The organism is Gluconobacter sp. Dm-44, from assembly GCF_018256175.1.
GTDB classification, from domain to species: domain Bacteria; phylum Pseudomonadota; class Alphaproteobacteria; order Acetobacterales; family Acetobacteraceae; genus Gluconobacter; species Gluconobacter cadivus.
The window spans coordinates 1-47,669 of the sequence record NZ_JAERLZ010000014.1; the positions used below are offsets into that span (position 1 = coordinate 1).

A 47,669-nucleotide genomic window follows, 5' to 3' on the forward strand; every position below is an offset into this window, starting at 1 on the left:
ACGACTGTTTCCGCTGCTTCTGGCCGGGGCGATGCTGGCCCCTTGCTCAACCTTTGCCCAGAGCATGCCGTTATGTAAATCCTACACCCAGACAGGAAATATCAGGGATATCGCACCTTCCACAGAAAACGATAACTCGGTTGCGTTCTGGCTGGGGAAGAAGGCAGACACCCAGAATGGCCGACTGCAAAACCCGGTTATCAATCAGCGCGTCCTGACGACCGGACCACTGCAGATGTCCGATATCGACACGAATTATGTGTTGGGGACCAGGCTTTGCAGCCCGTCACCTGTGGCTGGGCTGATGACCACCACGACCAATATTCAGGGCCTTCTCAAAACCTCGAATTTTCCCAAACTCGCCGATACACGCAGTGTGGCCTACTGGCTCAATTCAGGGGCCGCGACCATGCTGTCGCTTGGCTGGAAAGATGGCGCTGGGGATATTGCCTCCACGACACCTGAAGCAGATGTCCAGGCGTTTATTGCCCAGTCGGCAGCCGCAGGGCCTGAAGCCATTGAGATCGGGATGAGTCCCTACATCACGCCGAATGTGCCCACCACGGATTACACGCCGACACCAGAAGGCCAGTTGATCAGTGACGCCATTTTTTACAAGCCCAACTCTGACACTGTCACACTCCCCGGCGGAAAACAGGCGAAGACGCTCTGGGCGCTTGGTTACAGGCCGCAGATTGCGTTCATGGATATCGGTTTCAATGCGACCATAGAGGCTGCGACGGCAACGGATAACCACTCGACGACCTACACGGCTCTGGCTGAAACGGCCGTCGCAGATGTTCAGAAGTCGCTGCCCTCCATCAAACAGGTGGTCCCGTTCATGATGGTCGGTTACAACCCCGGCCGTCACGCTTCATCCTATGATCCGCTGGTTGAGTTCGCTCAGGATCCTTATTACGCCAATGACCGGGCGTTCTATAAATCCGTAGGGGCGCTCTCCATAGATGACCCGCCGTCCATGCTCATGGGGGACATTAACGGAGGTCAGAATGTCGGGGCATTCCGTGCGCCATATCTCCCCGACGCGTATCTGCGTTTTTCGGCAGGTCAGGTCATCTGGGCCAAGCAGAACAACATCACGGTGTACTGGTTTTCTTCCCCGTTCCAGCAGAATGGCAGTTCTCCGCAATACGGTTACGATACGATCATGCGTCAAAACACCATGGCGCTGGCGCATTATCTGGCAGCCCATTCCATTGGCGGTATGGACGCGCTTCCGAACTACTGGATGGTCGGCCAGTATTCCAATTCGGCCGTAACAAACTCCGTCGGAAACGAGGCAGACCCTGAAAGCATTTCGCGCGTGACGCTGGATCTGCTGTCTGCGGGAATGGTTGACGCGACGAATCTGACGGCGCGTGCTGCTGGAGTTATGTCGGCGCAGAAAGGGATTTGCCCTCGTATCACAGCGTTCGCCAACGGACAGACCAGCACGCCGACCCTGGCCGCAACACAGGGTCATGCGACGGCCCCGGCATCGTCAGGTCGCTATGGCTATGGGGATGTCGTCGACGGTTTGCGGATCGATCCCGACCAGGGGCTCCAGTTCATCGACAATGTCTATAAGGCGTCTTCAACGGCGGCTCCGATGAAGGTCAACGGCATCGATGATAGCTCAGGCAACCGGGGGCTGATGTGGGCAAATCGCAATTTTGAAGAAATGGGCGACGGGTATCACTTCAGAACCTGGAACGCCGGGATCAACGGCTTCAATCCGGACGGCACGCCCAGGATCGATGCCACGCAAGGCAACTCCGAAGTGTGGGTGGACTATGCCGGCGGTCATTTCACCTTCGCCTTTGCCAGCAAAAACGTCTATCAGGCCGCGCTCGACCTGACACTCGACAGTGCGAAATTCACTGTCCCGGTGGAGTTGATCGGGTTCCCTAAAGCAACAATTCTGGGCCTTACAGGTTCAGAGGAAGGAATGATTATCAACGACAGCGATGACCATGTGCCTGTCATTTACGAAAACGGGAAATGGTATCCGATCCAGCTTGGGGCCGCTTTGCAATAAGCGCCCCCTGATCTCTGGCTAAGATGCTCTTCCAGGCCCGTATTTTCAGAGATTTTCTCCAGAAATCCGGGATGTTGGTTTTTTATGGGTGAGCTTCCGCATATGCGGCGGCGGCGCCGAACAGTCCCGGTTGTGGGTGGGTGATTATTTTGACCGGCATTTCGGTCATCATTGTCTCGAAACGCCCTTTTGCGACGAAGCGTTCGGCAAATCCGGAATGACCGAGGCTGTCTGCGAGGCGGAGACCCAATCCGCCGCCGATGACGACGCCTCGTGCTCCGTGCGCGAGCGCCAGATCGCCGGAGACTGCGCCCAGGCTCAGGCAGAAGCGTTCCAGTGCGGCAACGGCCAGGGTGTCCGAGCCGTCGAGGGCGTTCTGCCACAGGGTGCGATTGTCACGCAGGGTAATGGGCCAGCCCTGTATTTCCGCAATGACTTCATACAGATTGGTCAGGCCCGGACCTGAGACAATCCGCTCTGCGGAAACGCGGCGAAAGCGCAGACGCAGGGCTTTGAGAATTTTGTCTTCCAGTTCGTCGAGGGGAGGATAATCCAGATGACCACCCTCGGTTTCCATCACGAAATACCGGTCGTTGCGACGGAGGAGGCACGCAGCACCCAGTCCGGTTCCCGGCCCTACAATAGTGATGGCACCTTCGGTTGGAAGGTCGATATCCGGTCCACACAGATGTTTCATATAGGATGAATCGACCTGTGCCACGGCATGGGCCACAGCCCCAAAGTCATTGACCAGCACGAAATTATCGAGATGCAGGCGCGCGGCGAGCTGGCTGGGTTGGATGATCCACGGATTGTTGGTCAGTTTGAGGATTTCTCCGCTGACCGGACAGGCGACCGCAATACCGGCTTCGCGCGGCAGGTCACGATTGAGGGAGCGGCCGAATGTTTCCCAGGCCAGCGCCAGACTGCCATGTTCCGCACATTTCAGTGTCGTGGCCTCACCCAGCGTGATGACCTTGCCATCCTCGATGGTCGCGATTGCAAAACGTGCGTGCGTTCCACCGATATCGACGGCGACGATTTCCCTCATGGCACCTCAAGTCCTCTGGCGATGCTGGCCGACGGCCTGCGCTTTTTCCATGTGCAGCAGTTGCCTACCGGTTCCTCCGCGTCAAGTTCCGGATGTGATGGAAGTCGTAATTCAGCGAGCGGGGCGCTGTCGGACTTCTGCGGTGCGCAGCAGTCGGTGAACAATGGCGCGCGGCACGATCATTTCAAGAAACCGGGCTATGGCGAAAGGCCAGGGGAAAAGCAGGTGCGCCCTTCCCTGCCCGATGGCGCGTGCGATCATGCGGGCAGCGCGTTTTGAGGAGACGAGGAAGGGTCGCGCTCCTTCGAGCCGCTGACTCATCGGCGTGTCGACATAACCGGGAGAAATCAGGGTGACAGAGACATGATGCGGGGTCATGGCGGCGTGCAGGGCCGTGCTGAAGCGTGCCAGACCGGCTTTTGAGCCACTATAGGCCGTGGCGACAGGAAGATCGTGGAACGCCGCGACGGAGCCTACCAGTGCGATCCGGCCTTCTTTTCGGACAGCCATGCGTGAGGCCATTTCGGTGGCAAGGGTCGCAGGGGTTGTGAAGTTGACGAGGGAGATGTCTCGGACCTGTTCGGCTGTTTCCGTCAGAGCGCCTTCGGGACGGATATCGCCCAGCCCGGCTCCCAGAATCAGAATATCGATTTTTCGCGCGTCGTCTGTTTTTCGCAGAGCATCCAGAGCGTCGTCCGTGCGGCACAGATCGAGGGACAGAATGTCTGCCGAGGCGCCTTTACGGACGACCTGTGCGGCAATGTCTGCAAGTCGTTCGGGATTGCGGCCCCAGAGCGTCAGATGCGTTCCCGGACGGGCGTAGTGGAGCGCCAGAGCGGCGCCGATCCCGCTCGATCCTCCGGTGATGAGGACGTGAAACGGGGCGCTGGAAGAGGAAACAGAAGTCTCTGGCATGGAAAACCGCTTTATTCGTGGTCGGATCGGGGCTGGAAGGGTATAGCCCTCCCATGCAACAAGATGCGACCCCGTGCCGTACTGGCACATCAGCCCGTTGGACGGGATGTTTTTTTCGATCAGAGGTACACCTGCCATTATGACACTGCCCGACAGGACTGACATCCCTGCGCCGCATGATGATCTTGTGGTTCGGCCAGTGACGACGCGGGCTGATCTCAAACTGTTCACGACGCTTCCGCGCCGTATCTATGCCGGAATGGCAGGCTTTGTCCCTGCTTTCGACATGGAACAGGATGATCTGCTGAACCCGAAAAAAGCGCCGATTTTCCGCCATGCGAGCATCCGCTATTTTCTGGCATGGCGTGGAAACACGGCTGTGGGGCGCATTGCGGCAATCGTGGACCATCGTGCCATTGAGCACTGGGGCATGAAAATCGGCTGTTTCGGGGCACTGGATGCCGTTCCTGAAGGCAGTGTCGTCAGCGCACTGCTGGAGACGGCCCGGAACTGGCTGCGTCTTCAGGGCATGCAGACAATGCGCGGGCCGGTGACGCTGAGCGGCAATGGCGAATCCGGCCTGATGATCGAAGGGCAGGACCAACCCCTGATGGTCGCCATGCCCTGGCATCCGCGCCTGATGGGGAAACTGGTTGAAGACGCGGGCTATACGCCCGTTGAAGACCTTTTGAGCTATAAGCTCGATCTCGATGATCAGACGGAATCGCGTTTCAAGGTTCCGGGCGATCTGAAAATTGGCGAAGGCCGACTCGGCTCTATTGCCATCAGGCGTCTGTCGAAGAAGCAGATTGCCGAGCAGGGCGAAATCCTGCGTCAGCTTTACAATGATGCCTGGAGCGACAAGTTCAATTTCGTACCCCTTCAGGATTACGAAATGAAGGCCATGATCAAGCAGCTTGGTCCGGTGCTTCGTCCTGAACATTATGTCCAGATCGATCAGGATGGTGAACCCGTCGCCATGGCGCTGGTGGTTCCCAATCTTTACGATATTGCTGGTGATCTGGGTGGTTCGCCTTCGCCTCTGGGTTGGGTGAAGCTTGCGGCCCGGCTGACGACGCATCGTTTTCATTCGGCACGAGTCATTCTGCTGGGCGTGACGCAGCGTCTGCGTGGCACCGTTCTGGGCGCGCTGCTGCCGTCTCTGGCGATTGCCGAACTGATGCGCCGCCGGAAGTCCCTGCCCTATTCCTGGGTAGAGCTGGGCTGGATTCAGGCTTCTGATTCCAACATGCGCAATCTGGCAGAAAGCATCGTGCCCGAGCCTTACAAGCGCTATCGGCTTTATGAACGGCCGATCGACGATCCGGCCTGAAGGCTAGGTTCGTTGCAGGGTGGCGTCAGAAATGCTGCCAGCCACCCTGTTCGAGAACAAGATCTTGCCCTGTTGCGTCCAGAAACCTGACGCCTCGTCCCGTTTGCACTCGACCAATACGATGGACCGGGATTCGAGCACCTTTGCATACAGACTGAAGTGCACGTGATCGTTCGGGCGGGCATGTGAGGAGCAGTTCGTAATCGTCGCCACCACACAGGCGTTGCATGAGCCAGTCCTGCCCGAGCGATGCGGCAGCGTCCGAAGCAGGAACGGCTTCCGATTCGATAACGAGCTGGACGCCTGATTCCGTTGCGATGTGACCGCAATCCTGAATGAGCCCGTCTGAGATATCCATGGCTGCGTTGACAATGCCGTGAAGATTTAAGCCTGTTCTCGGCTGAGGCAGGCGGTATCGTGTGGCCAGAAAGCCCGACGGATCCTTGAGCCTGCCCTGAAGCACGAGCAAGCCTAGAGCGGCGTCTCCGATCGTGCCGGTCGCCCAGATATCGTCGCCTGCTTTGGCGCTGTTGCGGCGAAGCGCCGTGTTCTGTTTGAGAAGTCCGAATACAGTTGCGGACAGAACCAGTGGCCCGGAGATGGAAGTCGTATCGCCGCCGATCAGATGCACGCCATAGTGTCGTTGGTCTTCTGCGAGGCCATGCGAGAACGCAGCAAACCAGCTTTCGTCGTGTCGCCCTTCGCGTGGGACGGTTACGTTCAGCGTATAGGCATGAGGCCGTGCGCCCATGGCCGCCAGATCGGAGAGGTTGCACCGCAACAGCTTGCGACCGAGAGTTTCTGGTGGGTCATCCGGAAGAAAATGGACGTTCTCGACCATGGTGTCGGTCGAGATGGCGAACTCCTCGCCTACGGGACAGCGCATCAGTGCGCAGTCATCCCGCAGGTCGAGCGCTTCCGGTCCGGCGAGTGGCCGGAAATGACGGGCAATGAAGCTGAACTCGCTTGATCCGGCGTCTTCGGAATCCGATCTGCCCGTCATGGATCAGGCGTTGCCGTCATTACCGCTGCGGCTGAGAGTATCGAGGATGCCATTGACCATCTTGGGTTCGTCGCCGGAGAAGAAGCCGTGAGCGACGTCCAGATATTCGTTGATGATGATCCGGTCCGGTGTGTCCGTGCCGATCAGTTCAAAAACGGCGCCACGCAGCAATGCGCGCAGAACGGGGTCCAGACGCGGCAGCGGCCACTGTTCGGGCAGAACGGCGCTCAGTTTTGTGTCGATATCATCCTGTCGACGGGTGACGCCAAGGACGATTTCCTGAAACAGCTTCAGGTCGGCATCTGGGATATGGCCATCTTCGAACAGGGCGGTGGAACTGACGCGGCGATGGCGGATGAACTGGCTGATGACGGTTTCCGCCGTGTCGCCGGACTGTTCGCACTGGAACAGCGCCTGAACGGCAGCGACGCGGGCAATGGTCCGGCTGCGGCGCGTCGGGTTGGTGGCGGGGGCGTCGGTAACGGTCATGGTGTCTCCTGGGAGTCGTCGGGGTGCGGCATGTCTGCTCCCCCGGGAATAGGTTTCATGTCGGCGAGGATTTTCGAGAATGCCTCTACCTCGCGGAAGTCGCGGTAAACGCTGGTGAAGCGGACATAGGCCACACCGTCCACTTCGCGCAATGCGTCCATCGCAAGCTGGCCGATGCGATGGGAAGAAATTTCATGTTCCCCCGAGGCTTCGAGCTGTCGGACCAGTCCGTTGACCAGCTGCTCCTGACGTTCTTCGGGAACCGGGCGTTTGCGCAGGGCGACGCGGATGGAGCGTGCCAGCTTATCCCGATCAAAAGGAACGCGCCTTCCGTCCGCCTTGTTGACGGAAAGTTCGCGGAGCTGAACGCGCTCGACGGTCGTAAAACGCTGCGTGCATGCCGAACAGACGCGCCGGCGACGGATGGCGACGCCGTCTTCCGTGGAGCGGCTGTCCTTGACCTGGGTATCGTCATGTCCGCAAAAAGGGCAACGCATTCGCGATCCTGAGAGTTCGGGCCTTGTCGGGGCCGGGTAAGTGGGCGCACTTTACCGGATGATGCGTTCTGGCCCAAACGGGGCCTTGCACGAGACTGCCTACATTCACGGGAGACTGTCGTTGAAACGGGTATCTGTCCTGACCGCCCTCTTTATTTTCTCTGCGTCGCAGGCTTTTGCCCAGCAGTCCCTTTCAGGAACTGCGCCACCGCCGGATGCCGCTCATGATGCGGAGCGCGTTGTCGTTCTGGACGGGACGTTCCGCCCTTCGGCATATTTTCCAGACCGCGGGGCGGGTTACTTTACGATTCGCAACGACGATAGCGTGGATCACCTCCTGAAGGGGATTTCATCTCCGCTTTGTCAGAACGTGGTTGCACATCACACGAATCAGCAGCAGACCGAAGGGGCGAATGACCTCTTCACCCATCTGGCTCTGCCTCACGACTCCACGATGATCTTCCCGCGCTCGGGCTATCACATGATGTGCATGGGTATCCGGCAGATGCCTGCTGTGGGAAGCAAAGTGCCTTTCACGTTCGATATTCTCAACGGCGGCAGCATCACGGTCAGCTTCACGGTGACGGGGCCTGACGAACTGACCCATGACTGAAGCTTCAGTGGGCTGAGGCAGGCTCGCGGATTTCCCGCAGGACAGTCAGGACGGCGGATCCGTAGCGATCCAGTTTCGAGGCGCCGACACCTTTGATGCAGCCCAGCCCGTCCCGGCTGTCCGGTTGTTCGCGGGCGATATCCCGCAGGACGGAATCGTGGAAAATGACATAAGGCGGGATTTCCTGCTCCCGTGCTTCGGACAGGCGCCACTGTCGCAGGGCATCGAAATACGGTTTTTCATCCGCTGAGAGGCGGTCGTTTTCCGTATTGCCGTCAGACCCTGCGCTTGCCGTCAACGCGGCTTTGGCTTCAAGCCTGAGCGCGACACGTTCCTCACCGCGCAGGATCGGGCGGGCAATCTCGCTCTGGAGCGCCAGACTGCCATACTCGCCATGCATCCGGATGGCGCCGCGTGCGATCAGTTGACGGATGACGGCGCGCCACCACTGCTCACTATGCTCTTTGCCGATGCCGAATACGGAAAGATGTTGGTAGGCATTGCGCTCGATCGTCTCGTTCGTCTTGCCGCGCAGAATGTTGGAGAGTTGAACCGCGCCAAGACGCTGGCCAGTGCGGTAAATGGCGGAGAGGACCTTCTGGGCGGCCTGTGTGCCGTCGAAGGTCGAGACCGGGTTGATGCAGTTGTCACAATGCCCGCAGGGCTGGGGAAGGTTTTCACCGAAACACGCAAGCAGCGCCTGGGTGCGGCAGCCTGTGGTTTCGGTGAGCGCGATCATGCTTTCCAGCCGGGCCTGCATCACGCGTTTTTCGTGGTCGGGGGCGGCGGATTGTTCGAGCCAGTATCGCGCCCGGGCCATGTCCTCTCCGCCATAAAGCAGGAGAGTGTCGGAAGGCTCGCCGTCGCGCCCTGCCCGTCCAATCTGCTGGTAATATGCTTCCGGCGATGAGGGCATGTCCAGATGAACGACGCAGCGCACGTCGGGCCGGTCGATGCCCATGCCAAAGGCGATGGTCGCGACGATCACCATTTCTTCGCCGGAGCGGAAGCGCATCAGGGTGGCGCGTTTTTCGATGGCAGACAGGCCTGCATGAAACGGCAGAGCCGTCAGTCCTTTGTCACGCAGCATTGTGGCGACGCGCTCGGTCTTGTTGCGGCTGCCGCAATAAACGATGGAGGCGCCTTCGCGATGGCTTTGAAGCGTTTCGAGAAGCTGACGGCTCTCGCTGGCTTTGGCGCGGGCTTCCACGATCAGGTTGCTGCGATGGAAGCTTGCCATCAGAACCTGTGCGTCGGGCATGCCCAGGGCGTTCAGGATATCGTCGCGTGTTCTCGGATCGGCTGTGGCCGTCAGGGCAATGCGCGGAACGCCGGGGAACATCTCAGGCAGGCTGGCAAGTGCGCGGTATTCCGGACGGAATTCATGCCCCCAGGCCGAGATACAGTGTGCTTCGTCAATGGCTATCAGGGAAATCCGGCGCTTAGACAGGAAATTCGCTGTGGACGGCTGAAGCAGGCGTTCGGGGGAAATATAAAGAATGTCGATCCGGTTGTTGCGCAGATCGCTCTGGAGTTGTTCGCGCTCATCCGGTTCAAGCCCGGAATGGAGGGCGGCTGCCCGAACTCCAAGCTGTCGCAGACCGGCCACCTGATCGTCCATCAGGGCGATCAGGGGTGAAATGACGAGACCCATGCCTTCACGGCAGAGCGCAGGAACCTGATAGCACAGGCTCTTGCCACCGCCGGTCGGCATGAGGACGAGAACGTCTTCGCCTCGCATAACCGTTTCAACGGCCTCCTGCTGGAGGCCACGAAATCCCGAAAATCCGAAGATTTCAGCCAGAACGCCCTCAGGAGACAGCGCTGTACCGGCACCCGTCTGATCGGAAGGCGTGGTCTGCGATTGCGTCATTTCTGCTTCCGGATCAGAGACCCGGAACGATGGTGATGGAAACGCGGCGCAGGGCGACGTGCGAATCTTCAAGCTGGCTTGGCGTGTAGGGCGTCATTTCGATTTTGGCGCCATTGATGCCGTCATTGCTGAGCTGTGTGGCAACAACCTGCGCGCGGCTCGTGGCCAGCTCCTTCAGGACTGCGGCGTCACCATTGACCCCGGCCGAGCCGGAAACGCGGACGACCGTGGCATGTTCAGCGCGGGCGGCTGTGGCGGCTTTGGTGACGACAGCCTGTGCGACAGGGCTGAGTGTGACGGATTCACGGTCGAAGAAAACGACGTAGCTGTCGCGCGTGGGCTGTTCGGCGCATCCTGCCAGCGCAGCTGACAGAACGAAAACCGGGGCCGCAATGCGGATGAGGGAGAGGAAACGTGCCATGGCGTAGCGTCCTGTCAGGGTGGAAAGGCGTGAAGCTGGGGCGGCGCACAGCCGTTCAGCATGCACTGGAAATAACCTGTCCGTCTTCCAGACGCCAGATGCGGTCAAGTTTTTCCACGCCTGTCAGACGATGCGCGATCAGCAGAAAGCTTCGCCCTGCGGTCGCGTTATTGAGCGTTTCGAGAAATGAGCGCTCGGTATCGGCGTCCAGCCCTGTTGCCGGCTCGTCAAGAACGAGAATGGGCGCATCGGACAACAGGACGCGCGCCAGAGCAATACGGCGCCCCTGCCCGCCCGAAAGTTTCGAGCCGCCTTCGCCGATCCATGTCTCAAGTCCGTCAGGCAGGCTGCGAACGACATCCGCGATCCGGGCCTGTTCTAGAGCCGTCCAGAGAGCTTCTTCGGAAATATTTTCTCGGCCAAGAAGCAGGTTGCCGCGGACCGTATCATCAAACAGGTGGCTGGCCTGTGACAGCCATGCGATCTGGGAGCGGAGATCGCTGTCGCGCAGGGTGTTGATGTCAGTCCCGCCCAGCAGGATCTGGCCCTGAACAGGAGATGCGGCCTTGAGGATCAGCGCGGCCAGACTGGATTTTCCAGCTCCGGAAGGCCCGATCAGCGCCGCGCGCTCTCCCTGACGCAGGGTCAGGCTCAGATTGTGGAAAATCGGCGCCCGATCCGGCGTCCAGCTGAACGTCACTTTTTCGAGACGCAGATCCCGTCCGGTCGGGAGCGGTGCGTTGCCCTCTGGAGCCGGAGGAGCCTTATCGGCAATCTCAACGATCCGCTGGGCGGCGTGGTTGACCTGTCCGCCCAGCAGACCGGCCCGTGCCAGACCTGTCACGCCTTCGAGGGCCGTGATGGCAACGAAAAGCGCTGTAAGGCCAGCGACTGCGGGTGCCTGGGGGAACAGGAGTCCAGCAACCGCGCACAGGATGATGGCGATGCCCCCTTTAGCGATCAGGCCTGCAAAACCCTGCATGAGCGCCATACGGGTCTGCTGGCGGCGCTGGGCCTTGAAGAGGGTTTCCTGCCGCTCCGTAACGACCGCGGCGAGGACGTCTTCCGCACCGAACGCACGGGCCTCGCGGAGGCCCGAGGTCAGATCGAGTGCAGCAACCCGAAGTTCGGATTCCGCATGCAGGATGTCCGGCCCGAAACGTTTGGACAGGTGCGCGCCCATCAATGGAAGAACGAAAGCGAGAACGGCAAAGAGTGCGCCGGTTAGCAGCCCGGCCTGTGTTCCTGCTTTCATCCAGACGATCGTTGCGATCGGAAACGTCAGCAGCGCTGAAACCAGCGGGACAAAAATGCGCAGATAGAGGTTGTCGAGCGTCTGGACGTCGGACACCAGACGGGAGAGCAGATCCCCCGAACGCTGGAAACCCAGACCTGCGGCAGCGCCGCCAGCGAGTTTGCGATAGAACCAGACCCGCAGGTCCGCCAGAGCGCGGAACATGGCGTCATGAGTATACAGACGCTCCACATAGCGCAGGACAATCTGGGCGGCACCGGACAGGCGCAGAAGAAGATAGGCGGCTCCAACGCCGATTGCAGCCCCCGCCAGACGGCCGCCTGCCTGCCCCATCAGGGCCAGTCCCGCACACACAGCCAGTTCAGCAATGATGATGCCTGTAATGAGCCGCGTATATTGCGGACGCCAGACCTGAAGAATCCGGGAAAGCGCAGTTTCGCTGCGTGTTTCCGGGTTCGTGGGCAGCGAGGCACTCATGCGGCTTCTCCCGTAAAGGCGATGGCGCGGCCACCATCAAGGACAAGATGGCGTCCCTGAAACTGTCGGGCCTGTGCGGAATGGCTGCAAAGAATGACAGTCCGGCCTTTTGCCAGGTCTTTCAGGCTCGCGAGAATGCTTGCCTCGGTTTTCGGGTCAAGATGGGAGGTTGGCTCATCCAGCAGCAGAAGCGGCGAGTTTTTGAGATAGGCGCGGGCAATGGCAATGCGCTGCGCCTGACCGCCTGAAAGACCGAAGCCACCCTCCCCGATCCGCGTTTCCAGGCCGTCCGGCAGGGATGAGAGGTACTGATCGACGGCAGCCGCGGAAATGGCATGGTCCAGTTCGTCGGCCGTCGCATCGGGCTTGGCGAACAGGATGTTCTCACGGATGGTCCCGGCAAACAGAACCGGCTTCTGACCGATCCAGCTGATCAGGGAGGAAATCTGTCGCGGAGAAAAATCCTGCATGTCCTGTCCGTCAAACAGGATGCGCCCCTGTGAGGGAGAGACGAAGCCGAGCAGCAGTTCCAGAAGTGTGGATTTCCCTGCTCCGGAGGCACCTTCCAGAATCAGTGTCTCGCCTGCCTCCAGAACGAAGCTTATATCGTGAATGACCGTGCCGCGCTGCTCGTCCCATGCAAAAGAGACGTTCTCTGCCGTGACGGAGATGCCGCTGTCGGCATGGAGGATATCGGGAGTGGTGACTATCCGTTCGGTTAGCGGGGCCAGTTCATGCATGGCTTCTGCGGCGGCGGTAGCGTGCGCACGATCCTGATAAGCTGCTGAAAGTGCCCGGAACGAGGCAAACGCTTCAGGAACCAGAAGAACGGCGTAGAGCGCGCGGGTCAGGACGGCGTTGGACGGATGCCCCATGAGGGTGTGGGCCTGCGTTACGACGATCAGCACGAGTGCCACGACCATCGCCACATCCGTGGTTGCGGAAGCAAGAAAGGCGATCCTCAGGACTTTCATGGTCCGTTGGCGCAGATCGTCGGCACTTTTCGCCAGAGCCTGTGTCTCTCGTTCGGTTCCGCCTGAGAGAACGATGGTCGCAATCCCTTTCACACGGTCCAGAAAACGCGTCTGAAGGCGTGCCATGGCCAGAAACTGTTTGCGGGACGCTACAGCCGTGGCGATTCCGAAGACGGCTTGAAAGATGGGGAGGACGGCACAACAGGCAGCGAGAATCAGGCCAGCCTGATGGTTCTCGAGGTAAACTGCGATCACGACCAGCCATTGAGAGACCAGCCAGAGCGACGCGGCAGGCAGCCAGCGCGCAAAATAGCCGTCGAGCGCTTCGATCCGGTCAACCAGCGTTGCGGCGATGGCTGCGCTGTGGTGGCGACGCAGAAGAGCTGGTCCTTCATTGAGGATACGATCCAGCACTTCTTTTCGCAGACGGCGGCGACCCTGAATTCCGGCGGATATGGCGGTCATTTCCTGCACGGTCGAGAGAATGACCCTGAGGAGGCAGGCCAGAAGGAAGGCGACAATCGCCGGACCGATACTGTCCGTGTCGTGTGTCAGCACTGAGGCGAGCGTTCGTGCCAGCGCCCAGGCCTGCAGGAGTCCCAGCAGGGTTGAGAGCAATCCTAAACATACTACGACAGAGGTTCGGGAGCGGCTGGCGCGTCCCTGTGCCTTTACCCACGCTTTTGCGATTGTCTTGTCGGCCTTCATGACCCCTGCATATAGGTCGCAAAAGCGCGACAAGACAGTGCCTCGAGCAATTCTTGCAGCTTATTTAGAGTTTTTTGTGGTTTTAAAGGGAAAACCTGCGGCTGCTACGTGATTACCGCACCGAGTCTTCGTCGTGATTAATGGCCTCGCGCGCCATGGCGAGTGCCGTAAGGGACGGGCGTTCTGGAATGAAACGCAGAGTGTACCAGGTTCCGTTTTCATTGCTGACCGTCATGTCCGCATTGATTTGTCGGGCAAATCCACGAATGAGCTGCATACCGATCCCTTCCCTACGCGTCCGGGACTCGCTGGCCTGACCGGCATCAATGCCAATGCCGTCATCACCCAGCTTCAGTTCTACCAGTCCTTCTTTGTCCGGATCTGGCGGTACAACTTTGTGAAGGGCAATGACGATATGTCCTGCCCGCTCGCCTGGAAACGCATATCGCAGGGCATTGCTGAGAACTTCCGTCACGATGAGCGCAATCGGTACGGCCTGATCGGGTGAGATCAGGACATGTTCGATATCAAGCCGGAGTCGGATACGGGTCTGAGCATTCATGCTGTTGGCTGACAGCAGAATGCTACAGAGTTCTTCAAGAAAGCTTTGGACGTCCAGAGCGGAAAGGCCGTTTTCCGAGTAGAGATAACGATGCAGGGTCGCGAGTGCTCTTACACGGTCCCGTACGAGGCGGAATTCCTCACGGGCTTCGTGTGAGCGGATCCGACTTGCCTGAAGATTGAGCAGTGATGCCACGACCTGCAAGTTGTTCTTCACGCGATGATGGATCTCGCGGATCAGCATGTCCTGATTGCGGGCTGACTGTTCCAGAGCCTTTTCATGCTGGGTCAGGCGGCGTGTAGCACGCAGGAAGGCTTTTTCCAGATGCCGGATTTCAAGTGGAATAGAATGGTTGTTTCTGGGCGCGAACAGGGCGCCCCGCCTCCAGTCCGCAACGGCAAGCGCAAGTTTTTCAAGGGGATCAACCAGGAAGATACTGGCGCCTAGTGCCACGCCCAGCAGTTCAAGAACCAGAAGTCCAACAATCAGGCTGACCCGGATCAGAAAGATATTCAGGGCATGGCTTTCTTCCGCTGTGCGCTCGGTAGCGACAATCAGGCTGACCGGCCCGTAAGCGTTCTGAAAGGCATATGTAATGCCCTGATTTGTGAAAACGTCATGTTGGCTCTGGGCGGTAATATCCCGCTGAAGACGGGCCATCGCTTTTGGGGGCAGGTTGACCGATACGGGACGATCCGGAAAAAGCGAGTAGAGAGAACCATCAGGCATTGCGAGAAAATGCCGGGAATTAGTCTCCGTACCAAGAAGAAGCCGACTGTCCCCTTTTCGAAGATGGTTCTGCTGCCACCCCAAGGTCCGTATAGCTACGATATAGCCCGAAACGGAATTGTTGCTGAGAATGGGAACAACAAATTTCAGAAGTGGGCCTCGCGCGCCCTTGAGCACATCAATTCCGGCGACGGGCAGTCTTGCGGAAGCAGACATCATCGAAGGCGACGCATTTTCCGGTGAGTGACAGATCGCCGGGTCCTGAGTTGAAGGCGACGGCAGTACGACCGAGGGTCGCCCCTCGGCATCCGTCAGCATCAACAGACAGTAGTGATGCTGGGAGACCATCTGGACGAGCGCGAATTCCCGAAGAGCATTTCCGGATGAAATGTCTCCATCGGCCAGCATATCCAGAAGTGTATGGGTCTGGTCCAGATCTGTCGTGATTTCTGAAATCGCAAGCTGCGTATCGCGTTCCGTACGCAAAGCGCTATTGCCGACATTCTGCTGATAGCTGTGCCAGGCAAGCATGGACGCGATGATTGCGAGAGGAAGGGTGGTCGCAACAATCAGCGCCATAACCCGAGCGCCTACAGTATCGAGCATTCGGATATGGCGCAGCGCCTTGCGTCCGCGAAGCAGGCGGTGCCAGCGCCGCGGATTCAGGTCTGGAGAACCAGACCGGAGAACAGTCACTTGTTTCGGTCTTCCTCGATCAGTCGGAGAAGCTCATCGGGAATTGGCTCATTTGCAACATCGTCGAAAAGCTGGTGCAGACCCCGGCTCAGCCAGATACCGAAAGGTGAGTCCTGTTCCTCCCCCTTTATATCATCGACTGAAGACTTCCGCTTGTCTCCTGCGGTCATTGGCTGGTCCCGAACCTTCCTGTGACGTCAGAAGTGCAGATTATGCACCTCTGATACTGATTATGGCGCGAACTCCGGATTCCTTTTGGGAAGCCGTTACAGGATGAACTGCCAGAAACAGTCTTACGAAAACGTCGCGTTTTCTGCAATCGCTTCCAATCCGCAATGGACTGGGATCTGCTCTCTTACAGGCAACGCATCAGGAGAGCATGAGATCCTCAGATGCGTGGCCAGCACGCCGACGGGCGTCCATTGCATCGCGCAGGGCTTTGACCTTGACGCGAAGTTTGTCGTTGGTCGGAAGGTCTCCGCTCATCCAGGCTTCCAGTTGACGACGTGCCCGGAAAACGCGGCTTTTTGCAGTCCCGACGGCGCAATCCGTAGCCTCGGCCAGCTCTTCGTAACTCATGCCTTGAATGACGACCATGACCAATGCCTCGCGCTGATCGGATGGAAGGCGGGAAAGCGCCATCGACAGATCCTTCAGGGCAAGATTGTCTTCATGCGTCGCCGGGCTGGCAAAAGATGCTGCGGGCACATCATCGATATCGGTTGTTTCACGACGCTTGCGCAGGTCTGAGATGAAACGGTTACGCAGGATACGATGCATCCATGCCGAAAAATTCGTACCTGGGATGAAGCTGTTTTGTGCTGCCAGAGCGTTGCACACGGCGTCCTGTACGAGGTCTTCTGCAGCAGCGCGATTGCGGGTCAGTGAGAGGGCCTGAACGCGCAGCTTCGGAAGAATGGCAATAACCTGATCGTGGAACGTCATGGAACTGACTCCTGATTTCGTTCTGTCTGTTTTCAGGAGATCAATGAATGGTCGAATGAGAATGTTGCATCGGGAAGAGAATAATTTTTAAAAACAGAGGGTGTCGTGTCCATATCCTCCGGAATTCAGCCATAAATCAGATGATTTTTTTTTCAGGATCAGGTTCTGGGATGTCAGTATTTTCTGCCGCTAGCTCCGCAAGCTGGGTTCTGGCACGGGAAACTCGCGCCCTCATGGTGCCAGCAGGAACGTTGCAGACCTGTGCAGCATCCTCGTAGGAGAGTTCCTGTCCTCCTACGAGGATCAGGGCTTCACGCAACAGATCCGGGAGTTTCCAGAGCAGTTCTCCCAGATCCTGAACGGCATCACGGGCATTCTGGCGGGACGGAACAGCTGTAGATGGCTGCATATCGAGTTCGATATCGAGCATGATTTCTTGCTCGCGGCTGCGTCGACGGGTCTGCTCATAAAAAGCGTTTCGCTGTATTGTGAACAGCCATGCTTTTAGAGCTGTTCCCTGCTGGAACTGATCCTGTGACGCCAGAGCACGCACGATCGTATCCTGCACCAGATCGTCCGCCGCAGTCGCGTCCCGTGTCAGAAAGCGCGCAAAGCCTCGCAGATCCGGAAGGGTCTGCAAAAGGCTGCTGTGAAAGCTGACTTTCTGGGAAGATGGGCCCGATTGGTGCCCTTCGGACGCTGATGTGCTCAGAAGAATATCCTTCACGCGACATTGCAGACGACCGCGCAGCCACAGACACTATACGGAGATTGGGCATCGTGTCATGGTTATTCGACCTTCATAGCAGGATGCATTCCGTTTAGGGGTGGGTCGGCAGATATCTTTTTCAGGAGGCCATGAACTCATGACTGATCTGGCGCGTCAGGAACTCGTCAAGGCACTTCCCTATGCCCGCCGTTTTGCCCGCGCTCTTGTCGGTGATCAGAAGACGGGCGATCAGCTTGTCGCCGCGGCACTGAAAACGCTGATGGAGACACATCGCAATAGCAATCTGTCCGCACGACAGGCGCTCTACGGCCTACTTGTCAGTAAGTTCACGGAGCAGCATGCAGGGGATGCTGCGGTGGGTATGCCGCTACGTCAGCGCGCTCTTCTTCTGTTAACATCGCTTGAGGAACAGTCTCTCGCCTCCAGCGCGCAGGCTCTTGGCCTAACTGAAGAAGAGGCTGCGGCTGAACTCAACAAGGCCCGGGCGGGCCTTCAGGGAATTGCCCAGACCAGCGTTCTGATTATTGAGGACGAGCCGATCATCGCCATGGATATTCAGGATCTGGTCGAGCGCTGTGGTCACAAAATTGCAGGCGTGGCGCATACCGAAGCGGATGCCGTTGAATTGGCTGCGAAAACGAAACCCGGCCTCATTCTTGCGGACATTAATCTTGGTGGCGGTGGAGACGGTATGCAGGCCGTCGGGCGCATCCTGCGGACCCATGAGGCGCCGGTCATTTTCGTTACGGCCTATCCCGAGCGTCTGCTGACGGGCGAAACGCAGGAGCCGTCTTTTGTTATCACCAAGCCGTTCGAGCCGATGACGCTTGCGGTGGCGACCTATCAGGCTGTCACTGGTGGCGTTACGCTCGTCTGATGGCATAATTTGGAGCGGAGTGGCTTGCGGTGGGTGCTCCGCTGCGACACATAAGAAGCCATGTCGGCACCCATCCTCTCCCTTCAGAATATTACTTTTACTCTTGGCGGACGACCGCTGCTTGATGGCGCAGAGCTTGCTGTTCTGCCCGGTGAGCGTATCTGTCTTGTCGGCCGCAATGGCTCCGGAAAATCCACGCTGCTGAAGATTGCTTCGGGCGATATCGTGACGGATTCCGGCAAGCGTTTCGTGCAGCCCGGCACAAAGGTCCATTATCTCGCGCAGGAGCCGGATCTTTCGCGCTACGCCACGACTTTCGATTATGCATCTGAAGGTCTTGATGAGACCGAATCTTACCGTGCGCGCTCCATGCTGGCGGAACTCGGGATGACGGGCGAGGAAAGTTGCCAAAGTCTCTCGGGCGGTGAAGTGCGGCGCTGCGCCCTCGCCCGCGCTCTTGCGGCCGAGCCTGATCTGCTGCTGCTGGACGAGCCGACCAACCATCTGGACCTTCCGTCCATCACATGGCTGGAAAAGGAACTGTCTGCCTCCTGTTGTGCGATGATCGTTATCAGCCATGACCGCCGCTTGCTGGAGACTTTGTCTCGCAGTGTCGTCTGGCTGGAAAATGGGGTGACGCGGCGGCTCGATCAGGGGTTTGCCCGCTATGAAACCTGGCGCGATGAGGTTCTGGAACAGCAGGAGCGCGATGCGCACAAGCTGGACCGCCAGATCGCGCGGGAAGAAGACTGGATGATTTATGGCGTCACGGCGCGCCGTAAACGGAATGTCCGCCGTGTCGGAGAACTGGCAGCGCTTCGGGCGCAGCGCCGTGAGCTTGCCTCCCGCAACAAGGGTACGCTGCGGATGGCTGCGACTGATGCTGAAAGCGCGGGCAAAATCACGATTGCAGCAGAAGGCGTCAACTGGGCTTATGATGATCGGGCCATCGTCAGGGATCTCGATCTGAGAATTCTGCGTGGTGATCGGCTGGGTCTGGTGGGAGCAAATGGTGCGGGTAAAACAACGCTTCTGCGCCTTTTAACCGGAAAAATGGAACCACAATCAGGCACCATCAAGATGGGGCCTTCTGTTGCTATGGTGACGCTGGATCAGCAGCGGGAAAGCCTTGATCCTAGCAAAACGCTTGCTGAGACCCTTGCTGGTGGCAGTGGAGATATGGTGCAGGTCGGCGACGAAAAGCGCCATGTCATTGGGTATATGAAAGACTTCCTGTTCCGTCCTGAACAGGCTCGCACCCCGGTTGGAAAACTCTCAGGGGGAGAGCGCGGTCGGCTGGCGCTGGCGTGTGCTCTGGCCAAGCCGTCGAGCCTCATGGTGCTTGATGAGCCGACGAACGATCTCGATCTGGAAACGCTGGATCTTCTTCAGGATATGCTGGCCGATTATGCGGGTACGGTTCTGCTGGTAAGTCATGATCGTGATTTTCTGGATCGGGTTGCGAGTTCGGTTCTGGTGTCAGATGGTGGCGGTGAGTGGATCGAATATGCGGGCGGCTACTCGGACATGCTGATTCAGCGTGGAGAGGCCCCGGCAGGTCGTGAAATTCCCTCTTCTGGCACAGAAGAAATCGCACCAAAATCTGCCTTAAAAACAGATAAAAAGACGAAAAAACTTAGCTATAACGACAAGCGGGCTCTGGACCTGCTGCCTAAGAAAATGGCTGATCTGGAGAAGAAGATTCAGGCCTACCGCGACATTCTCGCAGACCCGGAACTCTATAGCCGGGATTATGCAAAATTCGAGAAGACCACGCAGCTTCTGGAAATTTCTGAGAGAGAACTCACCCTGTCGGAAGAAGAATGGCTTGAACTGGAAATGAAAAAAGAACTTCTTGAAAATCAGTGATTTGAAAGAAATTCTTCAGCTTTTTGGTGGGGATGGAATCAGGCCGGAAAGCTCCATGATCTCTCTGGATCGCTTAATGCTGTCCGTGACACGGATGGCAGCATCCAGAGCTCTAATTCCAGCCTGCGCATCGACCAGAACGGGCGCGCCGTAAAGGCATGAGGCGGCGAAGGCCTCATGTTCGGCTGCTAGATTGTCATGGTCTTTCCAGCTTATGGCCTCACGGCGGAACCCGCCTGTGCCCGGAAGGGGAAGGCCCCGTTCACGGCCGATGAAGCTCAGCTTGCGCTCCATGAAGTCGGCAGAAAGATATCCGTCCTGTGAGAACAGTCGCATACGGCGTTCTGTTTTCAGGGAAATCCGGCTTGCGGTGATGGTAGCTACGCATCCGTTTTCAAATCTGACGCGGGCGTTGGCAATATCTTCATGCGCGCTCGAAACAGCCGCGCCCAGTGCGTCGATTTCCGCGATGGGGCTGTCCACGATCGCCAGAACGAGATCAAGGTCATGGATCATCAGATCGAGAATGACCGAAACATCCGTCCCGCGGGGTTTGTATGGAGCAATGCGGGTTGCCTCAATGTAGAGGGGCGCCTTGATCCGTTCGGTGATGGCGTGATGTTCGGCGGAGTAGCGCAGCAGGTGTCCGACCTGAAGGATTTTTCCGGTCTGTTCGGCCAGTTCAGCGAGGGCATATGCCTCGTCCAGCGTCGCGGCGATGGGTTTCTCGACCAGAACGTGTCGCCCGGCTCTGAGAGCCTGACTGGTCAGGGGAAAATGATATTCTGCCGGGGCCGCGATAATGACGGCATCGACCTGTTCAAGAAGATTTTCGTAGCTTGTGGCAATTCCGCAACGAACTTCTGCAGCCACAACGGCTGCGCGGGCCGGGTCAGGGTCATAAAGGGCGACAAGCTGTTCGGCCGGGTTTGCTGCGGATTTGAGGGCGTGAAACCGTCCGAAATGACCGGCCCCGACGATACCGACACGAAGCTGCTGCGCTGTATTCATGCAGGTACGCTTATCAGGCGCGCTGTTTTCCGGGAAGGTCGTGCGCGCTCAAACAGGCAAAAGGTTGCATCGGCATGGCGGAAACGGCATGGTCCCGGCCAGAAAATGATCTGAAAAACGATCTGTCCAAATCCGCCGAGGACGTCTCGACCTGATATGATGTATTATAGCCGGCTCAGACTGCTGGGCGTCGCAGGCATCTGCCTGATTGGCGTGCTCCTGTGTCTGCCCAACTTCCTGCGTTCTCCCGCACCGTCCCTGCCCTGGCGGCAGATCCATCTGGGGCTCGATCTGCGGGGTGGGTCCTACCTTCTTCTTCAGCTCGATCTGAAATCCCTTGAGCATGATCGTCTGCAATCCCTTCAGGATCAGGTGCGCCAGACTCTTCTGGATCACTCTCTTGGGTATCGGGATTTCGTCCGTGACGATGCGACCGCAAGCCTGAGCTTTCTGCCGCGTTCGGATGCCGAGCGTGATGCAGCGTTCAAGGCCATGCAGTCCCTGCCACCTGTGGTGCCGAACGAATTCACGACGTCTGAAAAAGACGGGCGGATTGTTCTGACACTTCAGCATGAGGCGATGCTGGCCCGTGCGCGCGAAGCCGTGGCGCAGTCCATTGAGATCGTTCGCCGTCGTATCGACGCGACGGGTGCGATTGATCCGAGCATTGCGCGTGAAGGCGACGATCGGATTGTTGTCGAGCTTCCGGGTGTCAGCGATCCCGAGCGGATCAAGAGCCTGCTGGGTACGACGGCGCGCCTGACGTTCCGCCTGCTCGCTCCGAACCCGAGCGTTGCGAGCCCCGGTTCGACGATGCTTGAAGACGAGAGCATGCATACGCAGGTTGCGGTTCAGGATCACGTCGATGTCGACGGCACGGATCTGACGAATGCCGGTGCGGTGATTGATCAGCAGAGCGGTGGCTGGGCGGTGACGTTCCAGCTCAACAGTGCGGGGGCGACGGCGTTTGCGAATGTGACCCGCGCCAATGTTGGCAAGCGCTTCGCGATCGTTCTGGATAACAAGGTTATTGAGGCCCCGAACATCATCAGCCCGATCACGGCTGGAAACGGTCAGATCACGGGTGGCTTCAATGCGCGCAGTGCGTCGGATCTGGCATTGCTGCTGCGTGCCGGTGCGCTTCCTGCTCCGTTGTCGGTGGTTGAACAGCGCACGATCGGCCCGAGCCTTGGGGCTGCGTCTATTCGTGCCGGTGTTATCAGCCTGCTGACGGGTCTGCTTCTGGTCATCGTGTTCATGGTGCTGTTTTACGGACGATTTGGTCTGTATGCCGATATCGCGCTGTTTGCGAACCTGATTCTGATGGTTGGGATCCTGTCGCTGTTTCAGGCGACGCTCACCCTGCCGGGTATGGCCGGTATGCTGCTGACTTTGGGTATGGCCGTTGATGCCAATATCCTGATCAATGAGCGTATCCGCGAGGAAGTGAAGCGCGGCCGGGGTCCGCTTCAGGCTCTGCAGGCAGGTTTCGACCGCGCGACCGGCACGATCATCGACAGTAACGCCACGGCATTTCTGGCGCATGTCATGCTGTTCGTGTTCGGAACGGGGCCGGTGCGCAACTTTGCCCTGACGATCACTATCGGTATCGTCACGACCCTCTTCACGACCCTCCTGCTGTCACGCCTTCTGGTCGTGCGGTGGTACGCCCTCGCCCGTCCCAAAGAACTTCCGGTCTGATCGTCATGCTGTCACGTCCTCTTTTCCGTTTTGTCCGTGACGATCGGCGCATCAATTTCATGCGCGGCCGTCACATGGGGCTGATCGTTTCGGCGGTCCTCTCCATCGCTTCCGTCATCCTGTTCTTCCAGCCCGGTCTGAAGCTTGGGTTGGATTTCCGCGGTGGCATCATTGTGGAGGCCCAGACGCCGGGCCCTGCAGATTTTGGTAAGCTGCGGGCGGCTCTGGATCATGCCGGCATTCATCCTGATGCCGTGCAGGCATTCGGGTCGCCGCGCGATGTTCGGATTTCGATCAACGCTCCCGAAGGGGCGGATCGCGAGGCGCAGACCCAGAAGCTGGTCGATGGTGTCAAGAACGCCATATCGGCTGCTGAACCGGGCACGCAAGTTCTGCGCGCTGATGCCGTGGGGGCTTCGGTATCCTCCGAACTGTTCCGTGACGGCCTGCTGGCGCTTGGCTTCAGCCTTGCGATGATTCTAGTTTATATCTGGGCGCGTTTCGAGCGTGAGTTTGCCATCAGTGCCGTGGTGACGCTTATTCTGGATCTGACCAAAACGATCGGTTTTCTGGCCATCACGCGCTTTGAATTCGATCTGGTGATGGTTGCGGCTCTTCTGACGATCCTAGGCTATTCCACGAACGACAAGGTTGTCGTTTACGATCGTATCCGGGAAAATCTGCGCAAGTATCGGACGATGCCGCTGCGGGAGTTGCTGGACCTGTCCATCAACGAAACCCTGAACCGGACACTTGGTACGTCCATGACGGTCTTTCTGGCAGCCCTGCCCCTGGCACTGTTTGGGGGAAGCACCCTGACCGGGTTTGCGACGGTCATGCTGTTCGGGATCGTCGTAGGAACGTCCTCGTCCATCTTCATTGCAGCGCCTCTTCTGCTTCTGATGGGCGAGAAGCGGTTGCGCAAAGAGACGGACGCAGGCTGATACGGCCAGTGTCTACAAAAAAACCGGCGTCCCTTAGGGGAGCCGGTTTTTTTGTGTCTGCTCTGACGGATGGCTCGTCATGGGAGGCGGCTTTTGCGGCAGATCAGCGAGAAGGTTGGAGAGCGCCTGATCGGCCTGCCTGTTTGCGGATGAGCTTTGCAGCTTCAGTGCGTTCAGGGTTGCCTGCTGTGCTGCTTTGTCCAGAGTGACCAGTCGGGTCAGTCCATCGGGGCCGATCTGTCTGGTCATGACAGCTCCCCGTGCCATGCCATGCGCGATCAAATACGCATAAAGCCGGGAATTGGGGGATGGCGGCAGTCCCGTCATTTCAGGGCGTGCCGCGCATCCGGCCAGAAAGCCCCCCGCTACAAGCAGAGCCGTCGCAGAGCGCCAGGCTGCGGGGCGGGAAACTTTCATGGCTGTCATCAGGAGTTTTTCTGGGCCAGCAGGTCGCGGATTTCCGTGAGGAGAACCTCTTCCTTGCTCGGAGCCGGCGGAGCGGCAGGAGCTTCGTCGTGTTTACGGCTTAGCTTGCTGAGGATGCGGGTCAGCCAGAAAATGAAGAAGGCCACGATCAGGAACTGGATCACGGCATTGAGGAACAGGCCGATATTCACGGTCACTGCGCCTGCCTTCTGGGCTTCGGCGAGCGTGTCTTTCACCGGTCCTTTGAGGGTGATGAACAGGTTTGAGAAATCAACACCGCCGGTGAGAAGGCCGATGAATGGCGTCAGGACATCCTTGACCGCACTGCCGACAATCGCGCTGAACGAGGCACCGATCACGACACCGACGGCCAGATCGAGCACGTTGCCGCGCATGATGAATTTCTGGAAATCGCTGACCCAGCCCGGAGTGTGCAGGGTGTGTTTCGTCTCGCTCATATCAAACCTTTCTTGAGATCCGTGAAGCCACGGTTGCAGGCCTGACATTCGAGCCCGCTTTCATTGCAAGGGATAAACGGACTCACATGATCCAGTAAAGGCTACTTTCATCTGGAGGCGGTTTCCGTTATACGCGCCTGATGATTCGCTCCGGTCGGCATCGGAGCTTTCTTTATGGAGTAGACATTCATGAAATCCGGCATCCATCCTGACTACCACGAGATCACCGTCATCATGACCGACGGGACCGAATACAAGACGCATTCCTGCTACGGTGAGCCGGGCGCGACGCTGCGTCTCGACGTTGATCCGAAGTCCCATCCGGCCTGGACGGGCGTCCAGCGTATGATGGATACCGGAGGCCAGGTTGCAAAGTTCAACAAGCGCTTTGCAGGCATCGGTACGCGCACGAAGTAATTCGGCGCCCCTCCTCCCGCCTCCTCTTGAAGGCGGACAGGTCGGAACCTATCTGGAGAATCAGCCACGATGCCGTTCGGGTCGTGGCTGGTTTGACCATAGCATTTTGCCATATCGGGAAATGCGCCAGATGATTCCTGCCAGAAGGAGGTTTCAGTGACTTACGACTTTACACCGCTGTTTCGCAGCGCGATCGGCTTTGACCGACTGGCCACGATGGCTGGCAATGTTGCCAACGCTCAGGCCCTTCCAAGCTATCCCCCTTATAATATCGAAAAAACCGGCGAGACGAACTACGTCCTGACGATGGCTCTTGCAGGCTTTCGGCCCGAAGACGTGGATGTTGTTCAGGAAGACAACACGCTTGTCGTGCGTGGCAGCGTTCCGGAAAACAGTCGTGACCGGGAGTGGTTGCATCGCGGTATTGCCACGCGGGCCTTCGAGCGTCGTTTCGTGCTGGCCGATCACACGGAAATCGATCAGGCGGATCTGGTGAATGGGCTGCTGTCCATCATGGTTCGACAGGTCGTGCCGGAAGCTGCGAGGCCGCGCCGTATTCCGGTTCGGAACGGAACGGGGCAGACTGCTCCGTCTGGAACTGTTTACACCGCATAAGCTATAGGAGGTGCGTATCTTAAAAATGCGCCTCTCCGTTTTGGTGCTTGACCATCGCGGCTTTGGTGGCCCATACCCGTTTGCATTATCGCAGAGCATCCAGCAGGTGCCGCGATCATATCCCGGGCGGGATCGTTTCCTCGCCGGATACGCCTGATCGGTGCCTGCGGAAGCTGGCTCCCTCCGTGTCCCAGCAAGGAACGCATCGACATGACCCTGCCTTTGATGCCCAAGGCGACGGCCGTCTGGCTGATCGAGAAAACCGGCCTGACCTTCACGCAGATCGCAGAATTTTGTGGCATGCACCCGCTTGAAGTTCAGGCGATTGCAGACGGCGAAGTTGCGGCCGGAATCAACGGCTATGATCCGGTCAAGAACCACCAGCTTGCCGAAGCCGAAATCAAGCGCTGCGAAAAAGATACCAACGCACGCCTGAAGATCATGCCGACGGCCAGCCCTGTGAAGCGTCGCGCCAAGGGTGCGCGCTATACGCCGGTTGCTAAGCGCAATGACCGTCCGGATGCCATTGCGTTCGTTCTGCGCCAGTTCCCGCAGCTTTCCGAGGCCCAGATCGTCAAGCTGCTTGGCACGACTAAGGATACCATCATCAAAGTCCGTGATCGCCAGCACTGGAACAGTGCCAACATTAAGCCGCGCGACCCGGTGATCCTTGGTCTGTGCACCCAGACCGATCTTCATGCTGCCGTCACGGCTGCGAATGACCGTCTGGCGCGCGAAGGTCATGCCCTGCCGGTCGTGGAAGCCTATGTGCCGGACAGCGACAGTCACGCCTGATCCGGGATGAATGCCTGACGGGTACTGGTCCGGTGCCCTTCAGGCATGATACTGCATTGGAGAGAGTGGAAAGAATCAGTCTCTCCACAATGCCTGACTGTTCTCCGGGACCGGATGCCATGATGACTGACGACAATGCCATGCTGAAACGTCTGCACGAACTGCGCAGCGAGCATCGCGATCTGGATACTGTCATCGAGCGTCTCGTCCATCATCCCCTCAACCAGCTTCAGCTTCAGCGCCTTAAAAAGCGCAAGCTTCAGCTTAAAGATGAGATTTCGTGGATCGAGACCCGTCTCATCCCGGATAATATTGCCTGAATGAGCCAGATCCTTTCCGCCGACGAAACCCTTCAGGGTGACATGCCAATCCGCGTTGGCGTTATCATGGGAAGCCAGTCCGACTGGGACACCATGCGTCATGCCTGCGACATCCTTGACAATCTGGGCATTGCCCATGAGCGACGGATCGTGTCTGCACACCGCACCCCTGACCGTCTGGTGGAATACGCCAAGACGGCGCGTCGGCGTGGGTTGCATGTCATTATTGCGGGCGCTGGCGGGGCTGCACATCTTCCGGGAATGTGCGCGGCATGGACGAGCGTTCCTGTGCTTGGCGTTCCCGTCCAGAGCCGGGCGCTGAATGGTCAGGACAGTCTGCTTTCCATCGTCCAGATGCCCGGTGGTGTTCCGGTGGGTACGCTGGCGATTGGCAAGGCTGGGGCGATCAATGCGGGGCTTCTGGCGGCGTCGATCCTCTCGGTTTCCGACGGGCAGGTTATGGCGCGTCTGGATGCCTGGAGAGCGACGCAGACGGCTGCGGTGGCGGACGTTCCTGTCGAATGAACACACAGGACGTTTTTGCACCCGGTAGTACGATCGGGATTATTGGCGGTGGACAGCTTGGTCGCATGTCTGCTGTTGCTGCATCGAAGCTCGGTTATCATGTGCATGTTCTGAGCCCGGATTTCCCAAGCCCTGCCACTGAAGTCGCCGCTTCTGTTACTGTGGGGGTGTATGACGACCCTACCGTGCTTGAGGATTTTGCCTCGCGCTGCGATGTGGTGACGTTCGAATTCGAAAATATCAGCGCCGAAGGTCTGGCATTTCTGGAAAAACGTCGTCCGGTGCGTCCGGGAGGCGACATTCTTAGGATCAGTCAGGACCGGATTGCGGAGAAGACGCGTCTTTCCGAAATCGGTGTCAGCCTTGCGCCTTGGCATGCGGTTAATGGTCCCGAAGATTTGTCTGGGCTGGAAACGCTGGGTTTTCCGCTGATTCTCAAGACGACGCGCTTTGGTTATGACGGCAAGGGCCAGTTCCGTGTGCCGGATGCTGAAGCTCTGGCCGCCTTGGACGATCTGCCCTACCCGCTTGTTGCGGAGAAGATGATCGACTTCGAGCGTGAGCTGAGTGTGATGGTCGTGCGTGGTCTGGACGGGACTGTGCGCTGTTTCGATGCGGTAGAAAATCGCCATCGGAACGGCATTCTGGATGTGACGCTCGCGCCTGCCCGCGTTATGCCTGATATTGCCCGACAGGCGCAGGATATGGCGGCACAGATCGCGGAAGCGCTGGGGCTGGTCGGGATTATGGGTGTGGAAATGTTCCATGCGGCTGATGGAAGCCTCATGGTGAACGAGATTGCACCCCGTCCGCATAATTCCGGTCACTGGACCATGGATGCGTGTCTGGTGGATCAGTTTGAGATGCATATTCGTGCGGTTACGGGGCTGCCTCTGCCGCCTGCACGCCGCCATTCCGATGCAGTCATGCACAATCTGATCGGCCCGGAAGACATGGCGCGGGTTCCGGGCATTCTGGCGACGGATGGAGCGTCGCTCCATCTGTATGGAAAGTCGGAGGCGCGTGAAGGCCGGAAAATGGGTCATGTAAACACCATTTTTCCGCGTGGCGCTCTTCCCGGAGAACTGGCTCTCGAAGGGCTTCTGCCGCCTCGGGGCTGAAGTTTCAGAGCAGGTTGCTGCGCCGGAAACTGGTATGGCGGCCGTTGCCGATGATGAAATGGTCTGCGATCGTGACGCCGACGACATCCAGTGCGGCCTGAACCTGCATCGTCATCTGAAGGTCAGCTTCTGAGGGTGTAGGGTCGCCGCTCGGATGGTTATGGACCAGAACCAGAGCACTCGCGCCGACTTCTACGGCGCGTCTGGCCACCTCGCGTGGATAGACGGGTGTATGGTTGACGGTGCCTCTGGCCTGAGCTTCGTCAGCGATCAGGCTGTTCTTTTCGTTCAGAAACAGGATCCGGAACTGCTCGATATTTTCCCGGGCCAGACGGGCCGTGAGGTAATCGAGCAGCTTCTGTTCGCTATCAAGAACGTCTTCAGGTGGAAGGCGCGCCCTGTTGTAGCGAAGCGCCGCTTCCTGAAGGAGGCGGATCATCGGCACCATATGCGTGCCCATATTTGTGATGCTTTCAAGTTCACGGTTGCTGGCGGAAAGAACGGCAGCTAGCGATCCAAAACGGGCAAAAAGCGTATGTGAAAGTTCGGTGCTGCCCTCCTCCCGTCCTGTGAACTGGGCGGTCACCAAATGAAGAAGGGTCGCATCATCGAGATGGCGTCCCCGGCCCGTCAGAAGGGCGAGTGGCGGTTCTAGTTTCGAAGGAGGCTCGGTCAGGGCTGTGATCTGTCTCAGATCGGCCGATGACAGGCCTGTCATGCCATCCGAGAAGCCGCTCGTCTCACTTTCCATCCTACAGCAATCCTTCCTGACGCAGGCTGGAGGGCGGTCCGTTTCCAGTGATGAGCACGTCATGCAGCGTGATGGACAGGGGACGCATTGCAAAATCCAGCTGTCGGGCTGTCTGTGACAGATCGGTCGGGCGCTCTGTCGGGCGGACGTAAAATCCGATCAGGGCCGTAGCGTGCAATGCGAGCGCCCGGATGGCGATGGCGCGGTTGCGTTCGCTCGGCGTATCGGCGTCGGGTGCGGTTTCGTCCGCCAGCAGCCGGTTGCGGTTGTCGAGATAGAGTAGTCGGAACTGTCCTGACACCCCTCCCTCAAGCGCCTGTTTGAGATATTGTGTGAGCTGGTCCCAGTTGCTCAGTGTCGGACGTTCGCGCTGTTCCGAAGACGCCAGCCGCTCCGCTGCAACGCCCGGAAGACGCAGGACACGGATGGCATCGTCTTTCAGGCCCGCTGCCCGTAAGGCTTGTGTCGGAGCACGAAAGACCTCGACCAGACTGCCGAAATGGCCGATCAGCCCTTTGGCGAGGGGCTTCGTGTCCTTGCGGGGTACGCCGGCGAAAAGAAGCATTTCCAGAATTTCATAGTCCGCCAGCGTGCTCGCACCAGTGTTCAGTACGCGCGCGCGCATTCTGGCCCGATGTCCCTGTGGACCAGTGCCGCGTGTCAGATCGATCCGGGGATAGGTGTTGGCCATGACGGTATCTCACTCTATATCGGGAGGGTGCCGCAAGACCTCTCTTTCCACCCGCCCGCCTCTACGCCCGAGTATCTCTCCCGCCTCAACCCGGAGCAGAGACGCGCCATCGAGACGACCGAAGGCCCGCTCCTCATTCTGGCGGGTGCGGGAACGGGGAAGACGCGCGTCCTGACAACGCGCTTTGCGCATATTCTCCTGACCGGACGTGCTTATCCGAGTCAGATTCTGGCTGTGACCTTCACGAACAAGGCTGCGCGTGAAATGCGCGAACGTGTCAGCGCGATTCTGGGTGAGCCTGCGGAAGGGCTGTGGCTCGGGACGTTTCATGCAATCTGCGCGCGGATGTTGCGGCGTCATGCGGAATATGTCGGTCTGACCAGCAGCTTCAATATTCTCGATACAGACGATCAGATCCGCCTGCTCAAGCAGATCATGGAGCCGTGGAAGATCGATACCAAACGCTGGCCGCCGAACCAGCTCATGGGCATCATCCAGCGCTGGAAAGATCGCGGACTGACGCCTGACCGGGTGACGCCGGCAGAGGATTCAGATTTTGCGAATGGTCATGCGCTGGCGATCTACCGGGCATATCAGGAGCGTCTGATTGCGCTCAATACGTGCGATTTCGGCGATCTGATGTTGCATATGACGGAGATTCTGCGGAACCAGCCGAATGTTCTGGCGCAGTATCACCGGATTTTCCGCTATATTCTCGTGGACGAGTATCAGGATACCAATACCGTTCAGTATCTGTGGCTGCGTCTGCTGGCCAAGCGCGAGCATGGACCGTCCAACATTGCGTGCGTGGGGGATGACGATCAGTCCATCTATTCCTGGCGTGGGGCGGAAGTTGAGAACATTCTGCGATTCGAAAAGGATTTTCCGGGCGCGGAAGTGGTGCGTCTGGAGCGGAATTATCGCTCGACAGCACAGATCCTCGCGGCCGCGGCTGGTCTGATCGCCCATAATGAGGGACGGCTGGGCAAGACGCTGCGGCCGGGCCGTGAGGATGCGGACGGCGAGAAGGTTCAGATCATCGGCGTTCGTGATTCTGATGAGGAAGCGCGAATCGTGGGTGGGGCGATTGAGCGCCTGCGCGCGGACGGGCACCCGCTTTCGGAAATTGCCATTCTGATGCGGGCCGGGTTCCAGACGCGGCCTTTTGAAGAGCGGCTGATGCTGATCGGAATTCCGTATCGCGTTGTGGGCGGGCTGCGATTTTACGAACGTGCTGAAATCCGGGATTGTCTGGCCTATCTGCGCGTTCTGTCGCAGCCTGCGGATGATCTGGCATTCGAGCGGATCATCAATGTTCCGAAACGGGGTGTGGGTGCGGTGGCGGTGCAGAAGCTGCATGTTCAGGCACGTGCCCTGCCTGGCCCGTTAACGGCGGCAGTGAGTTGGCAGCTTCAGGAAGGGCTGCTCAAAGGCAAGTCGAAAGAGGCGTTGGATGGGCTGATGGGTGCGTTCCAGCGGGCCAAGGCTACGCTGGAGACCGAAGGTCACGTCGTTGCGGCTGAACAGCTTCTTGAAGACAGCGGCTATCTTCAGATGTGGCGGGACGACCGCTCCGTTGAGGCTCCGGGCCGTTTGGACAATATCCGCGAACTTCTGCGCGCGATTGGCGAATTCGGAATGCTTCAGGGTTTTCTGGAGCATGTCGCGCTCGTCATGGATACCGAAAGTGAGACGTCTGACGACAAGGTCAGTCTCATGACGTTGCACGGTGCCAAAGGGCTGGAGTTTGACACGGTGTTCCTGCCGGGCTGGGAGGAAGGTGTGTTCCCGTCCCAGCGGTCGCTGGACGAAGGTGGAAACCGGGCGCTGGAGGAAGAGCGGCGGTTGGCCTATGTCGGGCTGACCCGCGCGCGCCGTCGGGCGATCGTGCTGCATGCGGCGAGCCGTCGGATCTATGCGAACTGGCAGTCCTCGATGCCGAGCCGCTTTATTGAGGAAATCCCGTCCGAACATGTTCAGATGAATGGGCAGGCCTTTGAGACGCGGCGTCAGGCTGCGGCGGCACCGTCCATGTTCGCGTCGGGGCCACTCACCAGCACGCGCCCTTCAGGGTTCCGTGCCCCGCGCCCGAAGCTTCATGATGTGAAGCCGGAGCCGACTGTTGCGGTCGGTGCGACGGTTTTTCATCACAGATTCGGTGAAGGCACGGTTATCGGTGCTGACGGACCGCAGTTGCACATCAATTTTGAAAACGGTGGCGTTAAGCGCGTCATGTCAAACTTTGTGGAGATCAGATCGTGATGGCACCCCGCAGCATTGGCCGTCGCCATGCCAGTGCGCTCGAAACCCTGTCCATCACGGTTGAAGAGCCTTTTGTTCCGCTGTTCGAGCAGGCGCTGATGTGTGCCTGCGAAACGGTCGGTATTTTCGAAGCCGATGACGCGCAGAAATACTGGCGCGTGGAAGGTGTGAAGGACACCGGCTTCAAGGAAGATGAGCTCGAAAACGCCTTGGCAGTTGCACGGATGCTGACCGGCTGTGAAGCTGAGCTTGAACGCACCCCGACCGAATCTGAAGGCTGGCTGGCCCGGACGTATGAGTCCTTTCCGCAGCAGAATGTCGGCAAGCGCTTCGCCATTCGTGGCACTCATCTTCATGGCGCGCCCGATCAGTCCCGCCTGACGATTACGCTGGATGCCGGGATTGCCTTTGGTTCGGGCGAGCATGGGTCGACGCGCGGTTGTCTGCGGGCTCTGGAGATGGTGGCGTATCGCAAGCCGCAGCGTATTCTGGATATGGGCTGTGGGTCTGGCATTCTGGCCATGGCGGCGGCGAAGTTGCTGCACCGCCCCGTCCTGGCCGTTGATATCGAGCCCTGGTCCGTCCGGACGGCCAAGCTCAACGCGCGGCTGAATGGTCAGGGTAATCTGCTGGACTGCCGTTTTGGTAATGGCTGGCAGACCGAGGCCGTACGCGCCAAAGCGCCGTATGATCTGGTTTTCGCCAATATTCTGGCCCGCCCGCTGTGCCGGATGGCGCAGTCTCTGGCGCTGAATCTTGCGCCGAACGGAACGGCCATTCTGGCGGGGCTGCTTTACAGTCAGGCGCGGATGGTTCTGGTGGCGCATCAGCGGCAGGGCCTTGTGCTGGAGCGTATTCTGCGTGAGGGCGACTGGGCCACGCTGATCTTGCGTCGCCGCTGCTGATGAACGCGCCGCGGGCATTGCCGGTGATCCGAAAAGCCAGTGAGGACGATCTTCCGGCGATCCTGCGCATTACCAATGATGCCATCAAGAACACCAATGCGCTCTGGATTACGACGCCCTTTACGCTGAACCAGAGGCGTCAATGGTTCGAGGACAGGCTGGCGCACGGATATCCCGTGCTTGTTGCTGTCGATACGGTTGGTGAAGTGATGGGATATGGCTCTTACGGGTCTTTCAGGTCTTATGAAGGCTATGCTCGTACAGTCGAACACTCGGTTTACGTTTCACCTCTGTATCAGCGTCGGGGCATTGGCCGCACTCTTCTGCTTGCCCTGATTGAGCATGCAAAACATGCTGGATTTCACGTCATGGTGGCTGGGATCACGGCAGATAATGTTGCGTCCGTTGCGATGCATCGCGATTTTGGCTTCCAGACCTGCGGCATACTCCCACAAGTGGGGCGCAAGCGTGACCGCTGGCTTGATCTGCTGTTCATGACACTCTGCCTCGACGATATGTCTTCTGTGGAAAAGGACTTTTCATGACCCTGTCCTCCATCCCGCTCAACGAGCGCCCTGCCCTCGTTCGCGCAGCCTGCAAAGCACTGGGCGTTGACGGTTTCATCATTCCGAGGGGTGATGAATATCTGGGCGAGTATGTCGCCTCCTGTGCCGAGCGTCTGGCGTGGCTGACGGGCTTTACGGGAAGTGCCGGTCTTGCCGCCATTCTGCCGGAAGTAGCCGCCGTTTTTTCCGACGGGCGTTATACGGTGCAGTTGGAAGAACAGGTTCCGCATGATCTGTGGGAGCGTCGGCATATTTCGCTGGAACCCCTTTCCGACTGGCTGGCGGAGCAGGCGAACGGGCTGAGAATCGGGTATGATCCGCGTCTGGTCAGTCAGTCCATGCTGGCGTCATGGCAGACGCCGGGTGTTGAACTTGTCGCGCTGGCGCATAATCCGATCGATCAGGCGTGGGCAGACCGCCCAGAGGCTCCTGCCAGTCAGGTCATGCCGCATCCTGTGGAATTTTCTGGCGAAAGCAGTGCCGACAAGCGCCTGCGTCTGGGACAGGCCCTGAGCCGGGCCGGGCATGACGCCGCCATCATCGCAGACTGCACCTCGCTGGCATGGCTACTGAATATTCGTGGCAGCGATGTTCCTCTGACCCCTGTCGCACATGGCTATGCAATCCTGCACGCTGATGGAACGGCCGAATGGTTCGTTGCATCGGAGCGTCTGTCGGCAGGCGTGATGGATGTCTGTGGCTCAGGCGTGACAGTTCATGCCCCTGCGGAACTGGCAACGCGTCTTGAGGCTCTCAAGGGGAGAACGGTGCGCGTGGACCCGGTTTCGACGGCTGTGTGGTTCGACACCACGCTTCAGGCTGGCGGTGCGACGGTTGTGGACGGAACGGACCCTTGCACGCTTCCCAAAGCGATCAAGAACAATACCGAGCAGGAGGGCGCGCGTCGGGCGCATGCTCATGACGGCGTGGCAATGGCCCGCTTCCTGTATTCCCTGACGGTCTCAGGAATCGGCCAGCACGAGACGGATCTTGTTGACCGACTGGATGGTCTGCGTGCCCGCTCCAATGATTATCGGGAGCAGAGCTTTGACGCCATTTCCGCAGTCGGACCGAATGGTGCTTTCCCTCATTATCGGGCGCAGGTCGGTCATGATCGGGCTCTGGAAGCAGGCAGCGTCTATCTGATCGATAGTGGTGGTCAGTATCCGTTCGGCACGACGGATATTACCCGCACCCTCTGGGTCGGCGATCAGGAGCCGCCAGCCAATGTGCGGGAAGCGTTCACGCGCGTCCTGAAGGGCAATATCGCCCTCTCCCGCATTCGTTTTCCGCCCGGCACGACCGGGCACAGGCTGGATGTTCTGGCACGCGCTGCCCTGTGGCAGGTCGGGATGGACTACGATCACGGGACCGGACATGGCATTGGAAGTTATCTGTCCGTTCATGAAGGCCCGCAGAACATCTCCCCTGCGCCGCGTCCTGTTGCGCTTGAAGCAGGCATGATCGTTTCCAACGAGCCGGGATATTACGAACCGGGACAATATGGAATCCGGATCGAGAACCTGATGCTGGTGCGCCCGTCTTCGTTCAAGGGCAGCAAGGGCGCATTTCTGGAGTTCGAGATCCTCAGCTACACGCCGATTGATCGTAAGCTGATTGATGTGGCCCTTTTGAATGATGCTCAGCTGAGCTGGCTGAATGCATACCACGCCGAGGTTCAGGCGCGGGTTTCGCCGCATGTCGAACCAGAAGTCGCAGAGTGGCTGGCGGAGGTCTGCAAACCGCTCGTTCGGTAAAGTTGCAGGCATAACCGTTTTTTTACCTTTCCCGATCATAGATAGAAAAATGATCGGGAAAGTTCGTTTTCTTGCTGCTGCCATGACGCTCTCCGGTGTGCCGGTTGCGAAGGCTTTTGATGTTTCATCTGTCTGTAAAACGGCGGTGCAAGCTGCCGAACAGCAGGCAGGAATCCCGCCTCGTCTTTTAGATGCCATCAGTCGTGTGGAGAGCGGGCGGCGGGACCCGAATGGTTCGGCGACCGTCGCCTGGCCTTGGACCGTCAATGCGGCTGGAAAAGGGTATTTCTACGAGAGCAAGGACGAAGCCATTGCGGCTGTGCGGGATTTTCAGGCGCACGGCATCGTTTCGATTGATGTGGGCTGTATGCAGATCAACCTGCATCATCATCCGGACGCTTTTTTTTCGCTTGAAGACGCTTTTGATCCGTTCAGCAATGCCCGCTACGGTGCCCGTTTTCTGTCTGGATTGCATAACCAGCTTCAAGGCTGGCCCGCGGCGACGGCAGCCTATCACTCCCTCACCCCGGCCCTTGGTGCGGATTACGCTCGACATGTTCTGGCCATCTGGAACGGACAACCTGACAGCTACAGGCCGCCTGATTTTCTGCCGCAGGTTGTCATGACAGCATCAGGTCTTCAGGCCATGCTTCCAGCCGCCCGACCTGCGCCCTATTTTGCGCTGAACAGGCAATCCGGATTTTCCGAACGTCCGACGCCGCGTGTGGAAGCCATGCCGTCTGTTCACATGGTGTCTTACGCGCCACCGCCCCGGATCATCCATCATGCCGTCGGTCAGGCTGGAAGCGCTCTGCCTGTGCATGGCGGACGGGATCTTGCGTCCTACCGCGCCATGCCGGTCCGGCTTGCGTGGCGTCAGCGCTGATCAGAACCCGGACCAGCCACCCCCTGCTCCTGCATACGCCCCATGACGGGAAGAGTGATGTTGGGTGATTGAGGCACTGCCATCATCGGACGTATGAGCGCAGGCTGATAGTCCCAGAAGAATTATCAAGATCGATGTGCGAAACATCATTTTTCAGCGCACCTTAACACTTTGAAACGCTTCGTTAGAGAACTTGGACTAATACGGTTCGTTTTGTGCTTCACGAGAGGAGAAGAAGCATGAAGTTCCTGTTTTGCCTGTTCATCGGCGCACTTACAGCCCGGATGTGGTTCCGTGTTCTGGCCAATACATCATGGCGTTCCGCGTTGGGGGAGAGCAGGACGATCTGATTAGAAAAACTCTGGGGCTTCAGGGCGTGAGGCATCAAGCCAGCCCTGAAGCATATAGGCGGCGGCCATCTTGTCGACGACTTCGGCACGCCGTCCTCGTGTCATGTCGGCATCCTGGATCAGGAAACGGTTGACGGCACTGGAAGACAGCCGTTCGTCCCATAGTCCTGCGGGAATCCCGAGACGTTCGGACAAAGCCTGCGTCCAGTCGGAGGCTGCACGGGCTGCAGGGCCAAAAGATCCATCCAGTGAAAGCGGCAGTCCGACAACAAGGGCGCCGACGTCCTGCGTGCGGACGATCTTGGCAAGTTCCTGAGCGTTTTCTCCCAGTTTTCTGCGCTTGAGGCCGATCAATGGGGAGGCCAGCATGAGAGAAACATCCGTCAGCGCGACGCCGATGGTCTTCGATCCGGGGTCCAGCCCGAGGATGCGCTGACCGGATTGAACGAGATTACGGAGATCATGTGGATTGAACAGGGGCATAGCACGGCGTTATGATCCCCTCGAAGGCTGAAAAGCCACCATAAAATTTCCTCTTGCTCAGGAATATTCATGTCGCTCGACGCGAAAACGGTTACGCGCATCGCCAGACTGGCGAGGATCGGTCTCCAGCCCGGAGAGGTTGAAACTCTCGGACAGGATATGGGCTCCATCATCGACTGGGTGGAACAGCTCAAGGAAGTGGATGTCACGGGCGTTGATCCCATGATTGGTACGGGTCTGGCAAAGCCCCGTCTGCGGGAAGATCGGGTCACGGATGGCGATTGCCGTGACAAGGTTCTGGCCAATGCCCCCGAACGGGAAGGTCCGTTCTTCACGGTACCGAAGGTGGTTGAATAATGTCCGGCATTCACGATTTCACGCTGGCTTCGGCCCGGGACGCGCTCAAGGCGCGCAAGATCTCTGCGGTCGAACTGACGAACGCTCATATTGACGCGATCGAGCGTCTGGACGGTCAGCTCAACAGCTTCATCACCCGCACGCCCGATCGGGCCCGCGAAGGCGCCAAGGCTGCGGACGCGGCTCTGGCCAAGGGCGAAGGCGGGAACCTTTGCGGTATTCCGCTGGGCATCAAGGATCTGTTCTGCACGAATGGCGTTCGCACTACGGCGGCCAGCAAAATCCTTGGCAATTTCGTACCGCCTTATGAAAGCACGGTTACGGCCAATCTGCTTAAAGACGGTGCAGTTTTTCTGGGCAAGCTGAATCTTGATGAGTTTGCCATGGGGTCGGCCAATCTGACCTCCGCGTTCGGTCCGGTTGAAAATCCTTGGAAGCGCAAGGATTCTGACGCCAAGCTGGTTCCGGGTGGGTCTTCCGGTGGATCAGCCGCAGCAGTCGCGGCTGGGCTCGTGCTGGGTGCGACGGGCACGGATACGGGTGGTTCCATCCGTCAGCCGGCGGCTTTTACGGGCATTGCCGGGATCAAGCCGACTTATGGGCGCTGTTCGCGTTTCGGGACGATCGCTTTTGCAAGCTCGCTCGATCAGGCTGGTCCGATGGCCCGTAATCTTCAGGATTGCGCCATTCTGCTCGAATCGATGGCCGGTTTCGATCCGCGCGATTCCACGAGTGTTGATACGCCCGTTCCGAACTACGAAGCTGCGCTGAAGCGTGGCGTCAAAGGACTGCGCGTTGGTATTCCTAAAGAATATCATGTGGACGGCATGCCTGCGGAGATCGAGGCACTGTGGCAGCAGGGTATGACCTGGCTGCGGGATGCTGGTGCGGAAATTGTTGAGGTTTCCCTGCCTCATACGAAATACGGCCTTCCCACCTATTACATCGCGGCTCTGGCCGAAGCGTCTTCGAATCTTGCGCGCTACGATGGTGTTCGTTTTGGTGAGCGTGTGAGTGCACCTTCGCTGGATGGTCTCTATGAAGCCAGCCGTGCTGCTGGTTTTGGTGAAGAGGTCAAGCGCCGCATCCTGATCGGCACGCATGTGCTGTCTTCGGGTTATTACGATGCTTATTACCTGCGCGCGCAGAAGGTCCGGACGCTGATTCAGCAAGACTTCCTGAAAGCTTTCGAGAATGTCGATGTTCTTCTGACGCCGACCGCACCATCGGGTGCTTTCGCGCGGGACGAAAAGCCGACCGATCCGGTGCAGATGTATCTTAATGACGTCTTTACGGTTCCGGCGAGCATGGCGGGCGTCCCTGCCCTGTCCGTTCCGGCTGGTCTGGATGCGCGCGGTGTGCCGCTTGGGTTGCAGCTTATCGGTAAGTTCTTCGATGAAGAGACGCTGATTGCTGCCGGTCATGCCATTGAGCAGGCGGCGGAGTTCCATCACAGACCCACCCTTCATGCAGGAGTGTCGGCATGAGCTATCGTATTACCGGCAGCACCGGTGAATGGGAAATTGTTGTCGGTCTTGAGGTTCATGCTCAGGTCGTTAGCGAAGCCAAGCTCTTTTCCGGCGCTTCGGCGGAATATGGCGGCGAACCGAACACGCATGTCAGCCTCGTCGATGCTGGTTTTCCGGGCATGCTTCCGGTTCTGAATCAGGAATGCGTTGCACAGGCGGTCCGTACAGGTCTGGGGCTCGAAGCTGAGATCAATCTGTTCAGTCGCTTCGACCGTAAGAACTATTTCTATGCCGATCTGCCCACCGGCTATCAGATCAGCCAGTTTGCCCATCCGATTATTGGCAAGGGTAAGGTTCTTGTCGATCTGACCGATGGCAGCACGCGTGAAATCGGTGTGACGCGTCTGCATCTGGAGCAGGACGCTGGCAAGTCAATCCATGATCAGGACCCGACGCGCTCTTTCATCGACCTGAATCGTGCCGGGGTGGCGCTGATGGAAATCGTCAGTGAGCCGGATATCCGTTCGCCTGAAGAAGCTGGCGCCTATCTGCGCAAGCTGCGGCAGATACTGCGCTATATCGGCACCTGTGACGGGAACATGGAGGAAGGGTCCATGCGCGCCGATGTGAACGTGTCAGTTCGCAAGCCGGACGAGACGGAATATCGCACGCGTTGTGAGATCAAGAACGTCAACTCGATCCGCTTTGTCATGATGGCCATCGAAGTCGAGGCGCAGCGGCAGATTGAAGTCTGGGAAGCTGGGGGCACCGTCGATCAGGAGACACGCCTGTTCGATCACGTCAGAAGCGAAACGCGCTCTTTGCGCAGCAAGGAAGATGCGCACGATTATCGCTACTTCCCTGACCCTGACCTTCTGCCGTTGGTCATCGAACAGTCGTGGGTTGACGAACTCAAGGCGGCCCTGCCTGAGTTGCCTGAAGCCAAGCGCGCTCGTCTGGAAGCAGAATACGGTGTCAGCCGCTATGAGTCTTCCGTTCTGTGTGTTGAACAGGCGACTGCGGATTTCTACGAAACCGTGGCGCGTGGCGCCGATGCCCGTCTGGCGGCAAACTGGATGCTGGGTGATTTTTTCGCAGCGCTGAACCGCACTGGCCGTTCCATTGAAGACAGCCCGGTGAGTGCGGAAGGTCTGCGAGAGCTTCTGGGCCTGATTTCCAACTCTACGATCAATGGCAAGATCGCTAAGGAAGTCTTGGAAGACATGGTCGAGACGGGCGATTCTGCCTCTGCCATCGTTGAGCGTAAGGGTCTCCGTCAGGTTACGGACACAGGGGCCATTGAAAGCGCCATTCGCGATATTCTTACGGCGAACACCGATAAAGTCGAAGAATATAAAAGCGGTAAGGACAAGCTTTTCGGCTTTTTTGTCGGTCAGACGATGAAGGCCATGAAGGGTAAGGGTAACCCTGCCCTCGTTAATGAAACTCTGAAGAAACTTCTTTCAGAGTAAGGCGAAAAAAATGTTCTTAGGGGGTTTGACCACGACGCGGTTACCCCCTAAGAACACTCCTGCTTACGCAGTGCAAACCGCGTAAAGTGCGGAGGGGTGGCCGAGAGGCTGAAGGCGGCGGATTGCTAATCCGTTATACGATGTAAGTCGTATCGTGGGTTCGAATCCCATCCCCTCCGCCAGTATTTTTCAAGACATAATGGCCCGAATATTTGTTGCCCAAGGGTGTATCCTGCGGGACTTTATTTCCGTTTCGGAAATCTGTAGAGGCTGTGGCCTATGTCAGAGAATTCTATTCCAGTCTATCTGGCCGGTGATCTGGTGTTCAGGCCGCAGGCTCTTGATTTGTTTGCGCGTTTGAAATCGATCTGCGCAGAATATGGTCTTGAGGGTGTTGCACCTTTTGATGGGCAGGCCGAAGCACGTCTGCTGCCTCCGGGGCGGGAGACTATTCTTGCCTTTGTCCGCGCGGACCGTGATCTGATGGACCGTTGTGCCGCAGGTTTGTTCTGTATTGATCCGTTCCGTCGTTCTCCGGAGATGGACCCAGGAACGGCGGTTGAAATCGGTTACATGCTGGGTCTTGGAAAGCCGATGGAGGCTTATACCGTAGACGGACGCCTCTATTCCGAGAAGGTCGAGACTTACTGGCGGGATGTGTGGAATGAGAGCCTTTCCGCTAGGCCTGAGAGTGATGCCCCCTCCTCAGGGTGTATGGAAGATCCCGATGGCATGCTGGTCCATTCTGAAGGGCTGCTTCAGAATGGAATGGTCGAGGGTTTTATTGAGATGGCGGGCGGCAGCGTCGCCATTGATGGCGATTTTTTTAAAGCGTTTCGGCAGGCTGCCGCGTGTCTTTCGAAACGGCTTTACGCAGAAATATAAACTCAGCTTCAGTTTTTGGCGTAGACCCCCTGTCTACAGCGGGGAGCTAGACTGCAGACGCTACATACGACAGTCATTGATGCATCATCATTGAAGGAGCAGCTTGCAGAACGCTCCATGGCATATCCGCGCGGCGGAGGTTCTGTTTGGAAGGCTGTTACGACGCGCGTTATCCATTGCTGAAGCGGCTTCGGCAATTCAGCGTCATGATGAGACCATCGCAGAATATCATCTGTTGTACGGCCAATCCGGTGCGCAAGCTGGTCATTCGACCATTGAGTCACTTGCAGAAAATCAGTCAACGTTACACGTGGCACGTTACAGCCTTCCGAAAGTGTAAGATGACAAAGAGCGTATATCCCTTCATATTTTTCGTCAATAAATCGTTAAAATTTCCTATGGATGATATTTTGGCTGAGTAGTGTCTCTTTGTTTCAATATGTTATTCATTGAGTAAAAAATTTTATACAAAACAATATCGGGAATTCAGGAATAATTTCTAGATTTTATGGAAGTGTTGTTTGTTTTTTTGAAAGCGGCGCAGTCCAATATGGCCGATTTTTTCTAGAATCGGGGTGGTCATTCGTAGGAGCCAAGGCATGATCAGGCATGCATGAGCGAAAATCCCATCCAGCGCAGGTAGAAAGATTTCACGTCCCCTTCCTTCGCTGGTCCGGATGATCAGGCTGGCCACATGCCGCGCCGGAAGAGGCTTGTTGACAAAGTTGAGTACGGATCCACCATCCCGTGTTTCCTGTTCAAGCATTGGAGTGTCGACGGCGCCAAGAAAGATAGACGAAACTCGGATTGTTCCGGCTTTGAACTCCAACGCCAATGACCGTGCAAAACCCCTGAGGCCGAACTTTGTTGCGCTATACACGGCACTTCCCTGAAGGGGCATGACGCCAGCAATGGAATTGACGAAGACGATATGTGAAGCCGGGGACAGGTTTGGCAGCAACTGACTGGTCATGAGTATTGGTGATGTCAGATTGATCGCCATCTGTTCTTCAAGGCTGTGCCGAGTGAGATCTTTGGTCAACTCGGGCTGTATTTTTCCAGCGCAATGAATCAATAGTCCGATACTTTTTTTTCTTTCCAGAATGGCGGCACTGATGGCCTCCAGATCTTCAGGTTTGGTAAGATCACAATAAACAGCCTCAAACCGACCGTTTCTGCTGGAAATCTGTTCTTCAGCTTTGCGTGGTTGGCGCGTCAGTAGAAGAACATCCCATCCTTTTTCCAGAAGAAGCCCTGCAATTTCACATCCAATTCCGCCTGTTCCACCCGTCATGACGGCGCAAGATGGTACTGACACTCCCTTTTTGAAGGAAAAAAGCTTCATGTATTGTATGAACCAGTCGGAATTGAGGGTGTCAGGGCGTTCATGATCGGCTTTCTGGAAAAACTGTTAAATCTTCATAACGCGATAGCCGCATGCATCCTATGGTTTTCTTACATATGAAGGCAGGAGAAGGAATGTTGTGCGTTATAGGGGGGAATTGCGTGGCTATAGCCAATGATAACGGTTCAACCGCTTATTCTAATAAGACAGGCAGTTTGCGCAAAGTGTCGGATTGACACATGATTTTCCTCGGTGCGCGCGACTTTGCTTCTCTATGAAGATGCTTTCCGTGCTGCCCCATCAACCTAACTCTCCTAACCGCCTTTTGGGCGGTTTTTTTATGTCTGGAGATACATGCGCAACCGCTTCTTCGTATTCGGTGCCGCCCATGCGTCTGTCGGCCGTTTCGGTGGCATGCAAACTCCGACCACAGATCAGTTGAGGGGCGATGAAGCCTATGGTCTGCCGCGGCAGCAGAGCTGGCTGGGTCTTCCGGGTAGGACGCCGGAACGCTGAAAATTTCGACGTGTTTCTGAACGACATGAGGACTGCATGACCACAATTCATAATCTTACCCCATCTCCGCTGCGGACGATTACTTTGCAGGGATGCAACGGAGTCGTCTCTCAAGTCACTTTTTGTCCGAAGTCGTCTGCTGACTGTCTGGATTATTCGCTGGATTTCTCGGCGCTTCTGGCCGGGACAGGTGATACGCTTGTCGCCATCAGATCGGCCAAGGTTATTACGGCAAGTGGAGATTATGCTCTTACGGTCATGTGGAGTGCCGTCGCCGGGACGATGGTGGTGGCATTTCTCGCGAGCGGCCAGCCGGATACGACGCAGAAAATCCTCTTCGAGATTACGACGCAGCAGGGCCGGGTCTATTCCGTAATGGCCGTCTTGCAGATCACGGACCTTACCGCTGCGACCGCCCCACCATCGGATTTCCCTGCCGACACCCTGACGAACGGCAACGTGCTGATCGCGGGCGTGGAGGCGCTGCCTTCGGGTTATTCGTCGAACGGTCAGGTCGTCATGGCGACTGAGGATGCCGCCCCGGTTGGCACGCCATCTTTCAAGAGCGTGACGGCCGGGACGTATGCCGGTGATGGTTCCGGACTGAATGTCACGTCAGGCGGCAAAGCCCAGACCATCGATCAATGGGTTGCATCGCTCTCCTCGGGCGGTGTGCAGAGTGTCGGTGTCAAATCGATTGATGTGACTCAGGACCCTGTCACGACCGGCCAGCCTTCGACCGTAACGCTGACGGCTACTCTCACTGATGGCACGACGACGGCACCGACAACATTCGTGGCTCCAGCCGGTGCTACAGGTGCTACAGGTGCTACAGGTGCTACAGGTGCTACAGGTGCTACAGGTGCTACAGGTGCTACAGGTGCAGCTGGACCGAAAGGCGATACGGGCGCAACAGGTGCGGCTGGTCCTGCCGGCGAGTCCGGCATAGGAATAGCGTCCGTCGCCGTAAGTCAAGGGACGGTCGTAGCGGGTCAGGCATCCACGGTTACGCTCACAGCGACAATGAGCAATGGTGCAACCGCTCCAGCAGTTTCTTTTCAAGCACCGGCAGGTGCGCCGGGTTCAGGCGGAAGTACGACGGATCTGACAGCGGCGGCGATTAATACCGCCTTAGGATACACTGCGGCGAACGGCGCGAGTTATCTGCCGTTACAAATGGCATCGATTTCAAATATTCCTGCTTTAACGCATCCCTCCGATGCAGGCTCGGACGATTCTCTGTTTTCAATGTGGGATATCGGGAATAACCACAGTATTAATGTTGGATTTAACTCCAATAATAACTACAACAGATTTACATTAGTATCAAAAGACAATAACCCGCCTTGCCTGACGTTACAGGACAAGGACGGCTATCAAGGATATCTATTTACGCATAATTCCAGTGGAAACACGGCGCTTGCGTCGCCATGGTTTGGTATAGATGGCACTTGGGGCGAGAGCGGTATTGCGTGGATCGAAAAGGATTGGGAAGGCGTTTATTGGAAGATATCGTGTCCATCTACGCAAAATGGTGCTGCTACCTTCAATATTACAGCCGCATCTTCCGACAGTTCTGCTTATCTGGCCACGCCCGCTGTATCCATTACCCGCGCCACGAACCAGGCCACTCTGGCAGTAGAACCTCTTGTTCTGGCTTATAACGCCTACACCTTCGCTACACTGCCGACATCCCCTGTTGCGTGGCAGCGTGCTGTCGTGACGGACAAGACCATCGGCTCTGGCGCTCAGGGTGTTATGGCGATGTGGAACCCAAATACGAAGGCGTGGACAGGTCTGGGTGGAGAGGCGCTGGTATGAGGAGGCTGGCGCTCTGTGGAATGCTTGCTTTTTCTGGCTGTTCTGCCGGGTCTGTCGCGCCCGTCACAATCAGTCAGGCCATTGCCGGGGTGCAGGCGGATCTGACGAAAGCCGGAGTGGTCAGTGTGTCGGGTGTGCAGCATTGGACGGCCGATCAGGCCGCCCGGTTCGACGCCAACGTCCGGGCGCTTCAGTGCGCGCAGAACACGTCCGATCCGGTCGTGGCCATGATTGCCGGGCCGGTGACGATGGATCTGTCCGGCACGTTTAGTCAGTCGGGGTCGTTCTCCGTCTCGACGTCAAGCTTTACCCCTGTTTTTGGTTTGCAGGCCGATGCCAGCCGAACGAAGGGCCAAACTCTAAGTCTTCCGGTCCAGTTCGTGCCTCTGTCGGCGCTGCCTGATGCCGAGGCTGGACGTGAGGTCGGATATGTCGGAGCACTTCTGGGGCAGAACGATGCGGTCCGTGTTGAAGCCGCAACGCGGATCGAAGCAGATCGATCCGCGTTGGCTGCGCATGTCCAGTTGTTAATCGGTGGATATGCTTCCCCCTGCCCGCCCGGATCAGATCATCCATTTGTTGGTGTTCGCGGAAAGTGATTTTCGGGATCTTTCAGTTCATCCTTAATCTTGAAGATCAGAAGGATGAACTATCAAGGTAAGTGTTATTATGTAAACATATTATTTTTAAAAAAATTATATTTCAGGTCTGTTCGTGTTTTGATCTAAAAAAGAATATAGGTCGCATTCATTTTTCAAGTGAAGAGTAAGATCGTTCAACAGTTTATTCTTGAATCTCGGTATGACCCAGTGGAGATCTACGGTAAGACGGTGGCCAGGAACGATTTCGATTAGATTTCCCTGAGATAGATAGCTGTCCACCAAGGCGTGCGGCTGTAACCCCCATCCAAAACTATTGAGTGTAAAATCCAGAAAGCCGTGCGTAGAGGGGACGTAATGTATCCGCCGCGGTAGATCTGTCTTGTGCAGAGCATGCAACCATCGCGCCTCCAGACCATCGTCGCGGTCAAAGCATATGCACGGTGCCTCCTGAAACTCCGCTGCGGTACCTCCGGTTCTGAAGTATTGCGCTGCAAAATCAGGAGTAGCGCAGGCAACGTACTGCATGCCCCCGAGCTGGATGGAGCTGCATCCCGGGACTGGCTCTGTTTGGGCTGTGATTGCAGCGATAACCTCGCCTGATCTTAAGCGGTCAGCCGTACAGGTTTCATCCTCGACAAGAAGGTCCAAACAAATTCCTTCTTTCATAGCAAAGCGTGAGATTGCACCTGGAAACCACGTTGCAAGACTATCAGCATTTACGGCAATTCTCAGAGTAACCTCAGGTGGAGACAAGGGCCCTGACGCGAAGGAAAGATGAGGGATTTCCGCTTCGAGCAGATGAACCCTGTCGAGATGGATCACCAGGGCCTGGCCCAGTTCTGTCGGCCTGCACGGTTGGCCGCGAATAATCAGCAGAGCACCCAGCCGGTCTTCGTATCCTCTGACGCGCTGAGAAACAGCAGAAGCCGTAATGTTTAATTTTCTGGCCGCACTGTCGAAGGAGCCTTCCCGGATGACAGCGCTTACGGCCGCAAGAGCATTATAATCCAACACCAATAAAGGATTGCTTCATCAGGATAAGAAAAACAAGTTTTCCTTTTTCGAAGTCGCTCCGTAAGGAGGCTGAATGATGTCTTTCATTACAAGCTTTTTTTCCGGTTTTGCGCTTTCTGCCTCACTGATTGTCGCGATCGGCGCTCAGAATCTGTTCGTTCTTCGACAGGGTCTGAAGAAAGAGCATGTCGGTCCCATTGTCCTTTTCTGCGGCTTTTCAGATGCTATCCTGATTATCGCGGGGGTGAGTGGAATGGGGGCTCTGCTGGAGGCTTTCCCACAAATCGCGAAAGGATTTACGCTCGCCGGTGCTGGGTTTCTGTTCTGGTATGGCCTAAGAACGCTGCGTCAGGTTACTCTCTCGGAGAGCATGACAGTCACTCAAGGCGCTTCTGTTGCTTTGTCGAAAGCATTGACCTCAGTCGCAGCGTTTACCTGGCTTAATCCGCATGTCTATCTCGATACGGTTCTCTTGATGGGCGCAGCGTCGACAGCGCAGCCACTTCCCCTTAGGCCCTTTTTTGCAGCCGGGGCGGCATCTGCCAGTTTTCTATGGTTTGGTGCATTAGGCTATGGTGCACGTTTTTTACAGCCAATATTCGCTACGCCGAAATCCTGGAAGGTTCTGGATCTTGTTATTGGGTGCGTAATGCTTTTTCTCGCAACCCTTTTGCTGGTACAAGATCTCTAAAATTGTCTGCGAATACAGTGAATATTGCAGGATGATGAGGCTGGAAATCGACTTAACAGGAAAAAGTAAATCTTCTGAACGGATACAGAACAAACTATACTGTTTCTTGCCAACGCAACCTGAGTTTATATCGCAATATATGAGATAGGATTTCCAAGAATTTCGGATGGTGGGCGCGACAGGGATTGAACCTGTGACCCCTGCCGTGTGAAGGCAGCCTAAATATCCCTCTAAGTAACTGATAAGAATATATTTTTTCTAACGTCATCAGGTGGGATTGCCTACTTTTTGCACTAACACCTCCCTTTCGACGTCACAGGATTCATCGCCAAGTCAGCGTCCCCTGCCCTCGCCCAGATTTATCCCGTGTCATCAGAGAATCATTGACGCGTTCTGCTTTGTTCTCTTTCTGTTCTCATTATGGAGGCCAGAAACATGAACTACCAAGGCGACCGCAC

Annotated in this window: 47 protein-coding genes, 1 tRNA gene and 1 pseudogene; 28 read left to right on the top strand and 21 right to left on the bottom strand. The window is 57.4% G+C overall.

Annotation, left to right across the window (positions count from 1 at the left end):
* Window positions 1–2,038 (top strand): annotated as a pseudogene (locus JK213_RS13325) (hypothetical protein); the annotation flags it as partial.
* An 82-nt stretch (window positions 2,039–2,120) separates the two neighbouring features.
* On the opposite strand, the gene glk reads toward JK213_RS13325, so the two are convergent.
* Entirely contained in the window at window positions 2,121–3,089 is a 969-nt protein-coding gene (gene glk, locus JK213_RS13330; RefSeq protein ID WP_194263310.1) for a glucokinase, read from the bottom strand.
* Between the two features lie 111 nt (window positions 3,090–3,200).
* Window positions 3,201–4,004, bottom strand: coding sequence for an SDR family oxidoreductase (locus tag JK213_RS13335; protein WP_194263317.1), 804 nt, complete (start codon window positions 4,002–4,004; stop codon window positions 3,201–3,203).
* Between the two features lie 139 nt (window positions 4,005–4,143).
* Between JK213_RS13335 and JK213_RS13340 the strand changes: the two genes are divergently transcribed.
* Window positions 4,144–5,337 carry a hypothetical protein gene (locus JK213_RS13340; RefSeq protein WP_194263309.1) on the top strand — a complete coding sequence of 398 codons (1,194 nt, stop codon included), beginning with the start codon at window positions 4,144–4,146 and terminating at the stop codon, window positions 5,335–5,337.
* A 25-nt stretch (window positions 5,338–5,362) separates the two neighbouring features.
* Here the strand turns inward: JK213_RS13340 and thiL are convergent, their stop codons facing one another.
* The 3 genes from thiL to nrdR are packed head-to-tail and all read right to left on the bottom strand — an operon-like array spanning window position 5,363 to window position 7,326.
* Entirely contained in the window at window positions 5,363–6,340 is a 978-nt protein-coding gene (gene thiL, locus JK213_RS13345; protein WP_194263308.1) for a thiamine-phosphate kinase, read from the bottom strand.
* Window positions 6,341–6,343: 3 nt separating this feature from the next.
* Window positions 6,344–6,829: a transcription antitermination factor NusB gene (gene nusB, locus JK213_RS13350; RefSeq protein ID WP_099286571.1), complete on the bottom strand. Its 486-nt coding sequence runs from the start codon at window positions 6,827–6,829 to the stop codon at window positions 6,344–6,346.
* Window positions 6,826–7,326 (bottom strand): transcriptional regulator NrdR, encoded by a 501-nt coding sequence (gene nrdR, locus JK213_RS13355; protein ID WP_194263307.1) that lies wholly within the window; start codon window positions 7,324–7,326, stop codon window positions 6,826–6,828. The genes nusB and nrdR overlap by 4 nt, the downstream gene beginning before the upstream one ends.
* A gap of 121 nt (window positions 7,327–7,447) precedes the next feature.
* Here nrdR and JK213_RS13360 point away from each other — a divergent pair, with 121 nt between their 5' ends.
* Window positions 7,448–7,939, top strand: a complete 492-nt coding sequence (locus JK213_RS13360; protein WP_228125642.1) for a copper chaperone PCu(A)C — start codon at window positions 7,448–7,450, stop codon at window positions 7,937–7,939.
* A gap of 4 nt (window positions 7,940–7,943) precedes the next feature.
* Here JK213_RS13360 and recQ read toward each other — a convergent pair whose 3' ends face one another.
* The 8 genes from recQ to JK213_RS13400 all read right to left on the bottom strand — a co-directional run bounded on the left by recQ (window position 7,944) and on the right by JK213_RS13400 (window position 17,219).
* Window positions 7,944–9,812, bottom strand: coding sequence for a DNA helicase RecQ (gene recQ, locus JK213_RS13365; protein WP_194263305.1), 1,869 nt, complete (start codon window positions 9,810–9,812; stop codon window positions 7,944–7,946).
* A gap of 13 nt (window positions 9,813–9,825) precedes the next feature.
* A complete protein-coding gene (locus JK213_RS13370) occupies window positions 9,826–10,233 on the bottom strand; it encodes an OmpA family protein (RefSeq protein WP_194263304.1) in 408 nt (135 codons plus the stop codon).
* A gap of 55 nt (window positions 10,234–10,288) precedes the next feature.
* Window positions 10,289–11,965 carry a thiol reductant ABC exporter subunit CydC gene (cydC, locus tag JK213_RS13375; protein ID WP_194263303.1) on the bottom strand — a complete coding sequence of 559 codons (1,677 nt, stop codon included), beginning with the start codon at window positions 11,963–11,965 and terminating at the stop codon, window positions 10,289–10,291.
* Window positions 11,962–13,647 (bottom strand): thiol reductant ABC exporter subunit CydD, encoded by a 1,686-nt coding sequence (cydD, locus tag JK213_RS13380; protein ID WP_194263302.1) that lies wholly within the window; start codon window positions 13,645–13,647, stop codon window positions 11,962–11,964. The genes cydC and cydD overlap by 4 nt, the downstream gene beginning before the upstream one ends.
* A 112-nt stretch (window positions 13,648–13,759) precedes the next feature.
* Window positions 13,760–15,544: a sensor histidine kinase gene (locus JK213_RS13385; protein ID WP_194263316.1), complete on the bottom strand. Its 1,785-nt coding sequence runs from the start codon at window positions 15,542–15,544 to the stop codon at window positions 13,760–13,762.
* Between the two features lie 86 nt (window positions 15,545–15,630).
* Window positions 15,631–15,804: a NepR family anti-sigma factor gene (locus JK213_RS13390; protein ID WP_194263301.1), complete on the bottom strand. Its 174-nt coding sequence runs from the start codon at window positions 15,802–15,804 to the stop codon at window positions 15,631–15,633.
* A gap of 199 nt (window positions 15,805–16,003) precedes the next feature.
* Window positions 16,004–16,579 carry a sigma-70 family RNA polymerase sigma factor gene (locus JK213_RS13395; protein ID WP_194263300.1) on the bottom strand — a complete coding sequence of 192 codons (576 nt, stop codon included), beginning with the start codon at window positions 16,577–16,579 and terminating at the stop codon, window positions 16,004–16,006.
* A gap of 136 nt (window positions 16,580–16,715) precedes the next feature.
* Complete coding sequence (locus JK213_RS13400) at window positions 16,716–17,219, bottom strand: sigma-70 family RNA polymerase sigma factor (protein WP_265589649.1); 504 nt, start codon at window positions 17,217–17,219, stop codon at window positions 16,716–16,718.
* Window positions 17,220–17,445: 226 nt separating this feature from the next.
* Between JK213_RS13400 and JK213_RS13405 the strand changes: the two genes are divergently transcribed.
* Together JK213_RS13405 and JK213_RS13410 are read left to right on the top strand one after the other, a co-directional pair.
* Window positions 17,446–18,186: a response regulator gene (locus tag JK213_RS13405; RefSeq protein ID WP_194263298.1), complete on the top strand. Its 741-nt coding sequence runs from the start codon at window positions 17,446–17,448 to the stop codon at window positions 18,184–18,186.
* Between the two features lie 60 nt (window positions 18,187–18,246).
* The gene (locus JK213_RS13410) at window positions 18,247–20,055 is read left to right on the top strand and encodes an ABC-F family ATP-binding cassette domain-containing protein (RefSeq protein WP_194263297.1); all 1,809 of its coding nucleotides are present in this window, start codon (window positions 18,247–18,249) and stop codon (window positions 20,053–20,055) included.
* A 15-nt stretch (window positions 20,056–20,070) separates the two neighbouring features.
* On the opposite strand, the gene JK213_RS13415 is transcribed toward JK213_RS13410, so the two are convergent.
* A complete protein-coding gene (locus tag JK213_RS13415) occupies window positions 20,071–21,066 on the bottom strand; it encodes a Gfo/Idh/MocA family protein (RefSeq protein WP_194263296.1) in 996 nt (331 codons plus the stop codon).
* Between the two features lie 159 nt (window positions 21,067–21,225).
* On the opposite strand from JK213_RS13415, the gene secD reads away from it, so the two are divergent.
* Entirely contained in the window at window positions 21,226–22,767 is a 1,542-nt protein-coding gene (gene secD / locus JK213_RS13420; protein ID WP_194263315.1) for a protein translocase subunit SecD, read from the top strand.
* Window positions 22,768–22,772: 5 nt separating this feature from the next.
* A complete protein-coding gene (gene secF / locus JK213_RS13425) occupies window positions 22,773–23,711 on the top strand; it encodes a protein translocase subunit SecF (RefSeq protein ID WP_194263295.1) in 939 nt (312 codons plus the stop codon).
* Between the two features lie 33 nt (window positions 23,712–23,744).
* On the opposite strand, the gene JK213_RS13430 is transcribed toward secF, so the two are convergent.
* Together JK213_RS13430 and mscL are read right to left on the bottom strand one after the other, a co-directional pair.
* Window positions 23,745–24,137, bottom strand: a complete 393-nt coding sequence (locus JK213_RS13430; RefSeq protein ID WP_194263294.1) for a hypothetical protein — start codon at window positions 24,135–24,137, stop codon at window positions 23,745–23,747.
* Window positions 24,137–24,595 (bottom strand): large-conductance mechanosensitive channel protein MscL, encoded by a 459-nt coding sequence (mscL, locus tag JK213_RS13435; RefSeq protein ID WP_194263293.1) that lies wholly within the window; start codon window positions 24,593–24,595, stop codon window positions 24,137–24,139. Before mscL ends, JK213_RS13430 begins: the two co-directional genes overlap by 1 nt.
* 189 nt (window positions 24,596–24,784) lie before the next feature.
* Here mscL and rpmE point away from each other — a divergent pair, with 189 nt between their 5' ends.
* From rpmE to JK213_RS13465, 6 genes are all read left to right on the top strand, one after another.
* Complete coding sequence (rpmE, locus tag JK213_RS13440) at window positions 24,785–25,012, top strand: 50S ribosomal protein L31 (RefSeq protein ID WP_062028708.1); 228 nt, start codon at window positions 24,785–24,787, stop codon at window positions 25,010–25,012.
* A 156-nt stretch (window positions 25,013–25,168) separates the two neighbouring features.
* Window positions 25,169–25,627 carry an Hsp20 family protein gene (locus tag JK213_RS13445; protein ID WP_322783068.1) on the top strand — a complete coding sequence of 153 codons (459 nt, stop codon included), beginning with the start codon at window positions 25,169–25,171 and terminating at the stop codon, window positions 25,625–25,627.
* Window positions 25,628–25,837: 210 nt separating this feature from the next.
* A complete protein-coding gene (locus JK213_RS13450; protein WP_062028710.1) occupies window positions 25,838–26,422 on the top strand; it encodes a DUF1013 domain-containing protein in 585 nt (194 codons plus the stop codon).
* A 119-nt stretch (window positions 26,423–26,541) separates the two neighbouring features.
* Complete coding sequence (locus tag JK213_RS13455; RefSeq protein WP_011253895.1) at window positions 26,542–26,742, top strand: YdcH family protein; 201 nt, start codon at window positions 26,542–26,544, stop codon at window positions 26,740–26,742.
* Entirely contained in the window at window positions 26,743–27,267 is a 525-nt protein-coding gene (gene purE / locus JK213_RS13460; protein WP_194263292.1) for a 5-(carboxyamino)imidazole ribonucleotide mutase, read from the top strand.
* Window positions 27,264–28,388, top strand: a complete 1,125-nt coding sequence (locus JK213_RS13465) for a 5-(carboxyamino)imidazole ribonucleotide synthase (RefSeq protein WP_194263291.1) — start codon at window positions 27,264–27,266, stop codon at window positions 28,386–28,388. Before purE ends, JK213_RS13465 begins: the two co-directional genes overlap by 4 nt.
* Window positions 28,389–28,392: 4 nt before the next feature.
* Here the strand turns inward: JK213_RS13465 and radC are convergent, their stop codons facing one another.
* Window positions 28,393–29,139 (bottom strand): RadC family protein, encoded by a 747-nt coding sequence (gene radC, locus JK213_RS13470; protein ID WP_228125641.1) that lies wholly within the window; start codon window positions 29,137–29,139, stop codon window positions 28,393–28,395.
* Window position 29,140: 1 nt separating this feature from the next.
* Window positions 29,141–29,830, bottom strand: coding sequence for a RadC family protein (locus tag JK213_RS13475; protein ID WP_194263290.1), 690 nt, complete (start codon window positions 29,828–29,830; stop codon window positions 29,141–29,143).
* Window positions 29,831–29,857: 27 nt separating this feature from the next.
* Between JK213_RS13475 and JK213_RS13480 the strand changes: the two genes are divergently transcribed.
* The 5 genes from JK213_RS13480 to JK213_RS13500 are packed head-to-tail and all read left to right on the top strand — an operon-like array spanning window position 29,858 to window position 36,206.
* Window positions 29,858–32,092 (top strand): UvrD-helicase domain-containing protein, encoded by a 2,235-nt coding sequence (locus JK213_RS13480; RefSeq protein WP_194263289.1) that lies wholly within the window; start codon window positions 29,858–29,860, stop codon window positions 32,090–32,092.
* Window positions 32,092–32,997 (top strand): 50S ribosomal protein L11 methyltransferase, encoded by a 906-nt coding sequence (locus tag JK213_RS13485; protein WP_194263312.1) that lies wholly within the window; start codon window positions 32,092–32,094, stop codon window positions 32,995–32,997. Before JK213_RS13480 ends, JK213_RS13485 begins: the two co-directional genes overlap by 1 nt.
* Complete coding sequence (locus JK213_RS13490; protein ID WP_194263288.1) at window positions 32,997–33,542, top strand: GNAT family N-acetyltransferase; 546 nt, start codon at window positions 32,997–32,999, stop codon at window positions 33,540–33,542. The genes JK213_RS13485 and JK213_RS13490 overlap by 1 nt, the downstream gene beginning before the upstream one ends.
* Window positions 33,539–35,320, top strand: coding sequence for an aminopeptidase P family protein (locus JK213_RS13495; protein WP_194263287.1), 1,782 nt, complete (start codon window positions 33,539–33,541; stop codon window positions 35,318–35,320). The genes JK213_RS13490 and JK213_RS13495 overlap by 4 nt, the downstream gene beginning before the upstream one ends.
* 49 nt (window positions 35,321–35,369) lie before the next feature.
* Complete coding sequence (locus JK213_RS13500) at window positions 35,370–36,206, top strand: lytic transglycosylase domain-containing protein (protein WP_194263286.1); 837 nt, start codon at window positions 35,370–35,372, stop codon at window positions 36,204–36,206.
* A gap of 350 nt (window positions 36,207–36,556) precedes the next feature.
* Here JK213_RS13500 and ruvX read toward each other — a convergent pair whose 3' ends face one another.
* Window positions 36,557–37,039, bottom strand: coding sequence for a Holliday junction resolvase RuvX (gene ruvX / locus JK213_RS13505; protein ID WP_194263285.1), 483 nt, complete (start codon window positions 37,037–37,039; stop codon window positions 36,557–36,559).
* 69 nt (window positions 37,040–37,108) lie between these two features.
* Between ruvX and gatC the strand changes: the two genes are divergently transcribed.
* The 6 genes from gatC to JK213_RS13535 all read left to right on the top strand — a co-directional run bounded on the left by gatC (window position 37,109) and on the right by JK213_RS13535 (window position 41,562).
* The gene (gene gatC, locus JK213_RS13510; RefSeq protein ID WP_194263284.1) at window positions 37,109–37,396 is read left to right on the top strand and encodes an Asp-tRNA(Asn)/Glu-tRNA(Gln) amidotransferase subunit GatC; all 288 of its coding nucleotides are present in this window, start codon (window positions 37,109–37,111) and stop codon (window positions 37,394–37,396) included.
* Entirely contained in the window at window positions 37,396–38,883 is a 1,488-nt protein-coding gene (gene gatA / locus JK213_RS13515; RefSeq protein WP_194263283.1) for an Asp-tRNA(Asn)/Glu-tRNA(Gln) amidotransferase subunit GatA, read from the top strand. The genes gatC and gatA overlap by 1 nt, the downstream gene beginning before the upstream one ends.
* Entirely contained in the window at window positions 38,880–40,337 is a 1,458-nt protein-coding gene (gene gatB, locus JK213_RS13520) for an Asp-tRNA(Asn)/Glu-tRNA(Gln) amidotransferase subunit GatB (RefSeq protein ID WP_194263282.1), read from the top strand. Before gatA ends, gatB begins: the two co-directional genes overlap by 4 nt.
* Before the next feature lie 90 nt (window positions 40,338–40,427).
* Window positions 40,428–40,519 (top strand) — tRNA-Ser (locus JK213_RS13525).
* 97 nt (window positions 40,520–40,616) lie between these two features.
* Window positions 40,617–41,222 carry a nucleoside 2-deoxyribosyltransferase gene (locus tag JK213_RS13530; RefSeq protein ID WP_194263281.1) on the top strand — a complete coding sequence of 202 codons (606 nt, stop codon included), beginning with the start codon at window positions 40,617–40,619 and terminating at the stop codon, window positions 41,220–41,222.
* A 103-nt stretch (window positions 41,223–41,325) separates the two neighbouring features.
* Window positions 41,326–41,562: a hypothetical protein gene (locus JK213_RS13535; RefSeq protein ID WP_211571744.1), complete on the top strand. Its 237-nt coding sequence runs from the start codon at window positions 41,326–41,328 to the stop codon at window positions 41,560–41,562.
* A 159-nt stretch (window positions 41,563–41,721) separates the two neighbouring features.
* Here JK213_RS13535 and JK213_RS13540 read toward each other — a convergent pair whose 3' ends face one another.
* Window positions 41,722–42,567: an SDR family NAD(P)-dependent oxidoreductase gene (locus tag JK213_RS13540; protein ID WP_194263280.1), complete on the bottom strand. Its 846-nt coding sequence runs from the start codon at window positions 42,565–42,567 to the stop codon at window positions 41,722–41,724.
* A gap of 354 nt (window positions 42,568–42,921) precedes the next feature.
* Here JK213_RS13540 and JK213_RS13545 point away from each other — a divergent pair, with 354 nt between their 5' ends.
* From JK213_RS13545 to JK213_RS13555, 3 genes are read left to right on the top strand one after another with little or no spacing between them, the layout of a single operon-like run.
* On the top strand, window positions 42,922–43,083 hold the full coding sequence (locus JK213_RS13545) for a hypothetical protein (RefSeq protein WP_194263279.1): 162 nt from the start codon (window positions 42,922–42,924) through the stop codon (window positions 43,081–43,083).
* 36 nt (window positions 43,084–43,119) lie between these two features.
* Window positions 43,120–44,904 carry a hypothetical protein gene (locus tag JK213_RS13550; RefSeq protein WP_228125646.1) on the top strand — a complete coding sequence of 595 codons (1,785 nt, stop codon included), beginning with the start codon at window positions 43,120–43,122 and terminating at the stop codon, window positions 44,902–44,904.
* A gap of 20 nt (window positions 44,905–44,924) precedes the next feature.
* Window positions 44,925–45,503, top strand: coding sequence for a hypothetical protein (locus JK213_RS13555; protein WP_228125639.1), 579 nt, complete (start codon window positions 44,925–44,927; stop codon window positions 45,501–45,503).
* Window positions 45,504–45,599: 96 nt separating this feature from the next.
* Here JK213_RS13555 and JK213_RS13560 read toward each other — a convergent pair whose 3' ends face one another.
* Window positions 45,600–46,520, bottom strand: a complete 921-nt coding sequence (locus JK213_RS13560; RefSeq protein WP_194263278.1) for a LysR family transcriptional regulator ArgP — start codon at window positions 46,518–46,520, stop codon at window positions 45,600–45,602.
* A gap of 76 nt (window positions 46,521–46,596) precedes the next feature.
* On the opposite strand from JK213_RS13560, the gene JK213_RS13565 reads away from it, so the two are divergent.
* Entirely contained in the window at window positions 46,597–47,211 is a 615-nt protein-coding gene (locus tag JK213_RS13565) for a LysE/ArgO family amino acid transporter (RefSeq protein ID WP_194263311.1), read from the top strand.
* Window positions 47,212–47,669 lie beyond the last annotated feature (458 nt).

Bases quoted from the DNA above. Each gene is read 5' to 3' on its own strand.
- JK213_RS13565 (WP_194263311.1), top strand. From the start codon at position 46,597: ATGTCTTTCATTACAAGCTTTTTTTCCGGTTTTGCGCTTTCTGCCTCA.
- JK213_RS13415 (WP_194263296.1), bottom strand. From the start codon at position 21,066: ATGAATACAGCGCAGCAGCTTCGTGTCGGTATCGTCGGGGCCGGTCAT.
- JK213_RS13485 (WP_194263312.1), top strand. From the start codon at position 32,092: ATGGCACCCCGCAGCATTGGCCGTCGCCATGCCAGTGCGCTCGAAACC.
- JK213_RS13335 (WP_194263317.1), bottom strand. From the start codon at position 4,004: ATGCCAGAGACTTCTGTTTCCTCTTCCAGCGCCCCGTTTCACGTCCTC.
- nusB (WP_099286571.1), bottom strand. From the start codon at position 6,829: ATGACCGTTACCGACGCCCCCGCCACCAACCCGACGCGCCGCAGCCGG.
- JK213_RS13555 (WP_228125639.1), top strand. From the start codon at position 44,925: ATGCTTGCTTTTTCTGGCTGTTCTGCCGGGTCTGTCGCGCCCGTCACA.
- radC (WP_228125641.1), bottom strand. From the start codon at position 29,139: ATGGAAAGTGAGACGAGCGGCTTCTCGGATGGCATGACAGGCCTGTCA.
- JK213_RS13340 (WP_194263309.1), top strand. From the start codon at position 4,144: ATGACACTGCCCGACAGGACTGACATCCCTGCGCCGCATGATGATCTT.
- purE (WP_194263292.1), top strand. From the start codon at position 26,743: ATGAGCCAGATCCTTTCCGCCGACGAAACCCTTCAGGGTGACATGCCA.
- glk (WP_194263310.1), bottom strand. From the start codon at position 3,089: ATGAGGGAAATCGTCGCCGTCGATATCGGTGGAACGCACGCACGTTTT.
- recQ (WP_194263305.1), bottom strand. From the start codon at position 9,812: ATGACGCAATCGCAGACCACGCCTTCCGATCAGACGGGTGCCGGTACA.
- JK213_RS13500 (WP_194263286.1), top strand. From the start codon at position 35,370: ATGATCGGGAAAGTTCGTTTTCTTGCTGCTGCCATGACGCTCTCCGGT.
- cydD (WP_194263302.1), bottom strand. From the start codon at position 13,647: ATGAAGGCCGACAAGACAATCGCAAAAGCGTGGGTAAAGGCACAGGGA.
- JK213_RS13465 (WP_194263291.1), top strand. From the start codon at position 27,264: ATGAACACACAGGACGTTTTTGCACCCGGTAGTACGATCGGGATTATT.
- JK213_RS13545 (WP_194263279.1), top strand. From the start codon at position 42,922: ATGCGCAACCGCTTCTTCGTATTCGGTGCCGCCCATGCGTCTGTCGGC.
- JK213_RS13450 (WP_062028710.1), top strand. From the start codon at position 25,838: ATGACCCTGCCTTTGATGCCCAAGGCGACGGCCGTCTGGCTGATCGAG.
- JK213_RS13370 (WP_194263304.1), bottom strand. From the start codon at position 10,233: ATGGCACGTTTCCTCTCCCTCATCCGCATTGCGGCCCCGGTTTTCGTT.
- JK213_RS13405 (WP_194263298.1), top strand. From the start codon at position 17,446: ATGACTGATCTGGCGCGTCAGGAACTCGTCAAGGCACTTCCCTATGCC.
- JK213_RS13455 (WP_011253895.1), top strand. From the start codon at position 26,542: ATGATGACTGACGACAATGCCATGCTGAAACGTCTGCACGAACTGCGC.
- secD (WP_194263315.1), top strand. From the start codon at position 21,226: ATGTATTATAGCCGGCTCAGACTGCTGGGCGTCGCAGGCATCTGCCTG.
- thiL (WP_194263308.1), bottom strand. From the start codon at position 6,340: ATGACGGGCAGATCGGATTCCGAAGACGCCGGATCAAGCGAGTTCAGC.
- JK213_RS13395 (WP_194263300.1), bottom strand. From the start codon at position 16,579: ATGACGTTCCACGATCAGGTTATTGCCATTCTTCCGAAGCTGCGCGTT.
- JK213_RS13540 (WP_194263280.1), bottom strand. From the start codon at position 42,567: ATGAAGCTTTTTTCCTTCAAAAAGGGAGTGTCAGTACCATCTTGCGCC.
- gatC (WP_194263284.1), top strand. From the start codon at position 37,109: ATGTCGCTCGACGCGAAAACGGTTACGCGCATCGCCAGACTGGCGAGG.
- JK213_RS13530 (WP_194263281.1), top strand. From the start codon at position 40,617: ATGTCAGAGAATTCTATTCCAGTCTATCTGGCCGGTGATCTGGTGTTC.
- JK213_RS13550 (WP_228125646.1), top strand. From the start codon at position 43,120: ATGACCACAATTCATAATCTTACCCCATCTCCGCTGCGGACGATTACT.
- ruvX (WP_194263285.1), bottom strand. From the start codon at position 37,039: ATGCCCCTGTTCAATCCACATGATCTCCGTAATCTCGTTCAATCCGGT.
- rpmE (WP_062028708.1), top strand. From the start codon at position 24,785: ATGAAATCCGGCATCCATCCTGACTACCACGAGATCACCGTCATCATG.
- gatB (WP_194263282.1), top strand. From the start codon at position 38,880: ATGAGCTATCGTATTACCGGCAGCACCGGTGAATGGGAAATTGTTGTC.
- JK213_RS13490 (WP_194263288.1), top strand. From the start codon at position 32,997: ATGAACGCGCCGCGGGCATTGCCGGTGATCCGAAAAGCCAGTGAGGAC.
- JK213_RS13475 (WP_194263290.1), bottom strand. From the start codon at position 29,830: ATGGCCAACACCTATCCCCGGATCGATCTGACACGCGGCACTGGTCCA.
- JK213_RS13410 (WP_194263297.1), top strand. From the start codon at position 18,247: ATGTCGGCACCCATCCTCTCCCTTCAGAATATTACTTTTACTCTTGGC.
- gatA (WP_194263283.1), top strand. From the start codon at position 37,396: ATGTCCGGCATTCACGATTTCACGCTGGCTTCGGCCCGGGACGCGCTC.
- mscL (WP_194263293.1), bottom strand. From the start codon at position 24,595: ATGAGCGAGACGAAACACACCCTGCACACTCCGGGCTGGGTCAGCGAT.
- cydC (WP_194263303.1), bottom strand. From the start codon at position 11,965: ATGAGTGCCTCGCTGCCCACGAACCCGGAAACACGCAGCGAAACTGCG.
- JK213_RS13390 (WP_194263301.1), bottom strand. From the start codon at position 15,804: ATGACCGCAGGAGACAAGCGGAAGTCTTCAGTCGATGATATAAAGGGG.
- JK213_RS13430 (WP_194263294.1), bottom strand. From the start codon at position 24,137: ATGACAGCCATGAAAGTTTCCCGCCCCGCAGCCTGGCGCTCTGCGACG.
- nrdR (WP_194263307.1), bottom strand. From the start codon at position 7,326: ATGCGTTGCCCTTTTTGCGGACATGACGATACCCAGGTCAAGGACAGC.
- secF (WP_194263295.1), top strand. From the start codon at position 22,773: ATGCTGTCACGTCCTCTTTTCCGTTTTGTCCGTGACGATCGGCGCATC.
- JK213_RS13495 (WP_194263287.1), top strand. From the start codon at position 33,539: ATGACCCTGTCCTCCATCCCGCTCAACGAGCGCCCTGCCCTCGTTCGC.
- JK213_RS13385 (WP_194263316.1), bottom strand. From the start codon at position 15,544: ATGCTCGATACTGTAGGCGCTCGGGTTATGGCGCTGATTGTTGCGACC.